We start from the raw sequence: 57671 nt of genomic DNA on the forward strand, positions 1-57671 counted from the left end.
GCACGCTCGAACCCATCCGCAGCCAACACACCCGGCACCACCGGCGGCGCCGTCACCGTCACCTGCTCCGACCGCACCCCCGTCGCACCCGCATCATCAGTCACCGTCAACGACACCGTGTACGTCCCCGACACCGCATACGAATGCGACGCCGACACCCCACTGGCCGTCCCACCATCACCGAAGTCCCACGCATACGACACCACCGAACCATCAACATCCGACGACGACGAACCATCCACCGACACCGACAACCCCGACACCACCGACGAGAACCCCGCCACCGGCACCACATTCTGCGGAACCGCAACGGTCGGATCTGTCATGGTCACCTCGGCGAAGGAGACCTTCACCGGGAACGCGTTGGCCGCAGCCGAGACGTAACTCGACACCGCCACCGAACCGGGGGACTGCAGCCCCGCGGCAGAGTCCGTCCGCGTTACCTGCCATCCGGACGGCTCGGGCGTTCCTGCGCTCCAGATCTTGCCTGCCAGCGCCGTCGGCGACGTGCCCTTCACCTCGAACACGACGTTGTACGTGTTGTTCGGCGCGATCGTCAGCCCCGGCACGGAGTATGCCGCGCCGATCGCGGTGCCACCACGCATGACGTGCAGGATCACCGACCCGTCAGCGGCGATGCGCACCCGCAAGAGGTACTGCTCGGCACCGACCTGACGGCCGACGAACGAGATGTACTGCGCGTTGGCGATCTTGTCGACCGAGAACGTGGTGGCAAGGCGCGTGCTGGAACTGCTGACCGCCGCCAGATTGGCCTGGTGGGTGACCGCACTCGACAGCGTCATCACGCCCGCGCCACCGGTGACAGCGAACCGACCGGCGAGGGGCGACACGCTCCACGCGCCCCCTTGTTCCGCGGTTCCCCAGCCGTTGGCCGTCGTGCGCTCGAAGGCATCCCTGGCGATCACGTTCGTGGTCGGCGGAGCAACGACGACCACCTGTTCGCTCGTCTGGTTCGCTGCACCGTCGTCATCGGTGACCGTCAGCGTGACGGTATAGGTTCCCGCCTCTGCGTAGGAGTGCGCGGCCTCGACGCCCGTGGCCGTGCTTCCGTCGCCGAAGTCCCACGCGAACCCCTCGATGGATCCGTCGGAATCCGTGCTGGTGGATGCGTCCACCGCGATGTCGAGGCCCGTCACGCGCGACGTGAACGCAGCGGTCGGTGCGTGGTTGGGCGGCAGGGCCACGGTCACTTGCGCAGAGATCGTCGCGGCGCCGCCACGGTCGTCGGTCACGATCAACGTCACGGTGTAGACGCCCTCGTTCGCATAGGTGTGCGAAGCAGTCGCGCCCGTTGCTGTCTGGCCGTCGCCGAAGTCCCACGCGTACGACACGATCGAGCCGTCCGGGTCGGAGCTGGCTCTGCCGTCGACCGTGACACCCAGCGCGGTGTCGACCGTGCTCGTGAAGGAGGCCGTCGGGAGCACGTTCGGCGCGAGCACGGTCACCTGACCGGTCACCTCATCGGTCATCCCCTGACCATCCGTGACGACGAGCGTCACCTGATACGTTCCGGCAGCGGTGTACGAGTGCGTGATGACCGCGCCCGTGCCCGTGCCCCCGTCGCCGAAGTCCCACGCGTACGAGGCGATCGGGCCGTCGAGATCGCTCGAACCGCCGGCATCGAACGTGACCACGAGATCCGTCGGGGCGCTCGTGAAACTCGCCGTCGGGTGCTGGTTCACGAACCCGTTCCTGCCCAGTTCGTAGTGATCTGCTGCGCGCTGGGCAGACAGAGGAGCAGGGTAGATGGCGACCTCGTCGATCGAGCCCTGCCAGTACGTCGCGCCCTCCCACGGGGTGTCGCCGCCGACGCGCCAGTAGCCGCTGTTGACTTCGGCTTGCGTGTTGTCGTTGGTGGCGACGAGTTCGCCGTCGATGAAGAGCTGCATGCCTCCGGAGGACAGCTGTGCCACCACCTGGTGCCACGCGTTGTCGTTGAGTCCTGCTCCGCTCTCCACCGACCGGATCTCACCGACCCATGTGCCGAACTTCACGCGGCCATCGCCGGTCATGTAGAGGTTGCGGTCATGGTTCGAGCTCGTGCCGGTCTGCGCGCTGCCGAAGCTCACGAGCTTGCCGCCGACCGTGGAGTCGGTCTTGAACCACGCCTCGATCGCGAAAGTCGTCGGGTTCGAGAAGCGTCGCGCACTGGAGACGCCGGTCTGCTGATCGCCGTCCGGACGCAGCGTCACCGCCGCGTTGTCTGCGGCGAGCGCGCCCGCGACCCCCCGCTCGACGTCACCATAGAAGGTCCCCGGGTTGTCCTGCGTGCCGGAATCCCGGACCGTGGCGCCCGAGGTCTCATCGAGCCGCCAGTAGATCGTCGGAGACTGGCTGTACACGGCGGCCCCGTATGCGTCGGCAGGGGTTCCCGGTGCCGCCGTCGTCGTGATGCTCTGCTGCGAGAGGCTCGATCCCCCTCTGTCGTCGGACACCGTCAGCGACACCGTGTAGGTCCCGGGCGCGGAGTAATCGTGTGACGGATTCGGTCCGGTGCCGCTGCTGCCGTCGCCGAACGCCCAGGAGTACCCGGTGATCGTGCCGTCGACGTCGGAGCTCTGCGAAGCGTCGAATGCCGCCGCGAGGTGGGTGACCGATGTGGTGAAGGACGACACCGGCGGCACGTTGGGGCCGGCGACGGTAACCGTCCGCGTGATGGTCCCGGTCGCCCCGCGGGCATCTGTGACGGTCAGCGTGACATCCCATGAACCGCTGTGCCCGAAGGTGTGCGCCACGGTCTGTCCGGAGCCGGTGGAACCGTCGCCGAAGTTCCACGCGTACGACGCGATCGGACCCTCGGCATCGAGCGATGACGAGGCATCGAACGAGACCGAGAGGGCATCGGCGATGCTGGAGAAGTTGGCTTCAGGGTTGGCGTTGATGACGCCGGTGTCGCCCAGATCGAAGTGCTCCTCGACCTGTCGCGGCGTGAGCGCGATGGGGTAGATCGCCACCTCGTCGACCGAGCCGCGCCAATAGACGTCGCCCTCCCAACTGCTGTCGCCACCCACGCGCCAGTACCCCGCGTAACCCTGTGCGCTCGTATTGGGATCGCTCGAGACCAGTCGCCCGTCGAGGAAGAGCCGCATGCCGCCCGCCGACATCTGCGCTACGACATGGTGCCACTGGTTGTCGTTGAAGCCCGCGGCGCTCTCTATGACGCGCGCTTCACCCGTCCAGACGCCGAACTTCACGCGACCATCGCCGGACATGTACACGTGACGGTCGTACGCACTGCTCGTGCCTGTTCGGGAGTTGCCGAACCCGACGATCTTTCCGCCCGTCGTCGAGTCGGTCTTGAACCAGCTTTCGATCGAGAAGGTCGTCGGGTCGGCAAACGACGCGTCGCTCACGATCCCCGTCTGGTCCGAACCATTCGGGTTCGTCGTCACCGCGGAGTCTGCCACGCCTTCGAGCGCGCCCGAGACGCCCCGTGTGACGTTTCCGAAGTACGTCCCCGTAATGCCGTCCGGGCCGGAGTCGGCCGCTGCCGGGCCGGCGCTGTCACCCAATCGCCAGTACAGCGTCGGGTCCAGGTCGAACACCGATTTGCCATAGGAGTCGCTCGGCGCCGCCGGGGTCGTCGACGCGCGACCCGACTTCGTCCAGTGCTCATCCACTTGGGAACGAGTCAGGACTGCGGGGTAGATCGCGACGTCAGAGATGGTTCCGTCAAGGTATTGGGACCCGACATTAGGCCAGCCACCGAGGCTGTCTCCTCCGATACGCCAGAGGCCCGTGAACCCCTGCCCTGACGTCACGTCAGCGCGGTTGGACACGCGCTTTCCATCGAGGTACAGCGTCATCCCGTCGGCGCCCAGCGTCGCCACGACGTGGTGCCACTGATCGTCGTTGTAGCCCGCAGCGCTTTCGATGGTGCGCACACCGCCGGGGTGCACCCCGAACGTGACTTTGCCTGACCCGTCGAGGTACACGTGGCGGTCGTAACTGCCTGATCCGCCCGACGACGCATTGCCGAAGCCGACGATCTTGCCGCCCGCGGTCGAAGAGGTCTTGAACCAGGCCTCGATCGACAACACGTCAGAACCCGGCTCGGTGGCCTTCATCGCCGCATACGATGCATCCGCACCGCTGAACCTGGTGGCCTTGCTCGAGGTCGCGAGGTTCTGACCCGAGACACCGCGTACCGCGGTGTTGACCGTCAGGTCGGCACCGTCGGACCAGTTGATGGCGTTGGTGCCGCTGTTCTCGCCGAGCGGCCAATAGTGGCGCGCTCCGTCATCGAGAACGGCGAGCGCATAGTCCGAGGCCGCGGTGTCGGACGCGGTGATCGAGCCCCACGCGCTGGTCGCGGTGTTGCCCTCCGCATCCGTCGCGCGCACCCGGTACTGGTAGGTCGCCCCCGTCGCCACCTGCGTGTCGACGAAGCGCATGTCGGGACGGGTCCAGAAGTTCGACTTCTGCTCGGTCGAGTAGATCGGCGTCGCGCCCTTGTCCTGACGGAAGAGCTCGTAGGTCAACGTCTCGCTGTCGCGGTCGGTGTTCGCCGGCCATGACACGCGGACCTCACCCCTGCGGAGCGAAAGAGCGCTCACCTGCCACTCGGCGCCGGTGAACTGCGGCGCGTCGGCGGCCGCTCCCGCTGACGTCTTTCCGAAACGCACGAGTCCTTCCTGCGCGGTGTTGTTCACCCGCAGGAACTCACCGCCATAGACGACGTAGTCGTCGTTGGCTTCGACATCCCACCCGGCCTGCTGCTTGCCCGTGTAGTCGCCGACCTGCCAGGTCGGGTACCAATGGAGCATGGTTGCGGCGGGCTGCCCGACGAACGAGCGATAGCCGTGCGGATCCGAACCGAAGGTGTTGCCGAGGTAATCCTTCGAGAAGGCCAGCGAGTGGTTGAAGGTCCACTTGGGCGCGGCCTGCGGGAACCCGCCGATGTTGCCGCAGTAGTGAGCATGCGTGGCGTTGTAGACCACACCGTGACCGACCGCGACGCCGTAGCTGTCTCCGTGACAGTCCTGGAGCCAATCGATCGAGCCGTCCGTCCAGCTCGCGCGGAAGACACCCTCGAATCCGTCTTCCTCGGTGCCGTAGTAGTCATAGCCCGTGCCGTAGACGCTGTCGCCGTCAGAGGCGAGCGAGTAGATCGCGGCGTTCTGACCGCCGTTGCGGATCGTGCTGTTGACCTTCCACTCGATCGACGTGCCGTCGACGGCGTTGAGCGCGGCCAGACCGCGGCCCGGGTTCGTGGATCCATTGGTGGATTCGAAGGAGCCGCCGATGACGACTTTCGAGCCATCCGAATTGACCTCGATCGCACGCACGCCGTTGCCGCCGACGGGCCGGGCGGAGAACGGGAGCAGCGCCGCGGTGTCGGCGTTGACGGCGGCGACGCGCAAGCGCGAACCTCCGGCCACGTTCGTGAAATTGCCGGACAGCCAGACGGTGTTGCCCGCCGTCGCGATGTCGGTCACGACTTGGTTCGCGCCGGGGTTCCAGGGCAGCAGTGCGCCCGTCGCGCTGCTGAACGCGGCGATCCGGTTGCGGTTCGCGCCCGCGATCGTCGTGAACGATCCGCCCACGTAGATGCGCGACCCATCGGGCGAGGCCACGATGGCTCGGATGCCGCCGTTGGCACCCGGATTCCACGAGGTCATGACGCCCGTGCTCACGGTGTAGGCCATGAGGTTCGCGCGCGGGCTCGTGTTCACGTTGCGCGCGGCACCCGCCGGGCGGGCATTGGTGAACTCACCGCCGACCCACACCTTGTCGCCAACGATCGCCTGTGCGTAGGCGACACCGTTGATCTGCGCCGTCGGCAACGGAACCGACGTCACCGTCTCAGGTACCCCCTCGGGCGGGTTCGTGTCTGCGGACGCGGGCGCCGTCGTCAGCGTCAATACGCCGACGACCATGGTGGCCGTCGCTGCGAACGCGACCGCCGACGTCATCCACGGGTGACCGTGACGGCGCGGCGCGGGTACTCGAATACTGCCCGGTGTGAAAACCACGGCTTGTTCCCCATCAGCTCGCTGAAGCGAGCAGTGCAGACCGGTCGACAACGACAGGCCTTATTCCCCTGCCCGTTCACCCCAGCGATAAACGAGCTCTTCCCCAGTACGTTGGCACTGTAGGGGGGGCACATCGCGCGACACAAGACTCTCGACAAACCGTCAGAGCCTCTGCTATGGGATCGGACCCCGGAACGTGATGGCAGGCTGACCGGCGTAGTAGTCCAGAACGAAGGTCACGTCATCGCGACGGTCCTCGGGGATGCGGAAGAGGTAGACGCCCGTAGCCGTGTCACCCGGCGCGAGCGAGCCGCTCACCGGCAGGCCGCCGGGTTGCTCATAGGTCTCTGCCGGGTCACGCTCGGGGCCCATGTAGGCGTTCATCACCACGAGGTTCAAATCCAGCGGCTGGTTGCCCCTGTTTGTGATGTCGACCGTCACCCGCACCGCTGCGGCGACGACGTCGCCCGGGCCGACGACCTCGCCGGTCACGCTCTCGAAGCGCACGAGCGACGCGGAGATGCCCTCCGCGTCGCCCTGCTCGGTCGGCCCCACCGGGGCCAGTTCGGGGAACGGATCGGCGTCGTTCCCGCCGGGTTGTGAGGCCGACGGTGCGGGGGTCGACCCCGGGGTGACGGATGCCGAGGGCGAAGCCGACGTCGATTCACTCGGCGAGCCGGAGCCGCTCGGGGATGGGCCGGCTGTCGAATCGCGGGGCATGAGCGCGACGGCGATCACGATCCCGACGATCAGAACGACCCCCACGGCCACGGCGACCCAGGTGATCGTCCGGCGTCGAGATGACACGTCGGCCGGTCCGCGCGTGGCGGCCTGCTCTTCGTCGGACATGTGCCCCTCCCCCTGCGCACCGTCGGGGTCGCACGCCCATCATCGGTGCCGCGAGCCCTGATATTAGCCGCCCGTCGGTCCAAGGCGCTGCCGTCGCGCTGTGACTCGGCCGCGAAGCCGTCGCCGCCCGGAGGCTACGATTGCGGAGTCTGACGTCGCGAGCAGGGGGTGAGCGATGCGTCTTCGTCCGCGCGGACGCCCGCGCTACCTGGTCGTCCATCCCGGCGCGGAGCTTTACGGCTCGGACCGCGTCATGGTCGAAAGCGTCATCGGCATGCTGGACTCCGGCGCGCATGTCGTGGTCGTCCTCCATGATTCCGGCCCGCTGGTGGCAACCCTCGAAGAGGCGGGGGCAACCGTCGTCGTGGCTCCCGGGCTCGTCCTGCGAAAGTCCCTCCTGCGGCCACGCAACTGGGGCGTCCTCGTCGGCTCGGCGATCCGCGGCTTCCGCAGCGCCCGGCGACTGCTGCGTCGGCATCGCCCCGATGCCGTCTACGTGAGCACCGTCACCCTGCCTCTGTGGCCGCTCGCGGCGGCATCGCGCCACGTCCCCGCCCTGGTGCACCTGCACGAAGGAGAACAGGCCGCGTCACGCGTCGTGAAGGCGGGGATCTACGCGCCCGCACTGTTCGCACAGGACATCGTCGTCAACAGCGAGTTCAGCCTCGGCGTGCTGCGCAGCGTGTTCCCGCGCCTGGCCGACCGCGCGAACGTCATCTACAACGGCGTGGCAGGGCCCGCGACCCGAACGCCCGCTCGCCCGACGCTCGCCGACCCCGTCCGCCTCGTCTACATCGGGCGCCTCTCGCCTCGAAAAGGGCCCGACCTCATCGTCGAGGCCCTGGCCCTGCTGCCAGACCGCCTGGGACCGCTCGAGCTCGATCTGGTCGGCGACGTCTACACCGGCTACGAGTGGTTCGACGAGCGTCTGCGCGCGCGTATCTCCGAGCTGGGCCTGGATGGGCGAGTACGGCTGCTCGGCTTCCGACCGCAGGTATGGGCGGATGTCGATGCGGCCGACATCGTCGTGATCCCCTCCCGCCTGGACGAGCCGTTCGGAAACACTGCGGTCGAAGGCGTGCTCGCGGCACGCGTCGTGCTGGTGAGCGACACGAGCGGGTTGCGCGAAGCGACAGCAGGCATCCCGACGGCTCTGCGGTTCACTCCGGACGATGCACCGGCGCTCGCCGCCGCCATCATCGACGCCGTCGAGCGGTGGCAAGAGCTGCAGCCCGCCCTCGAGATCGAGGCGGCGTCGGCCGGCGAGCGGTTCTCGCCCGGTCGCTACCGCGCCGACATCGCGACGCGCATGGCCGCGCTCACGAAGGTCCCGTGACCTTCGCGGCGTCGATGGCGCGCATCTCGCGGAACCACTTCGCCGCGGCCAGCGCCAGGAACCCTGCGCACAGCAGCCCCACGATGCCGTAGACAATGAGGAAGACGACCGGCGCGCCCCACAGAACGAAGACGAGGCACAGCAACCCGTAGTCGGTCGGCACCAGCAGCAGAGACCGCAGGGCGGTGCCCCCGCCACGAGCATGCGTCGACGCGACGTCGTTCTTGCCCTTGAGCAGATCGTTGAGCAGCATCCCGAAGAAGGTCACGACGGCGACGACGCTGAACCCGAGCGGGATCAGGAGCCACACGGGGTCGATGTCCGTGAAGCGGAACAAGCCGATCGCGACCGCCAGGTGGAGGCTGGCGATCTTCAGGGCGTCGACGAAGTGATCCAGCCACTCGCCGGCGACGCTGCCACCGCCGCGAAGCCGTGCCAGCTGTCCGTCCGCCGAATCCCAGGCGTAGCCGAGCGCCAGCAGGAGCGCGACGACGACACCGAGCCAGATCGACACGGGAACGAGGCAGAGCAGCGCGATACCGGTGAAGGTGAAGAGGGCGCTCACCGCGGTCACACCGTTCGGCGTCCAGCCCCAGACGAAGGCCGTGGCCGCGAGGACGCGACCGATCTTGCGGTTGACGTAGACCGAGTAGGCGGGCGCTCCACGCGCGTGGCCCTTCTGGGCGCCACTCAAACGCCGCAACGCGCCGCGCCAGTTTTCAGGCATGTGTTCCGGTTCCCCTCGCCGGTTCGTCGGCGTCTGCGAACATCCATGCGTCCGCCTCGAGGCGACCGTCGTTCGGCGGAAGTGACGCCACGATCGATGTCGAGCGGTCCCCGGCGTCGATCTGCTCGATGATAGCGCGGGCGAGTCCGGCCGCATCGGCGTCGCCGGGCACGACCGCATGACCGTGGGCGGCCAGCCACGGCGCGAGACCGGTTTCTGTCGTGGTGACGATCGCGCATCCCTGTTCGAGGGCCTCGACGATAGGCAGGCCCACTTGCTCCCGCCAGGTCGGCGACGGCTGCGAGGGGAGCACGAGCACCAGCGACCTCACGAGAACGTCGCGGATCTCGCTGCGCGGCGGGTCTTCGACAAGCTCGACCGACGGATGCTGCGCGGCGAAGACGCGCACATCCTCGATCAGCGTTCCTTTGCCCAGGAGTGTGAGCGTCGCTTCGGGGCGCTCGTGAACGACCTGGGGCCAGGCGCGCAGAAGAAGAGGGAGCCCCTTACGGGAGACGAATGCCCCCAGGAAGGCGATTCGCTGCGCGCGATCGGTCGGCGGCAGATCGCTGCGCGCGGGCAGCGCGGGGATGAGTGCCTCACGCATCGCGCGCGACGGCGGCAGTTCTGCCCGATACACATCCCGAGCGCCCTCGGTGCCGTAAGCGATCGCATCGACGTGCTTCCAGACGTACCGCGCCAGCGCTCGTTCGACCATCCATCGCGCGCGGCGCTTGATCGACGGCGACGGTGCGGCGAAGGGGTCGGTATTCCCGATGGCGTATGTGACGATCCGCGGGCGATCGCCACGACGAAGGAAGGTGACGGCGAAGACGGCCAACGCCGATGCCGGAAGACTCGACGCCATGAGCGGCTCGTTGATCTCGAGGGCTTCCAACCGGGACCGGCGCAACAGCAATGCCGCGCGGATCGGTGTCGCGTGCACGATCTCGAGTCCCTCCGCGAGCGACTCGTCGAAGTCGTACCGGCGGACGCGGTACACGATGGCGGCGGGCGCGAGTTCGCGGGCCCTCTCCAGATGGGCCGTGCGCACCGACTCGTAGAGTCGGGCTCGTCGTGAAGCGAGCTTCATCCTGCCGAACCCCCTGCTGTGCCGGAAGGCCCATTTTGACAGACCGGCATCCCGCTAGGCTCGCTCACAGTGACGGGGGGCCAGGTGGAGGATCGCGGGACACTGATCGACATCGGCTTCCCTGCTGAGCGGTCGATCTCGACCTGGCAGCGCAGACACGAAGCCGGCGAGGTGCCGGGGCGTTGGCCCTACGGCTTGGACGGACTGCAGGCGGGGGCCGATGTGCGCAGCATCGATCTGCCCGAGCCACGTCTCATCGACCGCGCGCGAGCACGCCTGCACCTCTCGCGCCCGGCCGACAAGACCGCCATCGGGGTCACGTGGGACGAGAACGCCGCGCTGCGCATGATGACGAACCACCCGCACACCCGTCACGTCAGTGGGGTGATCTGGCTGACCGATGCGGCGGCTCGCGGTCGCGATCTGGGCAGGATGCCGGCGATGCTCGCACGATGCGATGCCCTCTGGGTGCTCAGCGACGCGCAGATCGAGCCACTGCGCAGCCTGCTTCCGGGCATCCCGGTCGAGTACGTCAGGTTCGGGATCGACAAGTCCTTCTTCGCCCCTCGGCCGTACCCGAGGACACCCCGCGTGGTGAGTGTCGGCGGTGACCGTGACCGTGACACCGAGACCCTCTTCGAAGCCCTCGCTCTCGTGCACGCCACGCGGCCTGACGCCGAGATCGTCGTGCAGACGGCGTCGACACTGGCGCCACCGGAGGGAGTCCAGACGATCCGGCATCTTCCGCACAGAGAACTCCGTGAGCTCTATGCATCGGCGAGTGTCATGGCCATCGCGACCCGGCCGAACCTGCACGTCTCAGGGATGACGGTGTCTCTGGAGGCGATGGCGACCGGTCGCCCTGTCGCGATCACGCGGACCCCGGGCATGGACGACTACGTCGCGGACGGCGAAACCGGTCTGCTCAGTCCTGCGGGTGACCCCGGCGCGCTCGCGTCGAACGTGCTCACGCTGCTCGATGACCCCGCCGCCGCGCAGGCGATGAGCGAGGCCGGTCGCCGAAGCGTGGAACAGCGGTTCACCTCAGAGCTGATGACCGGAGCGATCTTCGAGGTCATCCGCCGTCACGCCTGACCACGTCAGCGCCGCGCGGGCCCGGAGACGCCTCGCCGTCCATCCCGAAGGCCCCTCGCCAGCTCGCGCCACGGGGCCACCGACGTGACGAGCTGCTTGCGCCCGCCTTGGAGGACGATCTGCCAGCCCGCGCGCAGCGCGGTGCGACGCCACTGCTCGGCGGTCGCGCGGTCCAAACGCAGCCTGGCGAACAGCAGTCGGTTGCGGATGTTGTAGTAGTAGTACGTCCCGGATTTCGCCCGCCCGGCCGTGCTGTCCTCGTGCGTTCCACCTTCGTCGTGCACCGCCTCGACATCGGGCAGAACGCGGACATCCCCGCCGGCATCCCAGACTCTGCGCGAGAGGTCGACGTCCTCCCAGTAGAGGAAATAGGCCTCGTCGAACCCGCCGATGCGCTCCCACAGCGCACGCGACAGGGCAAAGCACGCTCCGGACACCCACGTCATGCGGGGGCGACCCCGGTGACGATCACGGTGACGGATGCCCGCCATCGTGCCGTCGTCCAAGTACAGGTCGATCCCCTCAGACCACAGCGACCCGTCGGGACGCCGGATCACGGGGGCGACGAGGCCGGTCGAATCCCGGGCCGCGTCGCGGAGAGCACGCGCAGCGGCGGCGGAGATGACGGCATCGGGGTTGAGGACGAGGATGACATCGGCTCCTCGGTCGAGCGCCGTCGCGGCGCCGCGGTTGACGCCGCCGCCGAAGCCGGCATTCTCATCGAGCAGCACGGCCGTCCAGTTCCGTCGCTCACACAGCGCACGGACGCGGTCCCGCTCATCCATCGTCGTGAAGCAATCGACGATGACGACGTCGAGGTCGGCCCAGTCCGCGGCGAGCGGCGCCAGATTCCGCTCGACGAGCTCGGCGGAGCCGTACGAGACGACGACGAGCGCGGTGCGTGCGAGTGTCACATCGACCCCTTCCCCGCCCCACCCTAGGCAATGCGCGACACGACGTTCGGTACCCTGAACCCTGCGGCCGGGGGAGCCGCGGAATTCGGAGATCCGATGCCGGTGCGCGCACCCCGTGTCATGCAGTCGTTCAAACGGCCGCGCCCGACGACCAACCCGTACATCACGATGCTGGACCAAGCTCTGGCCGCTGATCCCTCGATCGAACACGTCACCTTCTCGTGGCGCGGGGCGCTCACGACCCGATTCGACGTGCTGCACCTGCACTGGCCCGAGGTGATGCTCGAGGGCGACGCCGCCTGGAAACGGTGGGGCAAGCGCGCCCTGATGCGCATGCTCCTTGTGAAACTCGCGCTCACGAAGACGGGTGTCGTCCGCACGCTGCACAACGTCGAACTGCCGGATGTGGACGCGTCGACGCGCAAGCTGCTGCTCGCTCTCGATGCGCGTGTGGATCACTGGATCGTGCTCAACGCGACGACGACGACCCCCGACGCCAGTCGTACCACGCTCATCCCCCACGGTCATTACCGGGATTGGTTCGCCGCCCTGCCGCGCGGCGAACGTGTGCCGGGACAGATCGGATACTTCGGCCTCATCCGGCGCTACAAGGGACTCGAGACGCTGCTCGAGGCATTCGAGACGGCCCGCGCCGATGCACCGTCTGTCAGCCTGCGTATCGGCGGCCGTCCGAGCAGCCCGGAGCTCGCCGGCGTCGTCGAGGACGCGGCATCCCGTGTGCCCGGCATCACGACGACCCTCCGTTTCCTCGACGACGCCGAGCTGGTCGAGATCGCCACCACGTCGCAGCTGATCGTTCTGCCGTACCGGTTCATGCACAATTCGGGCGGCGCGCTCGCGGCCCTCTCGCTCGATCGCCCTGTCCTGGTTCCGCGCAACGCCGTCAATGAGGCGCTCGCCGACGAGGTCGGCCCCGAATGGGTGCGACTCTACGACGACGAGCTCACCTCGTCGCGGCTGCTCCTGGCCCTCGAAGAAGCACGGGCGGCACACGGCACACCCGACCTGTCGCAGCGGGACTGGGATGGCGTCGGCAGGGCGCATGTCAGAGTGTTCGGCCGGGCTCTTCACACCCGGAGGCGCCGATGAGCGAGGTCGTCGTCGCGATCCCGAGCTTTCGACGGCCGGATTCCCTGGCCGCTCTGCTCGCGGCGCTGCGTCCTCAGGCGGAGTCGACCAGCGCGCGCATTCTCGTCGTCGACAACGATCCGGCCGCGACGGCCGCGCCGGTTGCCCGGGAGCATGGCGTCGACCATGTCGTGGAGCCGGCGCGCGGCCTGACTGCCGTGCGGAACCGAGCTCTTGATGAAGCAGCCGACGCGGACGCGCTGATCTTCATCGACGACGACGAACTGCCGTCGCCCGACTGGCTCGAGACGCTCATCGCTCGGTGGCGGGACAGCGGAGCCGCCGCCGTGTCGGGGCGCGTCGAGACGACGTTCCCGCCGGGGTTCACCGACGAGTGGATCGTCGAGGGTGGGTTCTTCCGCCGCGTTCACTTCGACGACGGAGCCTCCCAGGCAGCGGCGGCGACCAACAACCTGCTCCTCGATCTTCGCTTCGTGCGCACCCACGGCTTGCGCTTCGACGAGAGGTTCGGGATGTCCGGCGGTGAGGACATCTTCTTCACCAAGCAGCTCGTCCGCGCGGGCGGCACGATCACCTCCTGCCCGGCAGCACTCGTCTACGACATCGTCGACCCCGCGCGATTGACCCGCCGGTGGGTTCTGCAGCGCGCGTACCGCGTGGGAATGACCTCGGCCCAGACCGAGCTCGGGCTGAGTCGAGGGCTCGTGCCTCGTATCACGATGCTCGCGGGGGGTCTGGCCCGCGTCATCGTCGGCGGCGCGCGATGGATCGCAGGCGAAGCGGCCCGCTCGCCCCGCCACAGCGCCCGGGGAGCGCGGGCGGCGTGGCGTGGCGCCGGTATGGCAGCGGGCGCCCTCGGCGGGCGTTACCAGGAGTACGCGCGGCGCTGACCCGCCCGTCGCGGCGCTCACTACCGCGTCAGAAGTCCGCACGCTATGATCAACGCGGACCTCGCAGAATCTGGGGCCGCGGCTGGGGAGTTGCGGTAGGGGTCCACCTCTGGGGGCTTCAATGACCGTTCGCATCGGCTATGCCGCGGGAGCATTCGATCTGTTCCACGTCGGACATCTCAATCTCCTTCGCCACGCCAAGGAGAACTGCGACGTTCTGATCGCGGGTGTCGTCAGTGACGAGATGCTGCGGCAGGTGAAACTCGTCGATCCGGTGGTTCCCACCGCCGAGCGCGTCGAGATCGTCCGCCACATCAGCTTCGTCGACGACGTCTACGTCGAGACGACGCCGCAGAAGCTCGATGCGTGGCGCGACGTCGGATTCACCCACTTCTTCAAGGGCGATGACTGGCGCGGCACAGACAAGGGTCTGCGCCTCGAGCGTGATTTCGCGAGCGTGGGCGTCGAGGTCGTGTACTTCCCCTACACCGCACACACCTCGAGCACACAGCTCCGCCGCGCGCTGGATCTCATCCAGCGCGGCGCCGCCGACGCCGTCGACCGGGTCGAATCGGCCTGACGGCGCGACTGTCTCCCTCGTGCGACGAGGGCCTCACCGACGTGCCCCGTGCGATCTCTGGGTCGGCGCGATCGCAGGTGGGTGTCCGGTATGTCGGCGTGCACCGTCCATGATGGGACGAGCGCCAACAACGAAGGGACATCTATGCGGATCTCAGTCATCGGATGCGGATATCTCGGAGCCGTCCACGCGGCAGCCATGGCCGAACTCGGCCACGACGTCGTCGGGGTCGACGTCGATGCCGACAAGATCGCCGCGCTCACGCGGGGCGAGGCCCCGTTCTTCGAACCCGGCCTGCCCGAACTGCTGCAGACGCATGTAGCCTCCGGCCGGCTGCGGTTCTCGACCGATATGGCGGATGCCGTCGGCAGCAGCGTCCACTTCATCGCTGTCGGCACTCCGCAGCGTAAAGACAGCATGGCCGCCGATATGTCGTACGTCGACTCGGCGATCGACGGCCTGCTCGCGCACATCGGAGCCGGCGACGTCATCGTCGGCAAGTCGACCGTGCCCGTGGGCACCGCCGAGGCGGTCGCCGAGCGGATCGAGGGCTCGGGCGCCGTGCTCGCGTGGAACCCAGAGTTTCTGCGCGAAGGCTGGGCTGTGAAGGACTCGCTGACTCCGGACCGCCTCGTGTTCGGTCTGCCGCCCGAGCCCGATCAGGCCGCCGTGGCCGAGGCCGCCCTCCGCGAAGCCTACGGCCCCGTGATTGCACTGGACACCCCGCTGATCGTGACCGATTTCGCGACATCCGAGCTCGTCAAGGTCGCCGCGAACGCGTTCCTCGCCACCAAGATCTCGTTCATCAACGCGATGGCCGAGATCGCCGAGGTGACCGGTGCCGACGTCGTGCAGCTCGCCGATGCGATCGGGCACGATGACCGGATCGGTCGGCGGTTCCTCGGTGCGGGCGTGGGATTCGGCGGCGGCTGCCTGCCGAAGGACATCCGCGCCTTCACCGCGCGGGCCGAAGAGCTCGGCCGCGCCGACTCTGTGGCGTTCCTCAAAGAGGTCGACGCCATCAACCTGCGCCGGCGCAGCAAGGTCGTCGACCACGTCGTCGAGGCCCTGGACGGTCGGCCGGTCGGCAAGGTCGTCGCGATGCTCGGCCTCGCATTCAAGCCGCACTCCGACGATGTGCGGGACTCCCCCGCGCTCGACGTCGCGGTGCGGCTGAAGGGCCTCGGCGCCGACGTCCGGGTCACCGATCCCGCTGCGATCGAGAATGCCCGGGCTCGGCACCCGCAGCTGGACTACCGCGAATCGTTCGAGGACACCGTGCGCGACGCTGACGTCGTCGTGCTCGTGACGGAGTGGGACGAGTACCGCTACCTCGACCCCGAAGCAGTGCTGCCGCTCGTCGCGACGCCGAACATCGTCGACGCGCGCAACAGCTACGACCCCGCTCGCTGGCGCGACGCCGGTTGGACATACCGCGGCCTCGGTCGGCGCTGACGCCCGGCGAGACCCACCCCTCTGACACCGCGAGACTGCATCGGCGTGGGCCGATGCAGTCTCGCGGTGAAGGGCGTCAGATCAGAGAGAGCTCGCGCAGCTTGGCCTCGACGTCGGCGTTGGACGGCTCGACGTGGTGCGACGTGTCGGGATAGACCACGACGGGGATGTTCGTGCGGCCAGAGATGTCGCGGGCGACGTCGGCGGCCTTCGGGTCGGCCTCGAGGTCGACGTACGTGTACTCGACGCCGAGGTCGTCGAGCTGCTTCTTGGTGCGGCGGCAGTCCGAGCACCATTCGGCGCCGAACATCGTGATGGTGGAATCTGCAGTCATCCCCCTATTCTCCCGTGATTCCGCGAGAGCGGGCCGCTGCGCTCAGGGCACCGACGGGTCGACCACCGAGAACTCACGAAGAGAGACGGTCAGCGGATAGGCATTCGCCACCGACGACACCCGGCTGTGCACCCCGACGGTTCCGGCAGCCTGCAGCGCCGCCGTGCTGTCGGTCCGCGTCACCTGCCACGCCACCGGCTCGGCGGTTCCGTCTCGCCACAGCTTGCCCGAGAGCGTCGTGGGCGATGTCCCCCTCACCTCGAAGGCGAGGTTGTATACGGCCCCCGCGACGATCGACAGTCCGTTCACCGGCACCGCGGCGCCGATGGCCGTTCCACCCCGCATGACGTGGAGGATCGCCGACCCGTCCGCACCGACGCGCACCCGCAGCAGATACTGCTCGGCCCCGACCTGACGGCCGATGAGCATGATGTAGTGCGCCTCGGCGACCTTGTCGACCGAGAACACCGTCGACACGCGCGCCCTCGTGGTCGTCACGCCGGAAAGGGTGGCCTGCTGCTCGGTCGACGTCGCGAGGGTCATGTGCCCAGATCCGCCCGAGACACGGAACTGGGCGGGGGTTCCTCTGATCGACCAGGCGCCGCCCAGATCGGCGGATCCCCATCCGGTGAGCGTCGACCTCTCGAACGCGTCACGGGCCAACCCGGCAGGCGGCGGTGCAGCGACGGAGACCTGGGTCACCTTGGTGTTCACGGCACCGTCGTCATCGGTCACGGTGAGCGACACGGCGTACGTGCCGGCAGCGGCATATGTGCGCGACGCCTGGGCGCCGGTCGCCGATCCGCCGTCACCGAACGACCAGGAGTGCGACGCGATGGATCCGTCGGCGTCAGAACTCCCCCTGCCGTCGAATGCGACCGTCAGGCCCTGCGCGCTGTGGGTGAACGCCGCCGTCGGGCTCAGATTCGCCGGCGGCGCCGTAGCGGAAGGATCCGTGACGCGGATGTCGTCGAACGTCACGGTCAGCGGGAACGCATTGGCTGCGGACGACACACTGCTGTGCACTCCGATCGACCCCGCCGACTGCAGCGCTGCCGTGCCGTCCGTGCGCGTCAACTGCCACGCGGCCGGTTCGGGCTGGTCTGCGCGCCACAGCTTTCCCGACAGGGTCGTCGGAGAGACGCCTGAGACATCGAACAGCGCGCGGTACGCGACTCCTGGCGTCATGGTGAGACCCGGCACGGGGAACGCGCCACCGATCGCCGTGCCGCCGCGCATGACATGCAGGATCGCCGAGCCGTTCGCGCCGATCCGAACCCGCAGCAGATACTGCTCGGCTCCGACCTGGCGTCCGATCAGCGTGATGTAGTGCGCCTCGGCGATCTTGTCGACAGAGAACACCGCCGACATCCGCGCACGCGTCGTCGCAACCGATCGCAGATTCGCCTGCTGCCCCGTCGACGACGTGAGGGTCATCGAGGCGCGACCGTCTGCGACACGCAACCGGGCGGGCGACCCCGTGATCGTCCATTCGCCCCCCACGTCGGCGACCCCCCATCCGCTGGACAGCGACCGCTCGAACGTGTCCCGCGCCAGCACGCCGACCTCGCCCGGAGCCTTGACCGTCCAGACGGCGGATGTCTCGGTGCTCGAACCGTCGCTCACGCGGACACGCCACTCGTACTCCCGGTCAGGCTGCAGTCCCTGCCACGTCGTGGTCGCGGTCGCGCCCGACGCCGTCAGGACGGTCGCGAGAGGGGTGAACGGTGCCGGTTCCGGAGGCACCGTCGGAAACGGAAGAGTGAAGGACGAATCCGGGTCGGTCTCGTAGCTACCCAGGTACGGCGAGTAGGTCACTGCTGTCATCGTGGCCGCGGCCGGGTCGAAACGGTAGTAGCGGAGCCACCCGTTGCCGCCGTTCGGACGCGCTTGATAGTCGGTCAGGACCTGATGGACGGGCTGACCGCACGCATTGTCATCGGTGCGATGCGCTTCGCCGAGATCCCCGTCGGTCTCGTGTCCGTTCAAGACGAGCCGGATCTGGCAGTGGGTGCGCACGAAGCTCTGCCACATCACCTCGGGCGTCGTGCCTCCGGGGCGCTCGGGCCGAGTGCGTCGCGTGCCCGGCACATCGAGGAAGGCGTGGGTGAACATGATGACCTGTCGGTCAGGATGCGCCTTCAGCACGCGGTCCGCCCATTCGAGCACGGGCGTCGGGGCCTCCCATTCGAGACCGAGCACGAGCCAGTCGACGCCACCCGCAGTGAAGAGCGAGTAGTTGTTCATGTTCGCGCGATCCGACGCGTCGGTGCCGAACTGGTTCTGGCCCATGTACCCGCCGTATCGGGCGGTCGACGGCGTCCATGCCGCGTTCTGATAGCGACTCGGCGGGAACCACCTGTCGTACTGGGTGTGGTCTCCGGTCGCGTAATCGAAGTCGTGGTTGCCCGCCACCACGGCGTTGGGCATGCCGTTGTCGTCGAGCACCTTCAGGCCATCGGATGCGAACGGCCAGTGTCCCGCCCACGACCAGGTGCCGACGAGATCACCGAGCTGCACGGCGAACTGGGTGTTCAGTTCCGCGCGTGTGTCGACGATCCACTGAGCCTGCTGCGCGATGATCGGGGCCCGCGACGCGTTGGTGTAGTTCTGGATATCCGGGATGGCGACGATGCTGAACGGCTCGGCGGTCGTCTGCCCGGGAACCGTCGCCCCCTTCAGCCGGCCCTCGAACGTGACCTGCAGAGGGTCGTTGTCGGGGTCCGTGGCCCGGACTGAGAGGGCGGGAGCCGTGCTCGTGGCCGTCGCACCGTCAGCCGGCGAGACGAGCACGGCACTCGGCGGAGCAGCCCACGCCGCCGGCGCACCCGAGATCGTCGCGCCGAGGACGACGACGAATGCCAGCGCGGCCGAGCCGAAACGGACTCGCCGACGGCCGACCATCAGTGGTGCCAGGCCCATCACCCCTCCCCAGTCGGGTGCGAACATGCCGGTTCTGAGCGGAGTATGGCACTGCGAAATCCGCGCCACAAGGCCCTGGTCAATACGGTGCGTTCCCCCATGTCGGCCTGAGAATCCGGCGACAGGGCCTGACGATGAGGACAGCCGACCGTCTACGCTCAATGGCGTGAACGACGGCATCGAAGGAAACACCCGAATCATCGAGGGCACAGTCGTGACCGACTTCTCGGACCGCATGAGCTACGGCGGCTACCTGGAACTGGACACGCTGCTTGCTGCGCAGCATCCGCTCAGCAACCCCGAGCACCATGACGAACTGCTGTTCATCATCCAGCACCAGACGACCGAGCTGTGGCTCAAGCTCGTGCTGCACGAACTCGGTGCGGCGTGCCGGCACCTGCGTGCCGACGAGCTCGGTCTCGCCCTCAAATGCGTCGCCCGCGTCAAGCACATCCAGAAGACCCTCACCGAGCAGTGGTCGGTGCTGGCGACCCTCACCCCGGCGGAGTACGTCGAGTTCCGCGGCGTGCTGGGCAACTCCAGCGGGTTCCAGTCGGCGCAGTATCGCGCCGTCGAGTTCACCCTCGGCAACAAGAACGCCGCGATGCTGCGGGTGTTCGAGTCGGACCCCGCCGCCCACGCCCTCGTCACGGCGGCCCTCGAGGCACCGAGCCTGTACGACGAGTTCCTGCGCCTGCTCTCGCGCCGCGGCTACGCGATCCCGCAGAGCGTGCTCGAGCGCGACGTCACGCAGGCGTGGACCTTCACTCCCGAGCTCGTGCCGATCTTCACCGAGATCTATGCGCACCCCTCTGAGCACTGGGCGGCGTACGAGACGAGCGAAGAGCTCGTCGACCTCGAGGACAACTTCCAGCTCTGGCGCTTCCGTCACTTCAAGACGGTCGAGCGGATCATCGGCTACAAGACCGGAACGGGCGGGTCCAGCGGTGTTCCGTTCCTGCGGCGAGCCCTCGAGCTGACGTTCTTCCCCGAGCTGCTCGCGGTACGGACGGAGCTGTGAACGACCCCGTCGATCCGCTGCGGTTGGCGCACCTGCTCGGCTCCGCGGCATCCGCGTGCCGGCGAGGCCTCACGGGTGACACCGGCATCGCGCTGCCCCCGTTCGTTGATCACCACGTGCACCTGCACCTCATCGACGATCGACGCCTCGTGGCGGGCGGTATCGCCGGCGTCGTCGACCTCGGCGGAGACCCCGTCTCGCTCGCGCGCCAGCCTCGGCGCGCCGTGCCTCGCCGCGCGTTCGCGGGGGCATTCCTGACGGTGCCGGGCGGCTATCCGTCCGGCCGCTCGTGGGCCCCCGAGAGCATCGTGCACGAAGTGACGAGCGACTCCCCGCACGAGGGCGTGCCGGGTGGGGCGGCGACCGCCGTCGCCGAACAGGCCTCGTTCGGTGCATCCGTCATCAAGGTGGCGCTCAACAGCACCGCCGGCCCCGTTCTCGATCGCGAGACCCTCACCGCGATCGTGACGGCCGCGCACGCACGGGGCCTGCCCGTCGTCGCTCACGCCGAGGGCGAGGGGATGCCGCGCCTCGCGCTGCGCGCCGGCGTCGACGCGCTCGCCCATACGCCCACCGACCCGCTCGGTCCGCGCTTCATCGCGAGCGCCGTCGCCGCCGGGCAGCGGTGGATCTCGACGCTCGACATCCACCAGGGCGATGCGCGTACGGCCGCCGTGGCGAACCTCGCGGCCTTCGTCGCCGCGGGAGGAACCGTGCTCTACGGCACCGACCTCGGCAACGGCGATCTGCCCACGGGCGTCAACGAACGCGAACTCGCGGCCCTCGTCGACGCCGGCCTGCAGGGGCCCGCGCTCATCCAGGCCCTCACCGACCCGTGGCCGCTCGCGCCGAGCACGGGCGCCTTCACCACTTTCATCCCGGGCACGCCGCCCGACGCACTCGACGAGCTGCCCGCGTGGCTCGCGACGGCGACCGTCGATCTCACTGAGGAGCTCACACATGACCAAGACTGACTTCGATTCGACCGCATCCGCCCACGATGCCGCCGATCCGCTGCACCACTATCGCGAGCTGTTCATCGGGGCCGAGACCTCGCTGGTGTACTTCGACGGCAACTCGCTCGGACGCCCCCCGCGTGCGTCGGTCGACCGGCTCGCGCGGTTCACGACCGAACAGTGGGGCGGGCGGCTCATCCGCGGGTGGGACGAATCGTGGATGCAGCTGCCCTTCGCCGTCGGAGACGCCATCGGGCGGGCGGTCATCGGCGCGACCCCCGGCCAGACCGTCGTGGGCGACTCGACGACCGTGCTGCTCTACAAGCTCGTGCGCGCCGCCTTCGACGCACAGCACGCGGCCGACCCCGCGCGTGTGGAGATCGTCGTCGATCGCGACAACTTCCCGACCGACCGGTACCTCGTCGACGGCATCGCACGCGAGCGCGGCGGACGCGTGCGCTGGATCGACGTCGATCTGTCGTCCGGCGTGACGGCAGAGGCACTGCAGCAGGCGGTCGGGCCCGAGACCGCCGTCGTGCTGCTGTCGCACGTCGCCTACCGTTCGGGCTACCTCGCGGATGCGGCATCGCTCACGCGCATCGCCCACGACGCCGGCGCGCTCATCGTGTGGGACCTCTGCCACTCGGCCGGATCGGTGCCCGTGCACGCCGATGAGTGGGGCTTCGACCTCGCGGTGGGATGCACCTACAAGTACCTCAACGGAGGCCCCGGCTCGCCCGCGTTCGCGTACGTCGCGGCCGACCTGCAGGACCGCCTCGCGCAGCCGATCCAAGGGTGGATGGGCGCCGCCGACGTCTTCGCGATGGGTCCGACGTATGCGCCGGCGGCCGGAATGCGCCGGTTCCTGTCGGGGACACCCCCGATCGTCGGGATGCTGGCGATGCAGGACACCGTCGACATGATCGACAGCGCCGGGATCGATGCGGTGCGGGCGAAGTCGGTCGCGCTGACCTCGTTCGCCGTCGATGTGTTCGATGAGCTGCTCGCCCCGCTGGGCGTGACGCTCGCGTCGCCGCGTGACCCCGACCTGCGTGGCGGCCATGTCACCCTGTCGCATCCGTCGATGCGCGCCGTGACGGCGCGGCTGTGGAAGGACGACGTCATCCCCGACTACCGCGACCCCGATGGCCTCCGCATCGGTCTGTCGCCGCTTTCGACGTCGTTCGCCGAGACCTTGACAGGCATGCGGGCGGTCGCCGACGCCGTCACTGCCGAGAGCTGACGGCGTCGGGCGCTGGGTGGGGTGGTCCGGCCCGGTTCGGCCTGGTCCGGTTCGGTCCGGTTCGGTTCGGCCTGGTCCGGTTCGGCCTGGTTCGGCCTGGTCCGGTTCGGTTCAACCTGGTCCGGTCCGGTTCGGCCTGCCTGGGGCTTCACTTGTCGCACTCTGCTCACCCGGCACACCCGGCAGCGCCGTTTGAGGCAAATGAAGCTCGGGCTGCAGTCGGGCGGCGCCACCGATTCACTTGCCGCACTCTGCTCCCCCGGGCCGCGCGGCAGCGCCCTTTGAGGCAAACGAACCCGAGCAGCATCCGTTCACTTGTCGCACTCTGCTCGCCCGGCCGCGCGGCAGCGCCGTTTGAGGCAAACGAGCCCGAGCAGGCCGCACCACGAGAACACCAGGAGCCACCCCACACGCACCGTCCTCGCACGGCGAGCGCGGCGTAGACTGAACGGCCCGCCTGAAGGAGAGCCCGTGCCCGAGACCGCGCCCGCCCTCGCCGAGGACGTCCGTCGCCCGATCGACGCCGCGATCACCGAGCTCAGAACGGGGTCCGCGACGTGGGCGCACCTCACCCTCACGCAGCGCGCTCGTCTCCTGCAGGGAGTGCGCGCCGCGGTGACGGCGGTCGCCGACGAGTGGGTCGACGTCGCCGCCACGTCGAAGGGTCTCGACGCCGGCCACGTGTTGCGCGGCGAGGAGTGGCTCGCCGGCCCGTACGGCACGATCGTCACCCTCGACGCCTACCGCCGCACGCTCGAGCGCCTCGCCCGCGGGGTGCATCCGCTCACCGGGATCGCAACCGAGCCTGCACCCGCCGACCGCCGCCGCGCGAGCGTCTTCCCGCTCGACCCGATCGACCACCTGCTGCTCTCCGGCTTCTCGGGCGAGGTCTGGTTCGAGCCCGGGGTGACGGATGCCACGATCCGCCGCGACGCAGGGCTCGCGCAGCTGTCGCCCGCGACCCCCGGAGGCATCGGGCTCGTCCTGGGGGCGGGGAACGTGACGTCGATCCCCGTGCTCGACGTGCTCTACGAGCTGATGGCGCACAACCGCGTCGCGATCCTCAAGGTGAACCCCACACAAGACGCGCTCGTGCCGATCTTCGAGCGCGCGCTCGCCCCCCTCATCGAGCCGGGCTTCCTGCGGATCGTCCGCGGAGACGGCGCCGTCGGGGCCTACCTCACGCAGCATCCCGATGTCGCCCACGTGCACATCACGGGCGCCGCGGGGACGTTCAACGCGATCGCGCCGCACCTGCGCGTGCCGATCACGGCAGAGCTCGGCGGCGTCTCGCCCGTCATCGTCGTGCCGGGTGAGTGGTCCGACGCCGACCTGCGCTTCCAGGCCGAGCACATCGCGACGATGCGGCTGCAGAACAGCGGGCACAACTGCATCGCGGGGCAGGTCGTGCTGCTGAGCGCCGACTGGCCGCAGCGAGAGGCCTTCCTCGCCGAGCTGCGCCGCGCCTATGCGGCAGCCCCCGCGCGCCCCGTCTGGTACCCCCGCGCCGACGAGAGCCTCGCCCGCGCGGCGGCCGCATACCCGGATGCGGGCGTGAGCGGGGCCGGTACGCGCCTGCTCGTCGAGATCGACGACGACACGGATGCGACGGCGCTGCAGACGACCGAGTACTTCGCGCCCGTCCTCGGCGTCGTCACCCTGCCTGGCGCGGGAGCGCGCTTCCTCGACGCGGCGGTCGCCCACGCCAACGAGAACCTGTCAGGCACGCTCGGCGCGAATCTGCTCATCGATCCCCTCACCCAGGCCGCTCTGGGCGAGCGCGTCGAGCAGGCGATCGCCGACCTTCGGTACGGCTCGATCGCCGTCAACGCCTGGACCGCGATGGGCTTTCTCACACCGACGTTGACGTGGGGCGGCTTTCCCGGCGCGACGGTAGACGACGTGCAGAGCGGGATCGGCATCGTGCACAACGCGCTGCTGCTGGATCACGTCGAGCGGTCGGTGGTGCGCGGACCGTTCCGCCCCTTCCCGCGCTCGCTCGATCCGCGCGCACTCATCCGCTCGCGCGGACGCAGCTTCTCGTTGCTGCCGAAGCCGCCGTGGTTCGTCTCCGCCCGCACGGGCGCCGTCGTGAGCGAAGGACTCACGCGCTTCCGCATGAACCGCCGATCCGCCGACCTCATCAAGACCCTCGCCCGCGCCTTCGGCGCCTGAGACCTCAGCGGACGGGCGCGCCCTTCAGCCGCCTGCGAACCGGTCCGTCGCCTCTCTCAGGGCCGCTGCGATGCCAGGCTCGGACGCCGAGTGGGCGGCATCCGGGACCATCACGAAATCGGCCTCGGGCCATGCACGGTGCAGATCCCACGCCGTCATGGCGGGTGTGCACACGTCGTGACGGCCCTGCACGATGACACCGGGGATGCCGCGCAGCCGGCCGGCGCGAGCGATCAGCTGCCCCTCTTCGAACCACCCGCCGTTGAGGAAGTAATGGTTCTCGATCCGGGCGAACGCCGTCGCCGCCTGGGGGTCGGTCATCGTGTCGATGAGCGACGGGTCGGGGCGCAGCGTGAGCGAGGCTGCCTCCCACCGCGACCACGCGACGGCCGCCGGAATGTGCACGGCGGGATCCGGGTCGGTCAGGCGCCGGTGGTAGGCCTCGATGAGCCGAGAGCGCTGCAGCACGGGGATCGGCGCGAGGAATCTCTCCCACTCGTCGGGGAACACCGCCGATGCGCCGCCCTCGTAGAACCACTCCAGTTCGTGACGGCGCAGCGTGAAGATGCCGCGCAGCACGAGCTCGGACACGGCGGCGGGGTGCGCCTCGGCATAGGCGAGCGCGAGGGCGCTCCCCCACGAGCCGCCGAAGACCTGCCAGCGTTCGATGCCGAGGTTGCGGCGCAGCAGCTCCATGTCGGCGACGAGGTGCCACGTCGTGTTGTGGCGCAGATCGGCGTCGGGTGCGCTCGCGTGCGGGGTGGAGCGGCCGCATCCACGCTGATCGAACAGCACGATGCGGTAGCGCTCGGGGTCGAAGAACCGCCGGTGCCACGGAGCCGTGCCGCCCCCGGGGCCGCCGTGCAGAAACACGACGGGCTTGCCGTCGGGATTGCCGGACTGCTCCCAGTAGACACGGTTGCCCTCGCCCGCGATGAGCTCACCGGTCTCGTACGGCTCGATCGGCGGATAGAGGATTTCGTCGAGCGTCATAGGTTCGACGGTACCGCTCCGCGCCTCCCGCGGCAGAGCAGGCAGCCCAGGTGCCCCCGCGCGGGAAGTGGGCGACAATGGACGGGAACAAGGGGGCACCATGAGCGACATCATCGATGCGGATGCCGCGATCACGACCCGCGCCGACCTGACGCCGGGTCCTGAGACGAGCCCGGTCACCCTGCCGCACGCGGCGGCGGAGTGCCCGAAGTGCTTCACCGAGCTGCGCGCCGACCGTGATTGGTGGCAGGCCCGCCCGTCGAGTTCGCGCCTGGTCGGACTCGTCGTCGCTCGCGAGGACATGCCATCGGTCGTCGAGCAGCGCAACGAACTCACGCGGTTCGGCGTACCGATCGAGGGGTTCCGCCACCCCTCGCCCGAGACGATGGAGTCGTGGGAGGAGCGCCTTCACCGCCTCGTCGGACGCCTCGACCGCGGTGACGTGATCGTCGTCGCGAACGTGCACGCCCTCGGCCGCAGCATCGATGAAGAGACCCGCACGGTGGCCGAGCTGCGCCGGCGCGGCATCATCGTCAAGGTGCTGGGTCACGGCGGCCCGCACCTCTACGACACGGGTCGCTGACCCGGGTCAGTTCTCGTCGTCTGCGCTCTGGGCTTCATCGAGCAGGGCCAGATCGTCGCGCGTGACCAGGCGCGCCGCTATCGCATGCTCGACGAGCCTGACGCGACGGTTGGTCGCGTACGAGCGCACACCGCCGCGCATGCCCGGGACACCGATGCGGTCGAGCTTGTCGCACACGTTGTCGAGCTTGCGGTTGAAGCGCGTGAGCGTCCAGCCCAGCCGCTCGGCGGCCTGCGCCGACGTCGGCAGCTCGCTCATGCCGGTGCCCTCGCGGCGCAGGACGGGCTCGGCCAGCGCGAGGATCATGAGCCGCTGACCGAGGGTCAGCGGTACGTCGCCGATCGTGCTGAGTCCGTCGCCCCGGTCGTCGTCGTCGATGCGCGCGGTCTCGCGGAACGCCGGTTCGCTCGAGGTCACGGTGAGCTCGTAGGTCGTGGGTCCGGCACTGAAGATGACCGAGGTCGCGGCGAAGACGAGCGGCAGCCGGGCGCCGGGGGCCAGCCAGGCCTGCACGCGTCCGCCCGAATCGGTCACCGTCGCGGTGAGCCGACTGCCGACGTTCGAGAGCAGCCACAGCCCCTCGATGCACGAGATCGTCAGGAAGGTGCGGTGCAGGAAGAGGTTGTCATCGATCGCCAGGTCGCCCTCGCGACCGACCGTGAACTCGGCGTCGGGTGAGACCGAGAAGACCTCGCCGGCGAACTCGACGCTCAGCGGTGGGGGCGCGCTCATGAGGTGCACTCCGTGACGGCTTGAGATGAACGCCCGGACTCGCGCACGGTGAACAGCTCGATGCACGTGCGGCCCGACGGGTCTGCCGGAACGGTGACGGTCGGCTCGGACGTGCTGGCGGGCGAGCGCTCCTCTCCGGCGCGTACGACCGACCACAGGTAGTGGTCACCGTCCTGCGGATCGGGGTTCGTCCAGGTGAAGGTCACATCCGCGCCCACCGCGACAGCGGTGACGCCGGCGGGAGCGGGAACCGCGACCGAGACGGGGTCCTGCGGGTTGGCCGACGTCTCGGGCGGCGGCGGAGTGGGCGTGTTCCCGGCGAGAATGCCCGGCAGCGAGACGCCGACGATGATGGCGGCGAGCACGACCAGAACACCGGCGCCGATCGACCAGCCCACCACTGTGCGACGCGAGCGCGCGGGCGGCGGGGGCGGCTCGGACGCTGCCGGGGCGGATGCCTCGGGGACGGATGCCGCGCGGGCGGATGCCTCGGCAGCCGTGGGCGTTTCGGCTTCGACGGGCGGCGCGGCAGGGGCGGAGTGAGCGGGCGGGCGCAGAATCGTCGCCGACACATCGGTCGCCGGCTCGGCCGTCCCCGGCGGCACGCGCAGCATCGTCTCATCGACGCCCGGCGCGAAAGCAGAGGGCGCGGGTCGGTGCTGGGCCGGAGCGGTCGCTGCCGACGGGCGCGTGAGTCCGGCCGCGGGTGCGGTCTCGGGGTTGATGCTGACGACACCACGCACGCGGGTGAGGCCGTCGTCATCGTCGTCGACGATGTCTTCCTCGGGCACGGCGTCATCGAGGATGTCGATCGCCGTGACGGCGTGGGACAGCTCGATCTGCACCTTCTGCAGGGCGCGGGCGAACCCCAGGGCCGACTCGTAGCGGTCGGCCGGGTTCTTGGACATGGCGCGCTCGAGCACCCACTGCAGCGATGCGGGCGAGTCCGTGCGTGCCAGCGAGGGCAACGGTGCGGTCTCGATCCGCTGGATGAGGTCGGCTGCTGTGTTGCGCTGGTCGGGCTGCTCGAACGGCGAGCGCCCCGCGAGCAGGGTGTACACCGTCGCGCCGAGCGCGTAGACATCGGAGCGCGGGGTCGACTGCGGTGCGTCGGCGAACGATTCCGGCGGCGACCACGGGATCGAAAGCCCCGCCGATTCGGCCGCTGCGGCCGTGGTCGAGGCGATGCCGAAGTCGGTGAGCGCGGGGCGGTTGTACTCCGTCACGAGGATGTTGGCGGGCTTGATGTCGCGGTGCAGGACCCCTGCGCGGTGCGCCGTCTCGACGGCCGCGGCGACCTGCACGCCGACGCGCAGCGATTCGGCGACCGAGAACGGCTCGCGGCGGTAACGCACCTGGAGGTTCGGCTTGGGGCAGTACTCCATCACGAGGTACGGGCGGCCGTCGCCGGCGACCCCCGCCTGGTAGATCGTGACGATCGCGGGATGCGTCGACAGCATCGCCATGACGTTCGCCTCGGCGGTGAACTCAGCCACCGAACCGCTCGAAATGCGATCGAGCAGCAGCACCTTCACCGCGACGCGGCGACGAGGCAGCTGCTGCTCGTAGAGGTAGACGTCGGCGAAACCGCCCGAGCCGAGGACGTCGATGTACGTGAACCCCGGCAGATCGGGCGGCGCCATGGGCGCGCGCTTCGCGTTCACAGGGACTCCTCGACGGTCACGGTGATGCCGTCGCCGAGGTCGAGCAGGTCGCCGCTGACGACGACCGTCGCCTCGCTCGGATGCAGGCGCACCGGGTCGGCGCCCGCCCGGTGCAGGATCGTGCCGTTCGTCGTGTTCAGGTCGGTCGCGACGATGCTGTCGCCCTCGACCCGCAGTTCGAGGTGGCTGCGTGAGATGTCCTGCTCGGGGCTGTCGACCGCGACGAGGTGCGGCAGGTCGGTGCCGACGACACGCGTCGATCGCGGTCGGCGGCCGATCACGACGGTGCGATCGAGCAGCAGCTCCTGCCCCGTCGACAGCCGGATGCGGCCGGGCGCCGTCCGCCGGGGCGGAGCGAGCGGCGGCGGCGGCGGCATCGAATCGGTGCCCAGCGCGCCGCGCATCGCGCGCAGCTGGGCGAGCGAGATCGTCTCGCCGTCGTGGTCGCCCGCGATGGGTGCGGGCGGGCCAGCGGGTGCATCGGCCGGGCGCACGATCGTCGCGGCCCACGGACTCTCGCCCTCGCCCCGGTCGGCGGGGCTCTCGGATGCCGCCGTGCGTGCCGGCGACCCCTCGGGCGGGCAGTCACCCGTGCGGGCGAACGTCGATTCGGCGGGCAGGAGAGTATCGGCACCGGCCATCGTGACGGCGGCGGAGTCGATGAGCCCGGGCAGCTCGGGCGCCACGGGAGCCGGCGCCGGCTCCACGATCGCCGCCGGCACCTCGACCGGCTCGACCGGCCCGGCTGCAGGCGCTTCCGGCACCGGGGTCGGCTCGGGGGCAGGAACCGGCTCGGGGGCCGGATCCGGTTCGACGTCGATCGTCACGACGGGCTCGACGACGGAAGCCTCGGCACGGGCGGCACGCGGCTCGGGCACGCCGACGGGCGCAGCATCCGTCTCATCGAAGGAGACCGTCACGGCGGACACCAGCACGATGCCGTCTCGGATGGGGTACTCGACGGGGGCGTCGTGTTCGGCGGTGACGATATGGGCGCGGACGGCTCCCGGGATCGTGCGCTCATTCCAGGTCGTGACCGATGCGCCCGAGAGCTCTTCGACGCCCGTCGGCGTCTCGACGGTCAGCTCGAACGCGCCGCGCACGACCGCGCGGACGCCGTCGTCTTCAGCGAGCACGACCGCGAACGGCGGAATCGCGGCGAGCGAGGTGCCGAACGCTCCCGTCAGGGCCTCGATGACGGCGGGAAGCCCGCGACCGGCGTCCGCCTGCCGCCAGACGCTCTCGAGCAGGGCGATGGGCACGTCGGCGCCCAGCACGACGAGCCCTCGGCCCGTCACCACCGCTTGCCACGGTCCGGGTGCGTATCGTCCGACGATCATCGCCGACCCCCTCCTGTCCCGACACGGGGTCGGGTGTCCTCGTCGACGTCTTCGTCGTCATCGTCGTCCCCCGTCACACCGGGATGGATGACGAGCGCGTCGACGACGATCGCGGTGATGTTGTCGCGGCCGCCCTGCAGCATCGCCTCGTGAACGAGGCGGGTCGCAGCGGATTGCGGATCGGATTCAGCCCGCAGAACCGTGTCGATGCGCTCACTGCTCAGTTCTCCGGACAGTCCGTCGGAGCACACGAGCACGCGGTCGCCGACCTGTGCGGGGATGACCCAGTAATCGGCTTCGGCAGAGCTTCCGCCGCCGATCGCGCGCGTGATGACGTTGCGACGGGCATCGACGGCGGCGGCGGCCGCGTCGAGCTGTCCGCTGTCGATGAGCTCCTGAACGACGGAATGGTCGACGCTGATCTGGTCGAACTCGCCGTCGCTCAACAGATAGGTGCGCGAATCGCCCAGATTGAGGGTGAGCCAGCACGCGACGCCGTCGACATCGGCGATGACGACGCCGCTGAGGGTGGTGCCGGCACCCGCTGCCGCTTCGGGAAGGTCGTCGACGCGCCTCCGAGCGGTGTCCAGGGCCGCCCGGACGTCGCGCATCGAGAGGCTGTCGCGCCCCGCGAGCGTCGAGAACTCGGCGATGACGGCGGCCGAGGCAAGCTCACCCGCCTGGTGGCCGCCCATGCCGTCGGCGACGAGGAAGAGCGGGGATGCCGCCAGGTGCGAGTCCTCGTTGATGCGGCGGCGCAGGCCCGGGTCGGTCGCGGCGCCCGCCGCGACCTCGACGAGAGGCACGCTCACGCGTCGCCTCCGACGGTGGCACGGCGATCGCCGAACTCGAGCGCGTCGCCCGGGCGCAGCGCGGTCTGCACGCCCGCCGCGAGAACCTGGCGCCCGCCGTCGCGCACGAGCGTCGTGCCGTTGGTCGAGTGGCGGTCCACGATGTAGGGGCCAGTCGCCGTCGACCCGATCTCGAAGTGCGTCTTGGACAGCGACAGCGTCTCATCACGGAGCGACGCGACGACGGCGCCGTCTTCGCTGCCCGGATTGCGACCGAACAGCGTGCGCGTGTAGACGGCGGTGCGGGTACCGTCATCCCACAGGAGAACGACGATGGCGCTCGCAGCATTCGCGGCCCGCGTCTCATCGATGTCGATCTCCTCAGAGATCAGCCCGGGCGCCGAGATGCGCGGCGGCGCAAGGGGCGGCGCCGACACAGCAGCCGGGACGGCGGGCGCGGGGGTGACCGCCGGAGCAGGGCTCGGTGCCGCAGCCGCAGCCGGAGATGCCCCGCCCCCGGTCGGGTCGATCGTAATGCCGGGCACGAGCGAGATCATGCCGTCGGCGGCGACATCGGTGCGGGGCGACGGGGCGAGGGGCTTCGGGGGCGTCGACGGGTACGCCGGCGCGAGGGGCGGTGCGAAGTCGCGCGGCGGCAGGGGAGGCGGCGGTGTGGCGGGCGCCGCGGGGCGAGGCGGCTGCGAGGCGGCTGCGGGACGCGATGGCGGCGCCGACTCGGGTGCTCCGGCACGGGCGACGGCGTCGACGACGACGGCGTTCACGACCTTGTCATGCCACCCCTGGCGCCGCACGGGGTCGAACAGGGGCGTGAAGTACCCGACGATGATCGAACCCGCCAGGCCCCAGATGATGTTGCGCAGCAGTGCCCGGCCGAAGCCGATCGGAGCGCCGGTGGTGGCATCCCGCACCTGCACGCGCACGATGCGCTGGCCGGGCGACCCCTTGCCGCCCTGCAGCGCCGAGTAGACCAGCGCCCAGGCGATGCTCGCGAGGCCGAGGGCACCATAGACGAACAGCAGCACCAGCACGATGGCCTCGGGGGTGCCGGCGGCCAGCGGCTGCGCGATCACGACGCTGAGCACCGTCACCACGATCATGACGGCGGCGAGGACCGCGCCGTCGACCACGTAGGCGGCGACGCGGCGCCCGATCGAAGCGAGCGCAGGGCCGCGCGGCGCGGGAGCTACCGGCAAAGCGTAGGTGGGCTGACTCATTCGGACTCCGGGGGTGAGGAGGTGTCGGCTCGTCGATCGTCACCGACCGAGCGGGCGCGGGTTGTGCGTGAAGGGAGCGCGAACCGCGTGCCCGCGAGCAGCGAGCGCAGATTCAGTCTGGCCCGCATCCGCTGCCAGAGCGAGCGTCGGGTCGCCATGCCGCCGACGATGTCGTCGACCTGGCGCCAGAACTCGTCGATGTCCTCGGGCGTGGGGTCGCTCGGACCGAACACCTCGACGTCGGCGCGGGTCGCCAGCGCCGTGACGCGGGCTTCAGCGAACGCGTCTGAGACGGTGACGGCGTCCTCCTGACGCGTGCCACCGGCCCGGACGGGCGTGCCGTAGTCGACCGCGCGGTCGACGAGCTCGTCCCACCCACCGCTGATGCGGTCGGACGGGCGCTCCGCGGCGCGGCGACGGCGACGCTTGGCCGCCTTGAAGAGCCCGATCACGATGAACGGCGCGGCGAGAAGCGCGAGCACACCGAGCACGCCGCCGCCGATCGCGAGGATCACCCCGAGCATGCCGAGGTCGTTGTTCTCCTCGTCTTCGCTCTCGCGGTCGTCGGGGATCGCGATGGGCAGGTCGACAGGCTCCTGCTCGGGCGGAGGCGGCTGCAGCACCTGCGGCTTGGGATCGGCCCGCGGCTTTGTGGTCTGGTCGTTGGGCGCCTGGTCCTCGGGCGGCGTCGGGTCGAAGCGCACCCAGCCGGATCGCTCGAACGCGATCTCGACCCACGCGTGCAGCGTGTCGCCCGTCGCCGTGAAGACGGCTTCGCCCGCAGCATCGTCTTCGGGATAGAACCCCATGACGACGCGCGCGGGTATGCCGATCTCGCGGGCCAGCAGAGCCATCGCGGTCGCGTACTGCTCGTCGTCGCCGATCATCTGATCGGAATCGACGAGGGTCAGGATCCGCTCCGCGCCGTGACCGGCGCGCGAGAGGGTCTCCCCCTCGAGCCCGTGGCTGAAGAAGCCGTCTTCGGCGAGGAAGCTCTCCAACGCGCGCGCCTGCTCGATCGGCGTGTTCGCGTCGGCGACCGCCTTGGCTGCGATGTCGGCGAGGCTCTGCGGCACTCCCTTCTGCGAGGGGAGTGTGACGGGAGCGAACGCCTCATCGGCGAGGCGTTCGTCGCTGTGCTCGACGGGCAGCATCGTTTCGACCGTGTACGCGTCGCCCGTCGCGAGGCGCGAGATGACGACGCCCGTGCCGGTGGACTCGTTGTAGTGCGCGCTGCGGCGCAGATCATCGGCACGCGGACCGTCGAACTCGACCTCGGCGATGGATCCGGCGCCCGGCATCCACACGCTGTCCCACTGATCCATGTCGAAGCGCAGCGTCACGGGCGTGCCCGTGGCATCCGCCGACATCTTGCCGCGCACGGGGCGGAAGGCGCTCGAGGACCCGGCACCCTCGTCGGACACGTTGTAGACGGTGCCGCTGTACGCATCCATCGTCGCGATGCGCACGCGCGCCCCCTCGGGCAGGCCCGACACCCGGAACAGCGGCTCATCGGCCTGATCGCGCACGAGCGCGCGGAAGCCCTGCAGCGGGCTCGGGTACTCGCGGATGTCGAACGGCGGGATGACGACATCGCGCAGCACGTACCGCGGCGAGTCGGGTGCGGCCAGGGCGCTCGTGGTGACGCCGATGATCGCGGCGACGGCGACGACTCCTCCGCCGAGCAGGATGCGGCGGGCCGCGGCGGCGCGCGGCGAGCCTTCGCCGTCTGCGCCGAGCGAGATCGCCACTCCGCTGTGCGCCCAGGCGGCGCGCACAGACAGCCACGCAACGGCGACGATCGCGAAGAGGATGCCCTGCACGATCGGGGCGGCGGGCTCAGAGGTTCCGATCGCGATCTGGATCGCGAGGAACGCTGCCGCCGGGATGAGCGCCCACGCGGCGCGGTTCGCGCGCAGCGCGAGACTCGTCGTCAGAACGGCGGCGACGAGCGTGAGCAGGAACGGCACGACGAGGTGGCCGTCGCCGGGCGCGACAGGCGCGACGGTCGTGAGCAGGCCCTTCCACGACGTGACCGCGCCGAGAGCGAGGCCGCCCAGGGTGTCGAGCGTCGGCACGACACCGACCACCGCGGTGTGCGGCAGCGCGAGCGCGCCGCCGAAGACGAAGTAGACCGCGACCGTCACCCCGGCGATGGGCAGAGCACCCCAGCGCCACCACGCACCCAGCGACGCGATGCCCATGCCCAGCAGAGCAGCCCCGAAGGCGGCGACGAGGTAGGAGGGCGCCTCGAAGGTCGGCCAGAAGCCGACGATGGGCACGCACAGCAGCAGCGCGACAGCGACGAGGTCGAGGATCCAGCGCCGCAGCGGCAGACGCGACGGCGACGTGGTCGAAGCGGTCATGCGAGCACCTTCCGCAGCGCACCGGGCAGTTCGTCGAGGGCTCCGACCGTGAGCACGTCGGCATCGCCGATGCGACGCAGCGCCGGGGCGGCGCCGGGTTCGGCGACGACCACGAGCACACGCGCGCCGAACGGCAGGCGTGCGCACGCGCGGCGCAGCGCCGCGGCGTCGACCGAGCTGCCGCAGATGAGCACGACGACGCTCGCGAGCGGCAGGGTCGCGCCGACGGTTCCGGCGAGCTCGACGATGCCGCCCTCGCGCGGGCGCGAGTGGTCGATGACCGACAGCGAGTCGAGGAATCGCTTTCCGTTGGATGCCGGCAGCTCGCGGCCCTGCACGCGCATCTCGACGCGCTGCGAATCACGCAGAGCGCGCAGGCCGATCGATCCGGCGATCGAGATGCCGAGCTCGAACTCGTCGCCGTCGAGGTAGTCCCCCGCGCTTCGTGACAGTGCGATGACGAAGTGCGATCGGCGGGTCTCTTCGTACTGGCGCACCATCATCTCGCCGATGCGCGCCGTCGACTTCCAGTGCACGTGGCGAAGGTCATCGCCGGGCTGATACTCGCGCAGCGCGTGGAAGGACACGTCGTCGCGCGAGAGGTCGGTCGCGGGAAGCCCTTCGAGGTCGCGCAAGAACCCGAGCGACTGGCCCGAGAACGCCACGGTGCGAGGGTGCACGTAGAGATCGACCGGGTCGTCACGGCGGTGTACGCGCTCGAAGACGCCGAGCGGGTCGCCGCGCACGACACTCACGGGCCCGACGGCGAGCACGCCTCGGTGCTGCGTCGGGATCGCGAAGAGCTCTTCGGCGGTCTCGCCCGCCGCCAGGCGACGCACGGCGAAGACACCGCGACCTGCCCCGACGGGGAGAACGACGCGCGAGGGCATGATCGCGCGGGTGCCGGTGTTGGCGAGCGTCAGGGCACCGACGGCCCGTTCGCCGACGACGACACGCGTGCGGTTGAGGTCGAGCGTGGCGGCGTACGTCGTGCGGCCGATGAGGAACAGCGCACACAGGGCGACGACGCTCGCGAGCACGACGGCCGTGACCGTCAGCTCCCACCAGCCGAGGCTCTGCCCCGCGATCCACAGCACGATCGCCGTCGCGATGAGCACCCAGGCGAGGGGGCGGAACACGGACAGGATGCTGCGGACGCGCTCCCACACGCCCAGGGCGACGCCCTGCGCGTGCTCACGGCGCTGCCCCACGGCAGTCGCCGGGCGGAGCGCATCCGTCGTCATCAAGCTGCCGACCTCGCCTGCGGGGCGTCGACCGTCTCGAGCGTGCGGGCGATGACGGTCTCGGGCGTCGTGCCCGAGAACTCCGCCTCGGGGTCCATCACGAGACGGTGGGTCCACGTCGGTGCGGCGAGCCGCTTGATGTCGTCGGGCGTCACGAAGTGACGGCCGTGCGCGGCCGCCCACACCTTCGCGAGGCGGATCATCGCGATGGCGCCGCGCACCGAGACGCCCAGGCGTGTCGCGGCGTCGGCGCGCGTCGCCTCGGCGAGCTGGGCGGTGTAGCGCAGCACGGCGGGTTCGACGTGCACGGTCGAGGCGAGATCAGCCATGTCGCCGACGGCGCTCGTCGTGATGATGGCCGTCAGGTTCGCCGACGGGTTGCGCTCGGCGGCACCGGCGAGGATCCGCTCGGCGATCTCGAGGTCGGGGTAGCCGATCGCCGTCTTCACGAGGAAGCGGTCGAGCTGCGCCTCGGGCAGTTTGTACGTGCCCGCCTGCTCGATCGGGTTCTGCGTCGCGATGACGAGGAAGGGCCTCCCCGCTTCGTGCGCGACACCGTCGACGGTGACGCGCGACTCCTCCATGACTTCGAGCAGCGCCGACTGCGTCTTGGGCGACGCGCGGTTGATCTCGTCGGCGAGGACGATCGATGCGAAGACGGGTCCCTTGTGGAACTCGAACCGGCGGGTCGCCTGGTCATAGATCGTGACACCCGTGACGTCGGAGGGAAGAAGGTCGGGCGTGAACTGGATGCGATTGCTCGTGCCCTGCACGGTCGCCGCGAGGGCCTTCGCGAGGCTCGTCTTGCCGGTGCCCGGGGCATCCTCGAGCAGCACGTGTCCTTCGGCGAGCATCGCCGCGAGCACGAGCCCGACGACGTCGCGCTTGCCCATGAGGGCTCGGTCGACATTGTCGACGAGTCGTGTGAACGTGCCCTGGAACCAGGCCGCCTGCTCGGGGGTCATAGTCATGCGTGTCGTGTCTTTCTCTCGAAGATGGGGAAGCGGTCGGGGTCACCAGGTGGCGCGTGCGGCGTCGCCCCAGCCGACGATCGTGATCCACGCCTGCGATCCAGGAGCTCCGCCGAAGTGGCAGGTGAACTCCTTCGAGCCGTTGGCGGGGAGGTAGACGTTCGAGTAGCGGGCGAACCCCGGTGCGTTGGCGTGGCTGCAGATGATGTCGTAGTTGCCCGCGGGGAAGTTCTTCACCGTCACGCCCATCTGGGCGCAGTACTGGGACGTGCAGGTTGCGCTGTTGGTCCGAGTGCCCTTGTACGTCTGGGCGGACGCCTGCGGCGGCGCGGAGGTCGTCGCCGACTGCGAAGCGACGGCCGAGACCTGACCCTCCGAGTCGTAGGCCCGCACCTGGATCGTGCCCGTGAAGCTGTGACCGTGGTCGCGCGACTCGCTTCCGGAGCGACCGACGTTCTTCCAGGCTTCGCCGTTGATCTTGATCTGCATGGTCTGGATGGGGCGGCCGTTGTCGGCCGGAGCAGACCACGAGTAGGTGATCGTCGTGCCACTGGCCGACGCCCCTGCTCCCGGAGTGTTGACCGGACCATACGGGCGCGCGGGGCTCGCGGACGACGCGGCCGGCCCGTCGTATCTGACGCCGTCGATCGTCGTGTAGCCGCGCACCTGCACGGTGTAGCTCGAGTTGTTCGAGATGCCCGCCGTGATCGTGCGACCGTCCCAGTCGCTGCGCCAGCCTCCGCCGACGTTGTACTCGTAGGCGATCTCGCCGGCGCGCGCGCCGTTGCCCGGCGCGGCACCGTAGGTCACGACGATGCGGCTGTTCGCCGCGGGAGTCGTCGCCTGCACGTTCGTCGGCGCACCGAGCTGCGTGAAGCCCCGACGGGGCGCGGACGCGGAGCTCGCAGCGCCCCAGCCCGCCTTGTTGTGCGCCTCCACCGTGAAGGTGTAGTCCGTCTCGGACGCCGCGACGACGATCGCCTGCGAGGTCGCACTGCCGGGGATGTTCCCGATGGTGCTGACGACCGAGCCGCCACGGAGGACGTTGACGCGGTACTGGTCGATCGTGTCGCCGTTGTTGGCGGGCGGCTGCCAGGCGACCTGCATCTGCGCCTGGGTACCGACCGGCGCCAAGCGCGCCGTCGCCGGTGCAGCGGCTGCCGCCGGGGGCGCCGCAGGCACCATGGGTGCCGAGTTGGCGCTCCAGCTCGACGGGTCGGGCGCGCGGTTGTGCGCCCGAACGCGCACCTGATAGTTCGTGCCGTTCTCGAGGCCCTCCCAGGTCAGCGAGGTGCCGGTCACGTTCGTCTTCTGCGCGATCCCCGACGGCGGCGCCGGTGAGATCTCGAGCGTGAACGACTCGACGGGCGATCCCGGTGTCGTGGGCGTGACCCACGCCACCTGAAGGCTCCGGTCGCCGAACTTCAGGGTCGGCGGCTGCGGAGTGTCGGGGCGCGCGTCGGGGCGGGCCGTCTCAGACGGTGCAGACGGATCCGAATCGCCCACGCGGTTGGTCGCGACGACCGTGAAGTTGTATTCGACGTTGTTGGTCAAGCCGTCCAAAGTGCACGTCGTGGCGGCACAGGACTTGGTGTAGGTGCCGCTGACCGCCTCGACCGTGTACGTCGTGATCTCGGCACCGTTGTTGGGCGGCGGGCTCCAGGAGAGCACGACCGTGCGATCCTGCACGCTGGACACCGTCGGGGTGCCCGGCGCGTCGGGCCGGCCCTGCACCGTGAGACGAATGCGACCCTCGACCTCACGATCGACGTCGGCGGTGGCATCCTGCACGCGATAACGCACGACCATCGTTCCGAAGAAGTCGCCGTTGGGCGTGACGCGCACCTGATCGCCCGCGACATCCACCGTGCCGGCACCGGTCTCGACGATCGCCGTCGTGACCTTGAGCGGCGTGTCGGGGAACGGGTTGAAGTCGTTGGCGAGCACGGGAACCGTCACCGTCTTGCCCTGGTGAGCCTCGTCGATCGTGTCGTCGTTCGCTGTCGGCAGCGGGCGGGTCGACGCCGTCACGCGCGCTGTCACACTGCCCTCGATCGGTTCGGTCTCGCCGTCCGAGATGCGGATCGCGAGGGTCACGGCCGTGCCCTTCGGCGTGCTGGGCGACGCGCTCACGAGAAGGCTGCCGCCGTCGACAGAGGCCGAGAACCCCGACGGAGCGCCGCCGATGAGCTGGTACCGCATGCGCTCGAGGTCACCGCTGTCGGGGTCGGTCGTGAGCGCGCGCAGGTCGAGCGTCGCCGCATCCTCACCCGGAGCGACGTCCATCTGGCCGTTCGTGAACGTGGGCTGCTGATTGTCGGGCGGGAGGACCGTGATCGGGAGCGTCAGCATCGCCTTGATGCCGGCGGGATCATCGGGCCCCGTGCCATCCGTCACCTCGAAGGTGATGGCATCCGGACCGAAGTAGCCGTCCCGTGACGTGTAGACCAGCGTCGTCTGGTCCTTCACGAGGTTCGCGCCGCTCGAGTTCGACGCCTGCACCTTGGCGGCCTCGGTGATGACGACGCGTTTGCCCGCCGCCGCACGCACGTGCTCGGCCAGCGGGATCTCGACCGTCTCGCCACTGACGACCTCGATGCCCTGCACCGTCGTGAGTACAGGCGGCATGGTCGTGAGGCCCGGAATGAAGACGAACGCCGAGGCGGTCAGGCGGTCCTGGTCGGTGATCGTGTAGGTCAGCAGCTGCGCTTCGTCGGTGAGCGTCACCCGCAGGGTGTCGCCGCCGACGACCCGCGCCGTCTCGGCGTCGGTCGTGACGGTCAGACCGTCCTTCGTACCGTCGGGGTCCTCGTCGTTCGCGAGCACCTCGACGTCGACCGTGGCGCCGTCGATGTCTTCGGGGCGGATCCGGTCGTCACGGGCGATGGGGCGCTGCAGCGGCACATTCTCGGCGACCGTGATCTGCAGGACTGCCATGGCTTCCGCGCCGCGTGCGTCGCGGATCGTGTACTGCACGCTCGTCTCGACCGGCTCGGGCGGCGACGTCACGACGACGCGCTCGCCCTGCACGACGGCCTTCAGGCCCTCGACGTTCGGCACGACGAGTCCATCGCGGACGAGGCCGAACTGGTCTCCGTCGGGATCGGAGTCGTTCGCCGTGACAGGCACGGCGACCGAGCGATCGGGGCGCATGATGACGGAGTCCTTCACGGCATACGGTGCCTGGTTCGCCGCTTCGGCGGGGGCGATGCCCACGCGGATCGGGGCCGTCGCCTCTTTGCCCAGCCGATCGCGCACGCGATACGTGAATGAGTCGAGGCCGGCGGACTCGGTGAACGCCTCATAGGTCAGGTAGTTGGGGCCGACCTCGACGATGCGTCCCTTCTTGGGGGCGCTTGCGACGCCGACGAGTTCGACCGAGTCGCCGTCGGGGTCGATGCCGTCCAGCGGGATCGCGATCCGCACCTGAGAGCCGTTGAGCACGCGAGCCGTCAGGTCGCGCGGCCTCGGAGCCGTGTTGGTCTCTTCGTTGACCGGCAGAATCTGGATCGTGACGTAGCCGGCATCCTTCTGCCCCGTGCTGTCGTACACCTCGTAGGTCGCGTAGGCGGTGCCGGGCTCGTCGCCCGCGCGGAAGCGCAGGGTGTCCTCGGACACGAAGATCTCGCCCACGGCGGCGTCGATGAACGGCGGGATCAGGTCGGGAGAGACGTGGATCGTGTCGCCGTTGGGGTGGTAGTCGTTCTCGAGGACGGGGATCGTGACGATGTCTCCTGCGCGCACGATGACCTCGTCATCGTTGGCCACGGGAGGGCGCAGCTGTGCCGGGGCCGGCACCGGGATGACGATGACCTCGCCTTCGGCCGAGCGGGCGCCGTTGGAGATGCGATAGCTGATCACGACCTGTGCGCCCAGCGCCGCCTGGTCGGTGATGCGCAGGGTCTCGTGGTTGAGCACCGACACGGCGATGCCGCTGTTGGGCTCGACCGTCACCGACTGCACGACGAGGATGCCACCCGCCGGGTCGCTGTCATTCGCGAGCACGTTGACGAGTACGTCGCCGCCGCTGGGAAGCAGCGCGACATCGCGGACGGCGATCGGGTCGCGCTCGAGGTCGGCGTCGTCCAGCACATCGACCCGCACGAGGCCCGGCACGCCGTTCGCCCCGGCCGAAGCCAAGTACTGCACGTAATAGGTCTTGGCGACATCGGAGGTGAACGAGAACGACTTGTTGGCGAAGTCGGGGACGATCGTCGCGCCGGCCACCTCGTCGACACGCGTGAGCCGCAACGGCTCCCGGCTCGAGCTCGTGTCATTGGCGAGCGGTGACACCGTGACGGTCTGCCCCACACGCACGACGACGTGATCGGCGTTGGTGACGGGCACCGTCGAGCCGACGGGGCGCACGTCGAAGCGGACGATCCCCTCGGTGACCTTGTCACCGTCGGACACGATGATCGGAACGTCCTTGCGGCCCTGCGTGCCACCGACGGCACGGTAGGTGATGCGTCCGTCCGACGTGAAGTCGGCCTCATCGCCCTCACTGGGGACGACCGCCGAGAGGAAGACATCGTCGCCGTCAGGATCGATCCAGTCGGGCAGCACGTTGTACGTCACGGTGCCGCCGGATTCGACCGTGACCGCGGTGATGCGGTTCTGCACGGGCGCGGCGTTGACGTCCCATCCGTGCACCGACAGCCGGGCCGTCGCGGTGTCCGTACCGCCGCGCCCGTCATCGATCAGGTAGACGAAGGCGTCCGACCCGGTCGCGTCGTCGGGGACGGCGATCTGCAGACCGGCACCGTTGTTGACGGGCTGGATCTCACCGAGGGCGGGCGCGCCATCGGGAAGCGTCACGGTGAGCACGTCGCCGTCGGGGTCACTGTCGTTGTCGAGCACGGGAAGCACCGTCGTGCGGCCGGGACGCACACCGAAATCGTCGTCCGTCGCGATCGGCGGAGTGTTCTCTTCCGTGCGCTCCGGGAGCGTCGTCTCGACGGATTCCTCGGTCGTCTGCTCGTTCTCTTCTTCGGACTCGCTCTCGGGCGGAGTGACGTCGTTCCAGTTGTCGATGCGCTGCAGACTGTCGCTGGCCATCCATGCCGCGCCGCCGACGATGTCGTTCAGCACGATCACGTCGCGATTGACGCGGAAGCGCAGCACGGCCGAGGCATCCGCTCCCTCGACCGTCGTCGTCAGGTCGTCGTCCGCCCCGATGCAGTCGCGGATGAACGCGGCCGATCCCGACCACGCCCCATAGGTGCAGCCCGACAGCTGGACGGGCGCCGCGGGGACACCCTGCGCACCCGACGAGGTCACCACGGGCTCGGAACCGTCCAAAGGCACCCGCACGAGCGAGGATGCGGTCGCGACGACGACGGCGTCGGTGGCGACCGACGGCATCTGAAGCACACCGGTGTCACCGCGGTCGACCTCGGTCGACTGACCCGTCGAGGTGTGCAATATTCCGGATGCGGCATCCAGTACGACAGCGATCTCACCGACCACGGTGATGCTCACCCGACTGGTCTCATCCACGCCGGGCAGCTCGCTGAATACGGGTTCGAGAGGCGCACCGTCAGGATCGACGGGAACGGTGACCAGCTCGCCGGTCTGGGGCGCCACGGCGCGCACCGTGCCATCGGCACCGACCGTCACGGCAGCTCCCGCGCCGAGTGAGGCGATCGGGTCCGTACCTTGCAGCTCGAAAGCGCTCGCCGCCGCAGACGGCAGCACCCACAGGTCACCCGACGGACGATCGAGGACCGCGACGGTCGATCCGCCCAGCTCGACCTGCGCATCGCCGGGCACCTTCGCGGCCGTCGTGAGGGCCACCATCGCGGGGTCGATGGTCGTCAATGTGGCATCGGTGCCGTTGTGCACGAGGACCGTCTCACCGGACTGCAGGATGTCGTAGTCGTCGCTCGTCGTGCGCAGGGCACCGTCGAGCACGCGGGACTCGTGGTTGAAGTGGCCGATGAGCAGGCTCGACTGCTTCGTCACCCACACCCCGCCGTCGTGCAGGTCGACCTCGGTCGTCGGCTTTCCTTCGTGGAAGAACGCCATCGTTGTCAGCGCGAGCGCGGACACGGTCACGACACCCGCCGAGGCGAGCGTCCTCGGGCGCGCGCGCAGCCAAGCAAACGACTTCATCAGTTCGGCCTCCCCCGGGGCGCTGCCGACGCGGAGCGTCGGATCCCGGGGCCGCCCCGGGTGCTCACACTCGGAGGTGTGATCTGCTTAGCCTAACCGCGGAATGTTCCTCTTTCGCAACATAAAAGATGGGGAAGTTTCCCCATCTTTCACATGCCGACGTACTTCGCCAGGTGCGTCGCCGTGAGAGTGCCACCCGATGCCACAAGGTCAGCCGGCGTCCCCTCGAAGACGATGCGCCCGCCGTCGCGGCCTGCGCCGGGGCCGAGATCGATGATCCAGTCGGCATGCGCCATGACCGCCTGGTGGTGTTCTATGACGATGACGGAATTGCCCGCCTCGACGAGCCGGTCGAGCATGCTCAGCATGTTGTCGACGTCGGCGAGGTGCAGCCCCGTCGTGGGCTCGTCGAGCACGTAGACGGCGCCTTTCTTGGCCATCGAGATCGCCAGCTTCAGTCGCTGGCGTTCGCCGCCTGACAGCGTGTTGAGCGCCTGGCCGAGCGTGATGTACCCGAGCCCGACGTCGATGAGCCGCGCGAGCGTCGTGTGGGCGGGGCCTTTCGTGATGAACTCCGCTGCCTCGCCCGCCGACATCGCGAGCACCTCGGCGATGTTCTTGCCGTCGAGTCGGTACTCGAGCACGTCATCGCTGAACCCCGTGCCCTCGCACGTCTCGCACATCGTCTCGACGCTCTGCGTGAACCCGAGCTGCGTGATGATGACGCCGAGCCCCCGGCACGCCGGGCACGCGCCCTGCGAGTTCGCGCTGAACAGGGCGGGCTTGACCCCGTTTGCTTTGGCGAAGGCCGTGCGGACAGCATCGAGGATGCCCGTGTAGGTCGCCGGGCTCGACCGGCGCGAGCCCTTGATGGGTGCCTGATCGAGCACGACGACGTCGTCGAACGCGGGCACGTAGCCGTGGATGAGCGAGGACTTGCCCGAACCGGCGACGCCCGTCACGACCGTGAGGATGCCCAGCGGCACGTCGACGTCGACGTCCTTCAGGTTGTGCCGGTCGGCACCGCGGATCTCGAGCCTGCCCATCGCCGTGCGCACGGTGTCTTTAAGGCGCGCGCGATGGTCGAGGTGGCGGCCGGTGACGGTGTCGGATGCGCGCAGCCCCGCGACGTCGCCCGTGTACTGGATCTCTCCGCCCGCACGCCCCGCGCCCGGCCCGAGATCGACGACGTGGTCGGCGATCTCGATCACCTCGGGCTTGTGCTCGACGACGAGCACCGTGTTTCCCTTGTCGCGCAGTTGCTGCAGCAGGTCGTTCATCCGCTGGATGTCGTGCGGGTGAAGGCCCGCCGTCGGCTCGTCGAAGACGTAGCTGATGTCGGTGAGCGACGACCCGAGGTGGCGGATCATCTTCGTGCGCTGGGCTTCTCCGCCTGAGAGAGTTCCCGACGAGCGGTCGAGCGAGAGGTAGCCGAGCCCGATCTCGACGAACGAGTCGATCGTGTCGCGCAGGCCCCGCATGAGCGGGGCGACCTCGGGGTCGTCGACCGTGCGCAGCCAGGCGGCGAGATCGGTGATCTGCATCGCCGCGGCATCCGCGATGCTCGTGCCCTTGATCTTCGATGAGCGGGCCCCGTCGTTGAGACGGGTGCCCCCGCACGCGGGGCAGGGCAAGAACTTGACGGCACGGTCGACGAACGCGCGGATGTGCGGCTGCAGCGCATCGCGGTCTTTCTGCAGCATCGACTTGGTGATCTTGGAGACGAGCCCCTCGTAGGTCATGTTGATGCCCGACATCTTGACCTTCGTGGGCTCTTTGTAGAGGAAGTCCTGCAGCTCTTGATCGGTGTAGTCGGCGATGGGCTTGTGCGGGTCGACGAAGCCGGATTCGGTGTAGCCCTTCACCATCCAGCCGTCGACGCTGTAGCCGGGGATCGTGATGGCGCCGTCGGCGAGCGACTTCGTGCGGTCGAACAGTTCGTCGAGGTCGACGTCGCTGACCTCGCCGAGGCCTTCGCAGTTCGGGCACATGCCGCCGGTGATCTCGAAGGACCGGCGCTCTTTGATGCGCTGGCCCGCCTTTTCGATGGTGACCGCGCCGGCGCCCGTGACCGAGGGCACGTTGAACGAGAACGCCTGCGGCGAGCCGACGTGCGGCTGACCGAGTCTGCTGAACAGGATGCGGAGCATCGCGTGGGCGTCGGTGGCCGTGCCGACCGTCGAGCGGGAGTTGGCTCCCATGCGCTCCTGGTCGACGATGATCGCCGGGCTGATGTTCTCGAGTGCGTCGACCTCGGGGCGGTTCAGCTGCCCCATGAACTGCTGCACGAAGGTCGGATAGGTCTCGTTGATGAGGCGCTGTGATTCGTTCGCGATCGTGGCGAACACGAGCGACGACTTACCCGAGCCGCTCACGCCCGTGAAAACCGTGAGTCGACGTTTCGGGATCTCGACGCTGACGTCTTTGAGGTTGTTCTCGCGTGCCCCCACGACACGGATGACTTCATGCGAATCGGCGACGTGCTTGTCGGACATGGTCCTCCTCGAGTCGGCTACATTGTGCCGCACACCGCGGACACTTCGCGTCCTCAGGGCGAAGGCAGGGTGCGCCAGCAGCCGGCGACGTGGTCGTCGACCATGCCGGCGGACTGCATGAGGGCGTACATCGTCGTCGGACCGACGAAGCGGAAGCCGCGGCGGCGCAGCTCCTTGCTGAGCGCCGTGGATTCGGCGGTGGTCGCGGGGACGTCGGCGAAGGATGCGGGGCGCGTGCCGGGCGGGGGTGCGAAGGACCACATCAGCGCGTCGAGTTGTCCGGCATCCATCTCGCGCGCGATGCGCGCGTTCGAGATCGTGGCCTCGATCTTGGCGCGGTTGCGGATGATGCCCGCATCGGCCATGAGCCGTTCGACATCGCGCTCATCGAACTGCGCGACGGCCGTCGGATCGAACCCGGCGAAGACCTCGCGAAATCTCGGCCGTTTGCGCAGGATCGTGATCCACGACAATCCGGCCTGAAATCCTTCGAGGGCCATCTTCTCGAACAGGTGTCGGTCGCCGTGCAGCGCAACGCCCCACTCTTCGTCGTGGTACCGGGCATACTCGGCGTCCGTACCGACCCACGAGCACCGAGCACGACCGTCGAGCCCCATGATCGTGTCGGTCGTCACGGGTCGACTCTACGATGCGGCGTTTCCGCGGTGCTTTCGGGCTCTTCCGGCGGGCTCACGCGCGCGACAGCGCCGCCCGAAGGGCCTCTTCGAGATCGACGTGCTCGAATCCGAACCCCTCGCGAACGAGCCGCTCCGGCACGACCCACCGGCTCTTGAGCACGAGCTCCGGTTCGGTTCGAAACAACCACATCGCGGGCTCGAGCATCCGCCGCGGGATCGGCAGCCCGAACGGAACCCCCACGATCCGTTGCAGGGTCGCCATGAGCGTGCGATTGTCCGACGGGGTCGGGCTCGCGAGGTTGACCACGCCGTCGATGTCATCGCGGTCCCGCAGGAACCTGACCGCGCCGACGACGTCGTCGATGTGGATCCAGCTGAATCGCTGCCGTCCACGCGTGTCATAGTGCGGGGCGCGCCCGTCGCCGCTCGGTGAGACGCCGATCCCGCGGTAGCGACGATGCTGCGGCCACCACCCGTCGAGATGCGGACCGCCGAGTCCATTACGGGCGAGGGTCGCGAGCATCCGCGTCGCGGGACCATCGCCCAGCACGATCGCCATGCGCAGCGCCACGCGCCGCGTCTCAGGCCGATCGCCGGCGAAGAACTCGCCCTCCCAGTCCCGTGCGACGTCGACCGAGAACCCGTTGCCCAGGACGCCGTCGGCCTCGGTGTTCGCGGTGTCCATCGAGTGGCGGTAGATCGTCGCCGTCGAGGCGTTGAGCCACACGCGCGGCGGCCGGGCGGCAGCCACCACGGCCTCGCGAAGCGCACGCGTTGTCTCGATGCGCGACCGGTAGATCTCATCGCGGTTGGCGTCGATGTAGCGGCAGTTGACTGACTTGCCGGCGAGGTTGACCACGACGTCGGCGCCGTCGACGACGCGAGCGATCGCGGCCGGGTCATCCCACGTCACCGGCGCTGTTCTGCCGATCGTATCGACGTGATACCCGTCGGCGACGAAGGCCTCGACGACCCGCCTGCCGACGAAGCCCGTCGCACCCGCGATGACGACACGTGGCAGCATCCCTGATCCTCTCGTCGAACGGAACACGTTCAGACTACGAGCCGCATCGCGGCGCCCTCGTCAGCTACTTCTTCTTCTTGAGCGACTTCTCGGACACCGGCGCCGCCCCCGACGCCTTCAGCGCCGCGTAGTAGTCGCGAGCCTCGTTCTGACGCTCGCGCTCTGCACCCGACGCGATCGGGGCCCGCACGTGCTCGGGCTCGAGCCCGTACGCCTCGACGAGATCCTGCGCGTGCGGACGCAGCCGCGCCGCCAGACGATCGATGTAGCGAGACACCGACGCCGCGCGCTGAGCCGACAGGCGGCCGTTGATCAGATACCACGCGAGGTGCTTCTCGATCAGGTGCAAGCCGAACAGGTCCCGCAGCCACGAGAGCACCTGCTGCGTCGACGGGTCGGTCAGCTTGTTGATTCCGTCGGTGAAGGCCTCCCACTGCAAGAGCTCGCCGTGGGCGCGCGCCGCTTCGATGAGATCGGCCTGGTTCTGATTGAACAGGTCGGCCGCCTCGTCGATCGGCAGCTTCGCCGCCGGACGCAGTCGCCCGCCGACGTCGGCCACCATCTGCGTGACGCGCTCCGCGAGCAGTTCGTGCTGCTGGTCGGCGCGCAGTCCCAGCTCGACCGACCGCGCCGTCGAACCGAAGTCGGCGACAGCCTGCCCGAGCTGTCGCAGACCCGCGCCGTGGAAGACCTTGCCCGCCGTCTGCCCGACGGCGTAGCGGGCCAGAGCCGCGGCATCCTTGTTCTTGAACTGCTTGGCGTAGTCCGACAGCAGACGCTTGCCGACGAGCTGGAGCAGCACGTTGTTGTCGCCCTCGAACGTCGCATAGACGTCGAGATCCTGGTGCAGGGTGACCATGCGATTCTCGGCGAGGTAGCCCGCACCGCCACAGGCCTCGCGGGCCTCCTGCACGGTCGTGAGGGCGTTCCACGTCGACAGGGGCTTCAGCGCAGCGGCGAGCGTCTCGAGATCCTCGCGCTCGTCGGGGGTGTCGTTGCGGCCCGAGAAGACGCTGTCGAACTTTCGCAGCAGCTCATCGTGCGCGAAGTAATGCGCGTAGTTCTGGGCGAGCAGCGGCAGCAGCCGGCGCTGGTGCTTGCCGTAGTCGAGCAGCACGACCTCGTCGGTTCCGCTGCCCGAGTCGAACTGGCGGCGCTGGTTTCCGTACGTGATCGCGATCGTGAGCGCGAGCGCGGTCGCGGTCATCGCCGCACCGTCGAGCGAGACACGGCCCTGCACGAGCGCGCCGAGCATCGTGAAGAAGCGGCGGCCCGGGCTGGCGATGTCGCTCGAGTAGCTGCCGTCAGGTGCCACGTCGCCGTAGCGGTTGAGCAGGTTGTCGCGCGGGATGCGGACCTGGTCGAAGTGCAGGCGGCCGTTGTCGATGCCGTTGAGGCCGCCCTTGACGCCGTCGTCCTCGCCGCCGATACCCGGCAGGAAGGCTCCCTCGTCATCGCGCAGCGGCACGAAGAAGCAGTGCACGCCGTAATTGACGCCGCCCGTGATGAGCTGCGCGAAGACGGTCGCGGCCTTGCCGTGCAGAGCGGCGTTGCCGAGGTAGTCCTTCCAGGCGCCCCGGAACGGCGTGTGGATGACGAACTCCTCGGTCTCGGGGTCGTAGGTCGCTGTCGTCCCGATCGCGGCGACGTCCGAACCGTGGCCCGTCTCGGTCATCGCGAACGCACCCGGGATCTCGAGCGTCATGGCGCCTTCGAGCCACAGATCGTGGTGCTTCTTCGTGCCGAGGTGGTGGATCGCCGACCCGAACAGCCCCCACTGCACGCCCGCCTTGACCTGCAGGCTGGGGTCGGCGAGCACGAGCTCCTCGAAGCCCGAGATGTTCGCGCCGTTGTCGGCTTCGCCGCCGTACTCCTTGGGGTATGCCCGACCGGCTGCACCGTGGTCGACCAGCAGGTGCAGCTGGGTGAGGACGCGCTCCCGGTGCTCGGCCATGGGCGTGCCGGGGACCTGCCAGAACACGGGGTCCTTGATCATGGCGCGAGCGATGCGGCGGGTGTCAGCCCACGTGCCCAGCAGCAGATCGTTGACCGCCGCGGTGTCGATGCGCGGTTCGGACGCCTCGGCGGCCGTGTGCGCAGCCGTCGGTGCGCCGCCGGCGGGCGTGCGCTTGCTGGTGGCGGGCTTCGAGGACCGGACGACGGCATCGGCCATGGAACATCACCTTTCGTGCGACAGGAAATCTCCACCAACCGTAGGACTCCCACAAGTGGGCGCCAACCGCGTTAGACGAATGTCACAAAATGGGGTCGGGGCGCCGTCCGGACCGGTTGTGCGGTCCCGACAGCAGCACGGCCGGCCGGTCGCGGAGGCGGACCTCAGGCGTCGGCGACGACGGCCAGAACGGCTTCGCCGTATGCCTCGCGCTTCTTCGCTCCGATACCCGTGATGCCGTCGAGGTCGGCGAGGGTCGCGGGGCGCCGCTCGGCGAGCGCGCGCAGCGTCGCGTCGCCGAACACGATGTACGCGGGCACCCCGAGCTCTTTCGACACCGAGGCACGCCACGCGCGCAGCGCCTCGAACAGGTCGCGGTCTTTGTCGGCGACATCGACGGGCGCCGAGCCCTTGCGCAGCCGGGCAGGCCCCGCACCGCGTCCGAGCACATCCCGGCGCAGTGGCACGGGCACTTCGCCGCGCAGCACACCCGCTGCCGGCTCGCCGAGGGCGAGCGTGCCGTACTCGCCGCGGGCGACGAGGATGCCCCGCGCGAGAAGCTGCCGAACGACGCTTCTCCAGTCCTGGTCGGAAAGGTCGGACCCCAGGCCATAGGTCGACAGCGAGTCATGCCCCTGCTGGCGGATGCGATCGGTCGAGGCCCCGCGCAGGATGTCGATCAGGTGCCCCGCGCCATACGCCTGACCGCGCTCGCGCTGCAGTCGCACGATCGTCGAGAGGAGCTTCTGTGCGGGGATGAGCCCGTCCCACGTGTCGGGAGCCTCGAGGCACGTGTCGCAGTTTCCGCACGGAGCGGAGTCCTCGCCGAAGTAGGCGAGCAGGTTCTGGCGGCGGCATCCGACCGTCTCGCAGAGCGCGAGCATCGCGTCGAGATGCTGACCGAGCCGCATCTTGAACGCCCGCTCGCCGGGGCTCTGGTCGATGAGCCGGCGCTGCTGCACGACGTCGCCGAGCCCGTAGGCCATCCAGACGACGGATGCTGCGCCGTCACGGCCCGCGCGCCCCGTCTCTTGGTAGTACCCCTCGACCGATTTCGGCAGGTCGATGTGCGCGACGAAGCGCACATCGGGCTTGTCGATCCCCATTCCGAACGCGATCGTCGCCACCATGACGACGCCGTCTTCGCGCAGGAAGCGGGACTGGTTCGCCGCGCGCACCTCAGCCGGAAGCCCCGCGTGGTACGGCAGAGCATCGATGCCCTGCGTCTGCAGGAACTCGGCCATCTGCTCGACCGACTTGCGGCTGAGGGCATAGACGATGCCGGCGGGCCGAGGTTCGTCGCCGAGCGACCGGATGAACCCGACGAGCTGGCGTCGCGGATCGACCTTGGCCTCGATCCGGTACTGGATGTTCGGGCGATCGAAGCTCGCGACGTAGTGCTGCGCGTCGGGCAGGTGCAGGCGCTGCGTCAGCTCGCGGTGCGTCTCGCGCGTCGCCGTCGCCGTGAGCGCCATGCGCGGCACAGCGGGGAACCGCTCATGCAGGTCGCCGAGGGCAAGGTAGTCGGGGCGGAAGTCGTGCCCCCACTGCGACACGCAGTGGGCTTCGTCGATCGCGATGACGCTGAGCCGCCCGCGCTGAAGGAGCGCCGTCGTCGCCGAGCCCGAGAGGCGCTCGGGCGCGACGTAGAGCAGGTCGAGCTCACCCGCGAGATACGCCCGCTCGACCGCTGCCCGCTCGGCCGGCGCCTGCGTCGAATTGAGATAGGCCGCGCGCACGCCGTTGGCCACGAGCGCGTCGACCTGATCGTGCATGAGCGCGATGAGCGGGCTCACGACGAGCCCCGTGCCCGGCCTCACCAGGGCGGGCACTTGGTACGTGATGCTCTTGCCGGCACCGGTCGGCATCAGCACGACGGCGTCACCCCCGCCGACGACCTGCTCGACGACCGCGCCCTGATCCCCGCGGAAGGCGTCGTAGCCGAAGACCTCTTTCAGGACGACGCGCGGATCGGCACCCGTGAAGTCACGCCGGGGAGTGCCCGCGAAGGGGTCGGCGGCGGGAGCGTCGAGCCCGAACGGCGGCTCGTCGAACTCGGGCGGCGGCGCGAACTCATCGGGATCCCACGCGAGGTCGGCATAAGGATCGGTCGCCGCGTCAGCCGTCGCGAACGGCGCGGCGGACTCAGCTTCGCGGGACATCCCTCAAGCGTAACCACGGCCGCCGACGCCGGGCGCAGACCCGGAGCGGACTCAGCCCCACTTCGCCGCGATGGCCGCGATGACCGTGGCGTTGCGGGTCGTGCTGACCCCCAGCAGCCTCGCGACGCGCAGCGCCGGCACATCGGCGTACGCATAGCCCTCGACGAGCAGCGCGTGCACGGCGCGTCCGCGCACGACGACGTCTCCCGCATCGGATGACGTCGCTTCGACCTCGGCCACGACGCTGGGCTCGGGGGCCTCTTTCATGAGCGAGACGTAGTGGCGCACCGTCTTCGGACGCGCGGCGGCGAGCGCGGCCGCATCCCGCGCGATCTCGGCGAACTCACCCGGCCGGAACACGATCGTGGGCACCTCGAAGCCGCGATCGGCGAGGAACGCCCTCTCGAGGGTCTGCTCGATGCGCTCGCGCGAGCGCATCGTCGTCGCGAACCGCACATTGCCGGTGTTGATGTGGGTCTCGGCGTCGGCGAACCCGGCACCGGTCACGACCCGGCTGATGTCGTCCTTCGAGAACTTGCGTGTCGGACCCAGATTGATGGCCCTCAGAAACGCGAAGAAGGTCGCCATACGGTTACGGTATTGCGCGCGACGCACGGGCGGCACCCCCTTGTCGCGCAGCGGGATGGGCTACAGCCGCAGCACCTCGGTGACGTGCACGACGGCCGCGCCCGCCTCGACGGATGCCGCGAGGTCGACTTCGGCGCGGATTCTCCAGTCGTGGTTGCCCGCCGGGTCGTCGATCGTCTGCTCGACGAGCCAGCGGCCCGGGGTCGAGGTCTCGTCGATCGCGCACAGCCGCGGCGATCGCGCGGATCCGCCCGTGAGCATCTCGTCGTGCTCGTCGTAGTACGCATCGAGCACGGCGGGCCAGTCGACGTCGGGGTCGAGCTCGACGAGGGCGTCGTCGCGCTGCAGCGCGGCCAGCTGCACGCGACGGAAGAGCTCGTTGCGCACGAGCACCGTGAAGGCCCGACGGTTCGTCAGGATGGACGGCGGCGCAGGAGGCAGGACCGGTGCCTCACCCGCCGCGACGGGGTCGATGAGCGCGGCCCATTCGTCCACGAGCGACGAGTCCACCTGGCGCACGAGTTCGCCGAGCCATTCGACGAGGTCGTCGAACTCGTCGGTGCGCGCCTCGTTCGGCACCGTCTGGCGTACCGCCCGGTAGGCATCCGACAGATAACGCAGCACGAGACCCTCGCTGCGTGTCAGGTCGTAGAGCGAGACGAACTCTCCGAACGACAGCGCCTGCTCGTACATGTCGCGCACGACCGATTTGGGCGACAGCTCGAAATCCAGCACCCACGGCTGCGACGACGCGAACGTCTCGAACGCCTGGGCGAGCAGGTCGGCGAGCGGCTTGGGGTAGGTGATCTGCTCGACCAGCGCCATCCGCTCGTCGTACTCGATGCCGTCGCGCTTCATCGCGCCGATCGCCTCGCCGCGCGCGCGATGCTCCTGTTGCGACAGGATCGCGCGCGGGTCGTCGAGGGTCGATTCGATGACGCTGATGACATCGAGCGCGTAGTGCCCTGTGCCGGTTTCGTCGTCATCGGGTGACAGCAGCCCGATCGCGGCGAGCGCGAACGGCGACAGCGGCTGGTTGAGCGCGAAGTTGGGCTGCAGGTCGACCGTGAGGCTGATGCCCGACGGCCCGGCCTGCACGACGCCCGCGGTCACGAGCGTGCGGAAGATCGCGAGCGCGCGCCGGGCGAGCTCGTACTGACGCGCGCGGGGCTCGTGGTTGTCGAAGACGAGCGAGCGCACATTGCCGAACACGTCGCCGCCGCGCGCGATGACGTTGATGAGCATCGCGGCCGTGAGCTGCAGGTGCGGCACGAGAGGCTCCGGCGAGGCCGCGACGAGCCGATCGAACGAGCCCTCACCCCAGTTGACGGTGCCCATGGGGGCCTTCTTGCGCACGATCTTCTTGCGCTTGGCGGGGTCGTCGCCGGCCTTGCGCAACGCCGCCGCGTTCTCGATCTCCCACTCCGGCGCCATGACGATGACGTTGCCGTGCGTGTCGAAGCCCGCCCGGCCCGCGCGCCCCGCGATCTGGTGGAACTCGCGGGCAGAAAGCTGCCGCATCCGCTGTCCGTCGAACTTCGTCAGTGCCGTCACCATCACGGTGCGGATCGGCACGTTGATGCCGACGCCGAGCGTGTCGGTGCCGCAGATGACCTTGAGCAGCCCCTGCTGTGCGAGCGTTTCGACGAGGCGGCGGTAGCGGGGCAGCATGCCCGCGTGGTGCACCCCGATCCCCGCTCGCACGAGGCGCGAGAGGGTCTTGCCGAAACCGGTGTTGAAGCGGAACGCACCGAGCGCCTCGGCGATCGCGTCGCGCTGCTCACGCGAGGCGATCTTGGTGTTGACGAGCCCTTGCGCGCGTTCGAGCGCGGCCGCCTGCGAGAAGTGCACGATGTACACGGGCGTCTCGCGCTCATCGAGCAGATTCTGCACGACCTGGGGCACGGGCTCGCGCGAATACGAGAAGTGCAGCGGCACGGGCCGCTCCACCCCCGTCACGAGCGCCGTCGGCCGGCCCGTGCGGCGGGTGAGGTCGTCGGCGATCGGCGTGACATCGCCGAGGGTCGCCGACATGAGCAGGAACTGCGCGCGCTCGAGGATCAGCAGCGGCACCTGCCACGCCGATCCGCGATCGGGGTCGCCGTAGTAGTGGAACTCGTCCATCACGACCTGGTCGATGTCTGCGTCGGGGCCGCGGCGCAGCGCGATGTTCGCGAGGATCTCGGCCGTGCAGCACACGATCGGCGCATCGGGGTTCACCGACGAGTCGCCGGTCACCATGCCCACGTTCGCCGCGCCGAAGATGTCGACGAGGGCGAAGAACTTCTCGCTCACGAGGGCCTTGATGGGTGCCGTGTAGTACGTCCGACCGCCCCGGGCGAGGGATGCCGCGTGGGCGGCGATCGCGACGAGCGACTTGCCCGTCCCGGTGGGGGTCGACAGCACGACGTTCGCGCCCGAGACGAGCTCCATGACGGCTTCGTCCTGCGCGGGATAGAGCGTCAGCCCGCGGTCGGTCGCCCACTCGACGAACATGTCGTAGACGGCATCGGGGTCTGTGCCGACCGGCGGGGGAAGAAGGCTCACCCGTCGAGTCTGCCCGACACGCCGGGCCTGCCGCGCTCCGGAAGGTGCAGCCGTGCGAGATATCGCTCGGTGCGCGTCGGGATCCGTGCGCGATCGGCCAGCGACACCCCGATCGTGAGCACGGCCGCCAGCGGGATCGTCCAGGCCGCCGGCTGCGCGAGCAGCACCGCCGCGAAGCCGGACAGCGGCGCCACCGCCGACACGGCGAGCGCCGCCGCGCACGACACGGCCCCGCCTACCATTCCGGCGACCGCGCCGCGTGCCGTCAGGCGCCGCCACCACACCCCCAGCAGCAGCACAGGGGTCAGGGTGGATGCCGCGAAGATGAACACCGTTCCCACACTCGCCCCGAGACCCGACGGCACCGTCAGCAGTGCGACGGCGAGGGGCACGATGGTGCACAGCACCGCAGAGAAACGGAACGAGCGCACGGAGCCCGAGAAGAGGTCCTGGCTCACAACGCCCGCGATCGATACGACCAGGCCCGACGACGTCGCCAGGAACGCCGCGAACGCACCGGCGACGATGAGCGCCGTGAGCAGTTCGCCGCCGAGGCCGGGAAAGACCCGCGAGGGCAGCGCGAGCACGACGGTGTCGGCGAGACCGGGGACGGCGAGGTCGGGGGCCACGACACGGCCGATGAGGCCCATCGTGCTCGATACCGCGTAGAACGCGCCGATCATCGCGATGACGATGACCGTCGTGCGTCGCGCCGCGACTCCGTCGGGGCTCGTGTAGAACCGCACGAGCACGTGAGGCAGCCCGATCGTGCCGAGCAGGAGCGCGACGAACAGGGACACCGTCGCATAGATGTCGACTCCGGCGGGCCCCACCTCGGCGGGGAACACCAGCGCCGGATCGAACGACGGCTCGCCGTCGGAGAGGGCGATGACGAGGAAGAAGACCGGCAGTGCGAGCGCCGTCAGCTTGAGCCAGTACTGCATCGCCTGCACCGCCGTGACGGCGCGCATCCCGCCCGCCGCGCCGATCCCGGCGACGAGCACAGCCACGAGCACGGCCCCGACCCACGGCTCGACGTCGGCGACGACGCCCAGCACGAGACCCGCGCCGTGCATCTGCGGCACGATGTACAGCCACCCGATGATGAGCACGAGCATGCTCGTGACCCGGCGGGCCCCCAAGGACTGCAGTCGCGCCTGCACGAAGTCGGGGATCGTGTACGCCCCGCTGCGGCGCAGGGGCGCCGCGACGAAGAGCAGCACGAGCAGGTAGCCCGCGGCGTAGCCGATGGGGAACCAGAAACCCTCGGCACCTGACAGCAGCACGATTCCCGCGAGTCCGAGGAACGTGCCCGCAGAAAGGTACTCGCCGCTGATGGCCGAGGCGTTCCAGACGGGGCGCACACTGCGGGATGCGACGAAGAAGTCGCTCGTCGTGCGACTGATGCGCAGCCCTGCGACACCGAGTGCGACCGTGACGGCGACCAGCAGCGCGATCGCGACGAGGTCGAACACGGGATTCACGGTTCGCCCCGGGACTCCGCCGACGAGCGGGACAGCTCGCGGTAGCGCCGTTCGTTGCCGCTGGCCCCCACGGCGTAGATGACCGCGAAGACGAGGATGAGCGGGTAGTACCCGTACGCCTGCAGGAGCCACGACAGGGGAACCCCGGCGACGACGGGGTCGTGCAACCGCGCGACGAGGAAGATCACGGCGGTGAGCGCCCCCGCGAAGAGGAAGAAGCCGATCAGGCAGCCCAGGGCGAGTCGCAGCTGACCGCGCACGAGCGAACGCTCGAACACGGTGCCGGCTTCGCGCACGGGAGCACCCGGCAGCGCGATGCCCCGCGTCGGCACGGCGGCATCCGGAATGCCCGAGACCCGCACGCGGGCGCGCGGGTCAGAGGGTTCCGCACCGGTCACGGCTCGGCTCTCGTGAAGGCCTCACGCACCGACGGCAGCAGGCGTCTGCTCACCGGCAGCTCGATCTCGGCGAGCACGACGGTCGGCGGCGTCGCCGCCAGACGCAGCTGCACGACGGCCTCCTTGTGCACGAGGTATGAACGGTGCACGCGCACGAAGCCGGCGTCGGCCCAGCGCTCCTCGAGTTCGGAGATGGGTGTGCGCACGTGGTGCCCTTCGGTCGCTGTCCACAGCCGGGAGTAATCCCCCTGCGCGTGCACCCACCGGACGTCGCTGCGGCGAAGCATCCGCACGTTCTGGCCGATCGTGACCGGGATCAGCTCGTCCCTGCCCGGGGCCCCGGAATCCTCGGTCGCCGCAGCGACGACCCGGTCGACCGCGCGGCGGAGCCGCTCGACCCGCACGGGTTTGAGCACGTAGTCGACGGCCCGCACGTCGAAGGCCTCGACAGCACCTGCGTCGTCCGCCGTGACGAAGACGACGGCGGGCCGCGTGGGTGACGACGAGAGCACGCGCGCGAGCTCCAAGCCGGTCAGCCCGGGCATATGGATATCGAGGAAGGCGCCGTCGACGCGATGCGCATCGAGCAGTCGGAGCGCTTCTGCTCCGTTCGAGGCGGCGTGCACGGTGCCGATCCGCGCATCCCGGCGCAGGAGCGCGACGAGTTCGGCCAGCGCCGGCGGCTCGTCGTCGGCGACGAGCACCTCGATCGTCATGCGCGTGCCCCTTCCCGGCAGGTGCGGTCCAGGCTAGGTCACTTCAGGGTCGTTGAGGGGCTGGGACCGCGGAATACGCAGGCGCACGAGCATGCCGGCCCCCGGGTTCGTCTCGACGATGAGTCCACCGGTCGGACCGTACAGCTGGCGCAGGCGCGTATCCACGTTGCGCAGGCCGATGTGGGCTGACGACGCCGCTCCAGCGAGCAGGGATGCCGCCGCCGCAGGGTCCATCCCGACACCGTCGTCGTCGATCGTGATCTCGGTGTGCGTTCCGTCGTCGTGCGCAGTGATCGTGATGATCCCGCCGCACTCGCCGGGTTCGAGTCCGTGGCGCACGGCGTTCTCGACGAGCGGCTGCACCGAGAGGAACGGGATGACGGTGGACAGCGTCTCGGGCGAGACCTGCAGCCGCACCGTCAGGCGCTCGCCGAAGCGGGCGCGCTCGAGCTCGAGATACGAGTGGATGCTGCCGAGCTCTTCGGACAGCGTCGTGAACTCCCCCTGCCGGCGGAACGAGTACCGCGTGAAGTCGGCGAAATCCAGCACGAGCTCGCGGGCCCGCGGCGGGTCGGTGCTGATGAACGACGCGATCGCCGTCAGCGCGTTGTAGATGAAGTGAGGGCTGATCTGCGCACGGAGCGCGCGCAGCTGCGCCTCGGCGAGCGCCGTGCGCGAGGCTTCGAGCTCGCCGAGCGCGAGCTGCGCGGCGCACCA

39 protein-coding genes (1 of these 39 running past the window's edge) are annotated in these 57671 nt (G+C 69.4%); 11 read left to right on the forward strand and 28 right to left on the reverse strand.

The genetic code is table 11. The features are described from left to right. The coding region (locus AC25Y0_RS07285) for a PKD domain-containing protein (protein ID WP_488134450.1) at positions 1 to 5996 on the reverse strand (5996 nt) is incomplete at its 3' end. 174 nt (positions 5997 to 6170) lie between these two features. Next, complete coding sequence (locus tag AC25Y0_RS07290) at positions 6171 to 6845, reverse strand: hypothetical protein (protein ID WP_488134451.1); 675 nt, start codon at positions 6843 to 6845, stop codon at positions 6171 to 6173. 175 nt (positions 6846 to 7020) lie between these two features. On the opposite strand from AC25Y0_RS07290, the gene AC25Y0_RS07295 reads away from it, so the two are divergent. Then, on the forward strand, positions 7021 to 8181 hold the full coding sequence (locus AC25Y0_RS07295; RefSeq protein WP_488134452.1) for a glycosyltransferase: 1161 nt from the start codon (positions 7021 to 7023) through the stop codon (positions 8179 to 8181). On the opposite strand, the gene AC25Y0_RS07300 is transcribed toward AC25Y0_RS07295, so the two are convergent. After that, positions 8165 to 8908: a CDP-alcohol phosphatidyltransferase family protein gene (locus tag AC25Y0_RS07300; RefSeq protein WP_488123802.1), complete on the reverse strand. Its 744-nt coding sequence runs from the start codon at positions 8906 to 8908 to the stop codon at positions 8165 to 8167. The two genes, AC25Y0_RS07295 and AC25Y0_RS07300, sit on opposite strands and share 17 nt — an antisense overlap. Beyond that, a complete protein-coding gene (locus tag AC25Y0_RS07305) occupies positions 8901 to 10001 on the reverse strand; it encodes a glycosyltransferase (protein ID WP_488134453.1) in 1101 nt (366 codons plus the stop codon). The genes AC25Y0_RS07300 and AC25Y0_RS07305 overlap by 8 nt, the downstream gene beginning before the upstream one ends. A gap of 69 nt (positions 10002 to 10070) precedes the next feature. On the opposite strand from AC25Y0_RS07305, the gene AC25Y0_RS07310 reads away from it, so the two are divergent. Continuing rightward, positions 10071 to 11096 carry a glycosyltransferase family 4 protein gene (locus tag AC25Y0_RS07310; protein ID WP_488123800.1) on the forward strand — a complete coding sequence of 342 codons (1026 nt, stop codon included), beginning with the start codon at positions 10071 to 10073 and terminating at the stop codon, positions 11094 to 11096. A gap of 5 nt (positions 11097 to 11101) precedes the next feature. On the opposite strand, the gene AC25Y0_RS07315 is transcribed toward AC25Y0_RS07310, so the two are convergent. Then, on the reverse strand, positions 11102 to 12010 hold the full coding sequence (locus AC25Y0_RS07315) for a glycosyltransferase family 2 protein (RefSeq protein ID WP_488123799.1): 909 nt from the start codon (positions 12008 to 12010) through the stop codon (positions 11102 to 11104). Between the two features lie 96 nt (positions 12011 to 12106). Here AC25Y0_RS07315 and AC25Y0_RS07320 point away from each other — a divergent pair, with 96 nt between their 5' ends. From AC25Y0_RS07320 to AC25Y0_RS07335, 4 genes are all read left to right on the forward strand, one after another. Continuing rightward, positions 12107 to 13120 carry a glycosyltransferase gene (locus AC25Y0_RS07320; RefSeq protein ID WP_488134454.1) on the forward strand — a complete coding sequence of 338 codons (1014 nt, stop codon included), beginning with the start codon at positions 12107 to 12109 and terminating at the stop codon, positions 13118 to 13120. Next, a complete protein-coding gene (locus AC25Y0_RS07325) occupies positions 13117 to 14010 on the forward strand; it encodes a glycosyltransferase family 2 protein (protein ID WP_488123797.1) in 894 nt (297 codons plus the stop codon). Before AC25Y0_RS07320 ends, AC25Y0_RS07325 begins: the two co-directional genes overlap by 4 nt. 121 nt (positions 14011 to 14131) lie before the next feature. Continuing rightward, positions 14132 to 14590 (forward strand): FAD synthase family protein, encoded by a 459-nt coding sequence (locus tag AC25Y0_RS07330; RefSeq protein ID WP_488123796.1) that lies wholly within the window; start codon positions 14132 to 14134, stop codon positions 14588 to 14590. 144 nt (positions 14591 to 14734) lie between these two features. Beyond that, a complete protein-coding gene (locus AC25Y0_RS07335) occupies positions 14735 to 16045 on the forward strand; it encodes a UDP-glucose dehydrogenase family protein (protein WP_488123795.1) in 1311 nt (436 codons plus the stop codon). A gap of 76 nt (positions 16046 to 16121) precedes the next feature. Here AC25Y0_RS07335 and AC25Y0_RS07340 read toward each other — a convergent pair whose 3' ends face one another. Together AC25Y0_RS07340 and AC25Y0_RS07345 are read right to left on the reverse strand one after the other, a co-directional pair. Beyond that, a complete protein-coding gene (locus AC25Y0_RS07340) occupies positions 16122 to 16379 on the reverse strand; it encodes a glutaredoxin family protein (protein ID WP_488123794.1) in 258 nt (85 codons plus the stop codon). Positions 16380 to 16421: 42 nt separating this feature from the next. Continuing rightward, positions 16422 to 19301: a PKD domain-containing protein gene (locus AC25Y0_RS07345; protein ID WP_488134455.1), complete on the reverse strand. Its 2880-nt coding sequence runs from the start codon at positions 19299 to 19301 to the stop codon at positions 16422 to 16424. Positions 19302 to 19467: 166 nt separating this feature from the next. Between AC25Y0_RS07345 and kynA the strand changes: the two genes are divergently transcribed. The 4 genes from kynA (at position 19468) to AC25Y0_RS07365 (ending at position 24696) form a co-directional block, all read left to right on the forward strand. Further along, a complete protein-coding gene (gene kynA, locus AC25Y0_RS07350; protein ID WP_488123792.1) occupies positions 19468 to 20322 on the forward strand; it encodes a tryptophan 2,3-dioxygenase in 855 nt (284 codons plus the stop codon). Beyond that, positions 20319 to 21296, forward strand: coding sequence for an amidohydrolase family protein (locus AC25Y0_RS07355; RefSeq protein ID WP_488134456.1), 978 nt, complete (start codon positions 20319 to 20321; stop codon positions 21294 to 21296). Before kynA ends, AC25Y0_RS07355 begins: the two co-directional genes overlap by 4 nt. After that, the gene (locus tag AC25Y0_RS07360; protein WP_488134457.1) at positions 21283 to 22521 is read left to right on the forward strand and encodes a kynureninase; all 1239 of its coding nucleotides are present in this window, start codon (positions 21283 to 21285) and stop codon (positions 22519 to 22521) included. The genes AC25Y0_RS07355 and AC25Y0_RS07360 overlap by 14 nt, the downstream gene beginning before the upstream one ends. A 471-nt stretch (positions 22522 to 22992) precedes the next feature. Continuing rightward, a complete protein-coding gene (locus tag AC25Y0_RS07365) occupies positions 22993 to 24696 on the forward strand; it encodes an aldehyde dehydrogenase family protein (protein WP_488123789.1) in 1704 nt (567 codons plus the stop codon). Positions 24697 to 24720: 24 nt separating this feature from the next. Here AC25Y0_RS07365 and pip read toward each other — a convergent pair whose 3' ends face one another. After that, the gene (gene pip, locus AC25Y0_RS07370; protein WP_488123788.1) at positions 24721 to 25689 is read right to left on the reverse strand and encodes a prolyl aminopeptidase; all 969 of its coding nucleotides are present in this window, start codon (positions 25687 to 25689) and stop codon (positions 24721 to 24723) included. Between the two features lie 100 nt (positions 25690 to 25789). Here pip and AC25Y0_RS07375 point away from each other — a divergent pair, with 100 nt between their 5' ends. Beyond that, on the forward strand, positions 25790 to 26272 hold the full coding sequence (locus tag AC25Y0_RS07375; RefSeq protein ID WP_488123787.1) for a recombinase family protein: 483 nt from the start codon (positions 25790 to 25792) through the stop codon (positions 26270 to 26272). A 6-nt stretch (positions 26273 to 26278) separates the two neighbouring features. Here AC25Y0_RS07375 and AC25Y0_RS07380 read toward each other — a convergent pair whose 3' ends face one another. From AC25Y0_RS07380 to AC25Y0_RS07475, 20 genes are all read right to left on the reverse strand, one after another. Further along, positions 26279 to 27004, reverse strand: a complete 726-nt coding sequence (locus AC25Y0_RS07380; protein WP_488123786.1) for a hypothetical protein — start codon at positions 27002 to 27004, stop codon at positions 26279 to 26281. Beyond that, positions 27001 to 28668 carry a serine/threonine-protein kinase gene (locus AC25Y0_RS07385; protein WP_488123785.1) on the reverse strand — a complete coding sequence of 556 codons (1668 nt, stop codon included), beginning with the start codon at positions 28666 to 28668 and terminating at the stop codon, positions 27001 to 27003. The genes AC25Y0_RS07380 and AC25Y0_RS07385 overlap by 4 nt, the downstream gene beginning before the upstream one ends. Further along, complete coding sequence (locus AC25Y0_RS07390) at positions 28665 to 30008, reverse strand: FHA domain-containing protein (RefSeq protein WP_488123784.1); 1344 nt, start codon at positions 30006 to 30008, stop codon at positions 28665 to 28667. Before AC25Y0_RS07390 ends, AC25Y0_RS07385 begins: the two co-directional genes overlap by 4 nt. Next, positions 30005 to 30820, reverse strand: coding sequence for a PP2C family protein-serine/threonine phosphatase (locus tag AC25Y0_RS07395; RefSeq protein WP_488123783.1), 816 nt, complete (start codon positions 30818 to 30820; stop codon positions 30005 to 30007). Before AC25Y0_RS07395 ends, AC25Y0_RS07390 begins: the two co-directional genes overlap by 4 nt. After that, complete coding sequence (locus AC25Y0_RS07400; RefSeq protein WP_488123782.1) at positions 30817 to 32034, reverse strand: RDD family protein; 1218 nt, start codon at positions 32032 to 32034, stop codon at positions 30817 to 30819. The genes AC25Y0_RS07395 and AC25Y0_RS07400 overlap by 4 nt, the downstream gene beginning before the upstream one ends. Then, positions 32031 to 34400, reverse strand: coding sequence for a transglutaminase-like domain-containing protein (locus tag AC25Y0_RS07405; protein WP_488123781.1), 2370 nt, complete (start codon positions 34398 to 34400; stop codon positions 32031 to 32033). Before AC25Y0_RS07405 ends, AC25Y0_RS07400 begins: the two co-directional genes overlap by 4 nt. Continuing rightward, on the reverse strand, positions 34397 to 35644 hold the full coding sequence (locus AC25Y0_RS07410) for a DUF58 domain-containing protein (protein ID WP_488123780.1): 1248 nt from the start codon (positions 35642 to 35644) through the stop codon (positions 34397 to 34399). Before AC25Y0_RS07410 ends, AC25Y0_RS07405 begins: the two co-directional genes overlap by 4 nt. Beyond that, positions 35644 to 36615 (reverse strand): AAA family ATPase, encoded by a 972-nt coding sequence (locus AC25Y0_RS07415; protein WP_488123779.1) that lies wholly within the window; start codon positions 36613 to 36615, stop codon positions 35644 to 35646. The genes AC25Y0_RS07410 and AC25Y0_RS07415 overlap by 1 nt, the downstream gene beginning before the upstream one ends. A gap of 42 nt (positions 36616 to 36657) precedes the next feature. Next, the gene (locus AC25Y0_RS07420) at positions 36658 to 42729 is read right to left on the reverse strand and encodes an Ig-like domain-containing protein (RefSeq protein WP_488123778.1); all 6072 of its coding nucleotides are present in this window, start codon (positions 42727 to 42729) and stop codon (positions 36658 to 36660) included. A gap of 149 nt (positions 42730 to 42878) precedes the next feature. Beyond that, positions 42879 to 45224, reverse strand: a complete 2346-nt coding sequence (locus AC25Y0_RS07425) for an ATP-binding cassette domain-containing protein (protein WP_488134458.1) — start codon at positions 45222 to 45224, stop codon at positions 42879 to 42881. A 53-nt stretch (positions 45225 to 45277) separates the two neighbouring features. After that, positions 45278 to 45841 carry a DNA-3-methyladenine glycosylase I gene (locus AC25Y0_RS07430; protein WP_488123820.1) on the reverse strand — a complete coding sequence of 188 codons (564 nt, stop codon included), beginning with the start codon at positions 45839 to 45841 and terminating at the stop codon, positions 45278 to 45280. A 73-nt stretch (positions 45842 to 45914) separates the two neighbouring features. Further along, positions 45915 to 46886 carry an epimerase gene (locus AC25Y0_RS07435; RefSeq protein ID WP_488123776.1) on the reverse strand — a complete coding sequence of 324 codons (972 nt, stop codon included), beginning with the start codon at positions 46884 to 46886 and terminating at the stop codon, positions 45915 to 45917. Positions 46887 to 46950: 64 nt separating this feature from the next. Then, positions 46951 to 49059, reverse strand: coding sequence for an acyl-CoA dehydrogenase family protein (locus AC25Y0_RS07440; RefSeq protein WP_488134459.1), 2109 nt, complete (start codon positions 49057 to 49059; stop codon positions 46951 to 46953). A 164-nt stretch (positions 49060 to 49223) separates the two neighbouring features. Next, complete coding sequence (gene recQ, locus AC25Y0_RS07445; RefSeq protein ID WP_488123774.1) at positions 49224 to 51221, reverse strand: DNA helicase RecQ; 1998 nt, start codon at positions 51219 to 51221, stop codon at positions 49224 to 49226. Positions 51222 to 51272: 51 nt separating this feature from the next. Further along, on the reverse strand, positions 51273 to 51809 hold the full coding sequence (locus AC25Y0_RS07450; protein ID WP_488123773.1) for a DUF1697 domain-containing protein: 537 nt from the start codon (positions 51807 to 51809) through the stop codon (positions 51273 to 51275). Positions 51810 to 51869: 60 nt separating this feature from the next. Beyond that, entirely contained in the window at positions 51870 to 54305 is a 2436-nt protein-coding gene (locus AC25Y0_RS07455) for a DEAD/DEAH box helicase (protein WP_488123819.1), read from the reverse strand. A 47-nt stretch (positions 54306 to 54352) separates the two neighbouring features. Beyond that, positions 54353 to 55840: a sodium/solute symporter gene (locus AC25Y0_RS07460; protein WP_488123772.1), complete on the reverse strand. Its 1488-nt coding sequence runs from the start codon at positions 55838 to 55840 to the stop codon at positions 54353 to 54355. Further along, a complete protein-coding gene (locus AC25Y0_RS07465) occupies positions 55837 to 56238 on the reverse strand; it encodes a heavy metal transporter (RefSeq protein WP_488123771.1) in 402 nt (133 codons plus the stop codon). The genes AC25Y0_RS07460 and AC25Y0_RS07465 overlap by 4 nt, the downstream gene beginning before the upstream one ends. Further along, positions 56235 to 56954: a LytR/AlgR family response regulator transcription factor gene (locus AC25Y0_RS07470; RefSeq protein ID WP_488123770.1), complete on the reverse strand. Its 720-nt coding sequence runs from the start codon at positions 56952 to 56954 to the stop codon at positions 56235 to 56237. The genes AC25Y0_RS07465 and AC25Y0_RS07470 overlap by 4 nt, the downstream gene beginning before the upstream one ends. 33 nt (positions 56955 to 56987) lie before the next feature. Then, a protein-coding gene (locus tag AC25Y0_RS07475; RefSeq protein ID WP_488123769.1) for a sensor histidine kinase crosses the window boundary here: on the reverse strand, positions 56988 to 57671 show its 3' portion. 498 nt of this gene lie beyond the right edge of the window; 684 of the gene's 1182 nt are visible here — the last part of the coding sequence; its start codon lies beyond the right edge, outside the window — the gene reads right to left on this strand; the stop codon is at positions 56988 to 56990.

It is taken from the genome of Microbacterium sp. Y547 (assembly GCF_057669785.1).

Bases quoted from the DNA above. Each gene is read 5' to 3' on its own strand.
- AC25Y0_RS07290 (WP_488134451.1), bottom strand. From the start codon at position 6,845: ATGTCCGACGAAGAGCAGGCCGCCACGCGCGGACCGGCCGACGTGTCA.
- AC25Y0_RS07295 (WP_488134452.1), top strand. From the start codon at position 7,021: ATGCGTCTTCGTCCGCGCGGACGCCCGCGCTACCTGGTCGTCCATCCC.
- AC25Y0_RS07300 (WP_488123802.1), bottom strand. From the start codon at position 8,908: ATGCCTGAAAACTGGCGCGGCGCGTTGCGGCGTTTGAGTGGCGCCCAG.
- AC25Y0_RS07305 (WP_488134453.1), bottom strand. From the start codon at position 10,001: ATGAAGCTCGCTTCACGACGAGCCCGACTCTACGAGTCGGTGCGCACG.
- AC25Y0_RS07320 (WP_488134454.1), top strand. From the start codon at position 12,107: ATGCCGGTGCGCGCACCCCGTGTCATGCAGTCGTTCAAACGGCCGCGC.
- AC25Y0_RS07325 (WP_488123797.1), top strand. From the start codon at position 13,117: ATGAGCGAGGTCGTCGTCGCGATCCCGAGCTTTCGACGGCCGGATTCC.
- AC25Y0_RS07330 (WP_488123796.1), top strand. From the start codon at position 14,132: ATGACCGTTCGCATCGGCTATGCCGCGGGAGCATTCGATCTGTTCCAC.
- AC25Y0_RS07335 (WP_488123795.1), top strand. From the start codon at position 14,735: ATGCGGATCTCAGTCATCGGATGCGGATATCTCGGAGCCGTCCACGCG.
- AC25Y0_RS07340 (WP_488123794.1), bottom strand. From the start codon at position 16,379: ATGACTGCAGATTCCACCATCACGATGTTCGGCGCCGAATGGTGCTCG.
- AC25Y0_RS07345 (WP_488134455.1), bottom strand. From the start codon at position 19,301: ATGGGCCTGGCACCACTGATGGTCGGCCGTCGGCGAGTCCGTTTCGGC.
- AC25Y0_RS07360 (WP_488134457.1), top strand. From the start codon at position 21,283: ATGACCAAGACTGACTTCGATTCGACCGCATCCGCCCACGATGCCGCC.
- pip (WP_488123788.1), bottom strand. From the start codon at position 25,689: ATGACGCTCGACGAAATCCTCTATCCGCCGATCGAGCCGTACGAGACC.
- AC25Y0_RS07375 (WP_488123787.1), top strand. From the start codon at position 25,790: ATGAGCGACATCATCGATGCGGATGCCGCGATCACGACCCGCGCCGAC.
- AC25Y0_RS07380 (WP_488123786.1), bottom strand. From the start codon at position 27,004: ATGAGCGCGCCCCCACCGCTGAGCGTCGAGTTCGCCGGCGAGGTCTTC.
- AC25Y0_RS07390 (WP_488123784.1), bottom strand. From the start codon at position 30,008: ATGATCGTCGGACGATACGCACCCGGACCGTGGCAAGCGGTGGTGACG.
- AC25Y0_RS07400 (WP_488123782.1), bottom strand. From the start codon at position 32,034: ATGAGTCAGCCCACCTACGCTTTGCCGGTAGCTCCCGCGCCGCGCGGC.
- AC25Y0_RS07405 (WP_488123781.1), bottom strand. From the start codon at position 34,400: ATGACCGCTTCGACCACGTCGCCGTCGCGTCTGCCGCTGCGGCGCTGG.
- AC25Y0_RS07410 (WP_488123780.1), bottom strand. From the start codon at position 35,644: ATGACGACGGATGCGCTCCGCCCGGCGACTGCCGTGGGGCAGCGCCGT.
- AC25Y0_RS07415 (WP_488123779.1), bottom strand. From the start codon at position 36,615: ATGACTATGACCCCCGAGCAGGCGGCCTGGTTCCAGGGCACGTTCACA.
- AC25Y0_RS07420 (WP_488123778.1), bottom strand. From the start codon at position 42,729: ATGAAGTCGTTTGCTTGGCTGCGCGCGCGCCCGAGGACGCTCGCCTCG.
- AC25Y0_RS07425 (WP_488134458.1), bottom strand. From the start codon at position 45,224: ATGTCCGACAAGCACGTCGCCGATTCGCATGAAGTCATCCGTGTCGTG.
- AC25Y0_RS07430 (WP_488123820.1), bottom strand. From the start codon at position 45,841: ATGGGGCTCGACGGTCGTGCTCGGTGCTCGTGGGTCGGTACGGACGCC.
- AC25Y0_RS07435 (WP_488123776.1), bottom strand. From the start codon at position 46,886: ATGCTGCCACGTGTCGTCATCGCGGGTGCGACGGGCTTCGTCGGCAGG.
- AC25Y0_RS07440 (WP_488134459.1), bottom strand. From the start codon at position 49,059: ATGGCCGATGCCGTCGTCCGGTCCTCGAAGCCCGCCACCAGCAAGCGC.
- recQ (WP_488123774.1), bottom strand. From the start codon at position 51,221: ATGTCCCGCGAAGCTGAGTCCGCCGCGCCGTTCGCGACGGCTGACGCG.
- AC25Y0_RS07450 (WP_488123773.1), bottom strand. From the start codon at position 51,809: ATGGCGACCTTCTTCGCGTTTCTGAGGGCCATCAATCTGGGTCCGACA.
- AC25Y0_RS07455 (WP_488123819.1), bottom strand. From the start codon at position 54,305: ATGTTCGTCGAGTGGGCGACCGACCGCGGGCTGACGCTCTATCCCGCG.
- AC25Y0_RS07470 (WP_488123770.1), bottom strand. From the start codon at position 56,954: ATGACGATCGAGGTGCTCGTCGCCGACGACGAGCCGCCGGCGCTGGCC.